52 protein-coding genes, 1 tRNA gene and 1 pseudogene (2 of these 54 cut by a window edge) are annotated in these 55840 nt (G+C 72.7%); 24 read left to right on the forward strand and 30 right to left on the reverse strand.

Annotated elements, in window-relative coordinates; all coding sequences use genetic code 11:
• The 3 genes in view from ACYVHU_RS06355 to ACYVHU_RS06365 are tightly spaced (at most 2 nt apart) and all read left to right on the forward strand, a layout consistent with a single transcriptional unit that may run on beyond the window.
• A protein-coding gene (locus tag ACYVHU_RS06355; protein ID WP_432938361.1) for a sensor histidine kinase crosses the window boundary here: on the forward strand, window positions 1–707 show its 3' portion. The gene continues 658 nt to the left of window position 1, outside the view; only the last 707 of its 1365 coding nucleotides appear in the window; its start codon lies off the left edge, out of view; its stop codon occupies window positions 705–707.
• Window positions 708–709: 2 nt separating this feature from the next.
• On the forward strand, window positions 710–1432 hold the full coding sequence (locus ACYVHU_RS06360; RefSeq protein WP_078763916.1) for a response regulator transcription factor: 723 nt from the start codon (window positions 710–712) through the stop codon (window positions 1430–1432).
• Window positions 1429–2346 (forward strand): DUF4097 family beta strand repeat-containing protein, encoded by a 918-nt coding sequence (locus ACYVHU_RS06365; RefSeq protein WP_078763915.1) that lies wholly within the window; start codon window positions 1429–1431, stop codon window positions 2344–2346. Before ACYVHU_RS06360 ends, ACYVHU_RS06365 begins: the two co-directional genes overlap by 4 nt.
• Window positions 2347–2420: 74 nt before the next feature.
• Here the strand turns inward: ACYVHU_RS06365 and selB are convergent, their stop codons facing one another.
• From selB to ACYVHU_RS06385, 4 genes are all read right to left on the reverse strand, one after another.
• Complete coding sequence (selB, locus tag ACYVHU_RS06370; protein ID WP_498947793.1) at window positions 2421–4310, reverse strand: selenocysteine-specific translation elongation factor; 1890 nt, start codon at window positions 4308–4310, stop codon at window positions 2421–2423.
• 22 nt (window positions 4311–4332) lie between these two features.
• Window positions 4333–5016, reverse strand: a complete 684-nt coding sequence (locus ACYVHU_RS06375) for a YrdB family protein (protein WP_078763913.1) — start codon at window positions 5014–5016, stop codon at window positions 4333–4335.
• A 132-nt stretch (window positions 5017–5148) separates the two neighbouring features.
• Window positions 5149–6495, reverse strand: a complete 1347-nt coding sequence (selA, locus tag ACYVHU_RS06380) for an L-seryl-tRNA(Sec) selenium transferase (protein WP_078763912.1) — start codon at window positions 6493–6495, stop codon at window positions 5149–5151.
• A 22-nt stretch (window positions 6496–6517) separates the two neighbouring features.
• Window positions 6518–6612, reverse strand: a tRNA-Sec gene (locus tag ACYVHU_RS06385).
• Window positions 6613–6767: 155 nt separating this feature from the next.
• Here ACYVHU_RS06385 and ACYVHU_RS06390 point away from each other — a divergent pair.
• A complete protein-coding gene (locus tag ACYVHU_RS06390) occupies window positions 6768–7478 on the forward strand; it encodes a M50 family metallopeptidase (RefSeq protein WP_078763911.1) in 711 nt (236 codons plus the stop codon).
• Window positions 7479–7532: 54 nt separating this feature from the next.
• Here the strand turns inward: ACYVHU_RS06390 and ACYVHU_RS06395 are convergent, their stop codons facing one another.
• From ACYVHU_RS06395 to paaI, 5 genes are all read right to left on the reverse strand, one after another.
• On the reverse strand, window positions 7533–7898 hold the full coding sequence (locus tag ACYVHU_RS06395; RefSeq protein ID WP_078763910.1) for an STAS domain-containing protein: 366 nt from the start codon (window positions 7896–7898) through the stop codon (window positions 7533–7535).
• A 361-nt stretch (window positions 7899–8259) separates the two neighbouring features.
• On the reverse strand, window positions 8260–10536 hold the full coding sequence (locus tag ACYVHU_RS06400; protein WP_498947795.1) for a hypothetical protein: 2277 nt from the start codon (window positions 10534–10536) through the stop codon (window positions 8260–8262).
• 77 nt (window positions 10537–10613) lie between these two features.
• Window positions 10614–11225, reverse strand: coding sequence for a TetR/AcrR family transcriptional regulator (locus tag ACYVHU_RS06405; protein WP_078763908.1), 612 nt, complete (start codon window positions 11223–11225; stop codon window positions 10614–10616).
• 63 nt (window positions 11226–11288) lie between these two features.
• Window positions 11289–12629, reverse strand: a complete 1341-nt coding sequence (gene paaK / locus ACYVHU_RS06410; protein WP_078763907.1) for a phenylacetate--CoA ligase PaaK — start codon at window positions 12627–12629, stop codon at window positions 11289–11291.
• Window positions 12626–13012, reverse strand: coding sequence for a hydroxyphenylacetyl-CoA thioesterase PaaI (gene paaI, locus ACYVHU_RS06415; RefSeq protein WP_432941623.1), 387 nt, complete (start codon window positions 13010–13012; stop codon window positions 12626–12628). Before paaI ends, paaK begins: the two co-directional genes overlap by 4 nt.
• Before the next feature lie 205 nt (window positions 13013–13217).
• On the opposite strand from paaI, the gene paaN reads away from it, so the two are divergent.
• On the forward strand, window positions 13218–14900 hold the full coding sequence (paaN, locus tag ACYVHU_RS06420; RefSeq protein ID WP_235001181.1) for a phenylacetic acid degradation protein PaaN: 1683 nt from the start codon (window positions 13218–13220) through the stop codon (window positions 14898–14900).
• Window positions 14901–14961: 61 nt separating this feature from the next.
• On the opposite strand, the gene ACYVHU_RS06425 is transcribed toward paaN, so the two are convergent.
• Together ACYVHU_RS06425 and ACYVHU_RS06430 are read right to left on the reverse strand one after the other, a co-directional pair.
• A complete protein-coding gene (locus ACYVHU_RS06425) occupies window positions 14962–15591 on the reverse strand; it encodes a DUF6069 family protein (RefSeq protein WP_078763904.1) in 630 nt (209 codons plus the stop codon).
• Between the two features lie 91 nt (window positions 15592–15682).
• Window positions 15683–16996 (reverse strand): aminotransferase class I/II-fold pyridoxal phosphate-dependent enzyme, encoded by a 1314-nt coding sequence (locus ACYVHU_RS06430; protein WP_078763965.1) that lies wholly within the window; start codon window positions 16994–16996, stop codon window positions 15683–15685.
• Between the two features lie 224 nt (window positions 16997–17220).
• On the opposite strand from ACYVHU_RS06430, the gene ACYVHU_RS06435 reads away from it, so the two are divergent.
• The gene (locus ACYVHU_RS06435; RefSeq protein ID WP_078763903.1) at window positions 17221–17994 is read left to right on the forward strand and encodes an SDR family oxidoreductase; all 774 of its coding nucleotides are present in this window, start codon (window positions 17221–17223) and stop codon (window positions 17992–17994) included.
• An 829-nt stretch (window positions 17995–18823) separates the two neighbouring features.
• Here ACYVHU_RS06435 and ACYVHU_RS06440 read toward each other — a convergent pair.
• From ACYVHU_RS06440 to ACYVHU_RS06455, 4 genes are all read right to left on the reverse strand, one after another.
• Complete coding sequence (locus ACYVHU_RS06440; RefSeq protein WP_078763902.1) at window positions 18824–19717, reverse strand: ABC transporter ATP-binding protein; 894 nt, start codon at window positions 19715–19717, stop codon at window positions 18824–18826.
• Between the two features lie 45 nt (window positions 19718–19762).
• Window positions 19763–20866, reverse strand: a complete 1104-nt coding sequence (locus ACYVHU_RS06445) for a FecCD family ABC transporter permease (RefSeq protein ID WP_078763901.1) — start codon at window positions 20864–20866, stop codon at window positions 19763–19765.
• Window positions 20863–21966, reverse strand: coding sequence for a FecCD family ABC transporter permease (locus tag ACYVHU_RS06450; RefSeq protein WP_432941626.1), 1104 nt, complete (start codon window positions 21964–21966; stop codon window positions 20863–20865). Before ACYVHU_RS06450 ends, ACYVHU_RS06445 begins: the two co-directional genes overlap by 4 nt.
• Before the next feature lie 145 nt (window positions 21967–22111).
• Window positions 22112–24448 (reverse strand): molybdopterin guanine dinucleotide-containing S/N-oxide reductase, encoded by a 2337-nt coding sequence (locus ACYVHU_RS06455; protein WP_498947799.1) that lies wholly within the window; start codon window positions 24446–24448, stop codon window positions 22112–22114.
• Window positions 24449–24581: 133 nt separating this feature from the next.
• Between ACYVHU_RS06455 and ACYVHU_RS06460 the strand changes: the two genes are divergently transcribed.
• On the forward strand, window positions 24582–25538 hold the full coding sequence (locus tag ACYVHU_RS06460; protein ID WP_078763899.1) for an HpcH/HpaI aldolase/citrate lyase family protein: 957 nt from the start codon (window positions 24582–24584) through the stop codon (window positions 25536–25538).
• Between the two features lie 39 nt (window positions 25539–25577).
• Here ACYVHU_RS06460 and ACYVHU_RS06465 read toward each other — a convergent pair whose 3' ends face one another.
• The 4 genes and pseudogenes from ACYVHU_RS06465 to ACYVHU_RS06480 form a co-directional block, all read right to left on the reverse strand.
• Window positions 25578–26033: a hypothetical protein gene (locus ACYVHU_RS06465; RefSeq protein ID WP_078763898.1), complete on the reverse strand. Its 456-nt coding sequence runs from the start codon at window positions 26031–26033 to the stop codon at window positions 25578–25580.
• A gap of 196 nt (window positions 26034–26229) precedes the next feature.
• The gene (locus ACYVHU_RS06470; RefSeq protein WP_498947801.1) at window positions 26230–26547 is read right to left on the reverse strand and encodes a hypothetical protein; all 318 of its coding nucleotides are present in this window, start codon (window positions 26545–26547) and stop codon (window positions 26230–26232) included.
• 526 nt (window positions 26548–27073) lie between these two features.
• Window positions 27074–27238: pseudogene (locus ACYVHU_RS06475) on the reverse strand (BldC family transcriptional regulator); the annotation flags it as partial.
• Window positions 27235–27444 (reverse strand): hypothetical protein, encoded by a 210-nt coding sequence (locus ACYVHU_RS06480; protein WP_498947802.1) that lies wholly within the window; start codon window positions 27442–27444, stop codon window positions 27235–27237. The pseudogene ACYVHU_RS06475 and the gene ACYVHU_RS06480, both read right to left, overlap by 4 nt.
• A gap of 214 nt (window positions 27445–27658) precedes the next feature.
• Here ACYVHU_RS06480 and ACYVHU_RS06485 point away from each other — a divergent pair, with 214 nt between their 5' ends.
• The 3 genes from ACYVHU_RS06485 (at window position 27659) to ACYVHU_RS06495 (ending at window position 29725) form a co-directional block, all read left to right on the forward strand.
• A complete protein-coding gene (locus ACYVHU_RS06485; RefSeq protein ID WP_498947804.1) occupies window positions 27659–28483 on the forward strand; it encodes a helix-turn-helix domain-containing protein in 825 nt (274 codons plus the stop codon).
• Window positions 28484–28500: 17 nt separating this feature from the next.
• Window positions 28501–28686, forward strand: coding sequence for a DUF397 domain-containing protein (locus ACYVHU_RS06490; protein ID WP_078764119.1), 186 nt, complete (start codon window positions 28501–28503; stop codon window positions 28684–28686).
• Window positions 28687–29122: 436 nt separating this feature from the next.
• Window positions 29123–29725 carry a methyltransferase domain-containing protein gene (locus ACYVHU_RS06495; protein WP_498947806.1) on the forward strand — a complete coding sequence of 201 codons (603 nt, stop codon included), beginning with the start codon at window positions 29123–29125 and terminating at the stop codon, window positions 29723–29725.
• Here ACYVHU_RS06495 and ACYVHU_RS06500 read toward each other — a convergent pair.
• Window positions 29668–30576 carry a phosphotransferase family protein gene (locus ACYVHU_RS06500; RefSeq protein WP_200813773.1) on the reverse strand — a complete coding sequence of 303 codons (909 nt, stop codon included), beginning with the start codon at window positions 30574–30576 and terminating at the stop codon, window positions 29668–29670. The genes ACYVHU_RS06495 and ACYVHU_RS06500 overlap by 58 nt on opposite strands.
• Window positions 30577–31365: 789 nt before the next feature.
• Here ACYVHU_RS06500 and ACYVHU_RS06505 point away from each other — a divergent pair.
• Window positions 31366–31911, forward strand: a complete 546-nt coding sequence (locus ACYVHU_RS06505; protein WP_498947808.1) for a GNAT family N-acetyltransferase — start codon at window positions 31366–31368, stop codon at window positions 31909–31911.
• 441 nt (window positions 31912–32352) lie between these two features.
• Window positions 32353–32595: a hypothetical protein gene (locus ACYVHU_RS06510; RefSeq protein WP_078764116.1), complete on the forward strand. Its 243-nt coding sequence runs from the start codon at window positions 32353–32355 to the stop codon at window positions 32593–32595.
• 23 nt (window positions 32596–32618) lie between these two features.
• Here the strand turns inward: ACYVHU_RS06510 and ACYVHU_RS06515 are convergent, their stop codons facing one another.
• Together ACYVHU_RS06515 and ACYVHU_RS06520 are read right to left on the reverse strand one after the other, a co-directional pair.
• Window positions 32619–33233, reverse strand: coding sequence for a GNAT family N-acetyltransferase (locus ACYVHU_RS06515; protein ID WP_498947810.1), 615 nt, complete (start codon window positions 33231–33233; stop codon window positions 32619–32621).
• Complete coding sequence (locus ACYVHU_RS06520; protein WP_432938390.1) at window positions 33230–34651, reverse strand: amidohydrolase family protein; 1422 nt, start codon at window positions 34649–34651, stop codon at window positions 33230–33232. The genes ACYVHU_RS06515 and ACYVHU_RS06520 overlap by 4 nt, the downstream gene beginning before the upstream one ends.
• A 134-nt stretch (window positions 34652–34785) precedes the next feature.
• Here ACYVHU_RS06520 and ACYVHU_RS06525 point away from each other — a divergent pair, with 134 nt between their 5' ends.
• From ACYVHU_RS06525 to ACYVHU_RS06540, 4 genes are all read left to right on the forward strand, one after another.
• Window positions 34786–35715: a TetR/AcrR family transcriptional regulator C-terminal domain-containing protein gene (locus ACYVHU_RS06525; protein WP_498947811.1), complete on the forward strand. Its 930-nt coding sequence runs from the start codon at window positions 34786–34788 to the stop codon at window positions 35713–35715.
• A 96-nt stretch (window positions 35716–35811) separates the two neighbouring features.
• On the forward strand, window positions 35812–36252 hold the full coding sequence (locus ACYVHU_RS06530) for a VOC family protein (RefSeq protein WP_498947813.1): 441 nt from the start codon (window positions 35812–35814) through the stop codon (window positions 36250–36252).
• 262 nt (window positions 36253–36514) lie between these two features.
• Window positions 36515–37213, forward strand: a complete 699-nt coding sequence (locus tag ACYVHU_RS06535; protein ID WP_078764125.1) for a response regulator transcription factor — start codon at window positions 36515–36517, stop codon at window positions 37211–37213.
• Window positions 37210–38649, forward strand: a complete 1440-nt coding sequence (locus ACYVHU_RS06540) for a sensor histidine kinase (RefSeq protein WP_498947815.1) — start codon at window positions 37210–37212, stop codon at window positions 38647–38649. Before ACYVHU_RS06535 ends, ACYVHU_RS06540 begins: the two co-directional genes overlap by 4 nt.
• On the opposite strand, the gene ACYVHU_RS06545 is transcribed toward ACYVHU_RS06540, so the two are convergent.
• The 3 genes from ACYVHU_RS06545 to ACYVHU_RS06555 all read right to left on the reverse strand — a co-directional run bounded on the left by ACYVHU_RS06545 (window position 38594) and on the right by ACYVHU_RS06555 (window position 41462).
• Window positions 38594–39535, reverse strand: coding sequence for a DMT family protein (locus ACYVHU_RS06545; protein ID WP_498947816.1), 942 nt, complete (start codon window positions 39533–39535; stop codon window positions 38594–38596). The two genes, ACYVHU_RS06540 and ACYVHU_RS06545, sit on opposite strands and share 56 nt — an antisense overlap.
• Before the next feature lie 244 nt (window positions 39536–39779).
• The gene (locus ACYVHU_RS06550) at window positions 39780–40892 is read right to left on the reverse strand and encodes a cation diffusion facilitator family transporter (protein ID WP_235001202.1); all 1113 of its coding nucleotides are present in this window, start codon (window positions 40890–40892) and stop codon (window positions 39780–39782) included.
• A gap of 126 nt (window positions 40893–41018) precedes the next feature.
• Window positions 41019–41462 (reverse strand): MarR family winged helix-turn-helix transcriptional regulator, encoded by a 444-nt coding sequence (locus tag ACYVHU_RS06555; RefSeq protein WP_078764110.1) that lies wholly within the window; start codon window positions 41460–41462, stop codon window positions 41019–41021.
• A gap of 274 nt (window positions 41463–41736) precedes the next feature.
• Here ACYVHU_RS06555 and ACYVHU_RS06560 point away from each other — a divergent pair, with 274 nt between their 5' ends.
• Genes ACYVHU_RS06560 through mnhG form a run of 6 tightly spaced genes read left to right on the forward strand, consistent with a single transcriptional unit; the run spans window position 41737 to window position 48403 of the window.
• On the forward strand, window positions 41737–44679 hold the full coding sequence (locus tag ACYVHU_RS06560) for a Na+/H+ antiporter subunit A (protein WP_498947843.1): 2943 nt from the start codon (window positions 41737–41739) through the stop codon (window positions 44677–44679).
• Window positions 44676–45500, forward strand: a complete 825-nt coding sequence (locus tag ACYVHU_RS06565; RefSeq protein WP_078764109.1) for a Na(+)/H(+) antiporter subunit C — start codon at window positions 44676–44678, stop codon at window positions 45498–45500. Before ACYVHU_RS06560 ends, ACYVHU_RS06565 begins: the two co-directional genes overlap by 4 nt.
• The gene (locus ACYVHU_RS06570) at window positions 45500–47167 is read left to right on the forward strand and encodes a Na+/H+ antiporter subunit D (protein ID WP_078764108.1); all 1668 of its coding nucleotides are present in this window, start codon (window positions 45500–45502) and stop codon (window positions 47165–47167) included. Before ACYVHU_RS06565 ends, ACYVHU_RS06570 begins: the two co-directional genes overlap by 1 nt.
• Window positions 47164–47754 carry a Na+/H+ antiporter subunit E gene (locus ACYVHU_RS06575; protein ID WP_078764107.1) on the forward strand — a complete coding sequence of 197 codons (591 nt, stop codon included), beginning with the start codon at window positions 47164–47166 and terminating at the stop codon, window positions 47752–47754. The genes ACYVHU_RS06570 and ACYVHU_RS06575 overlap by 4 nt, the downstream gene beginning before the upstream one ends.
• On the forward strand, window positions 47751–48050 hold the full coding sequence (locus tag ACYVHU_RS06580) for an MrpF/PhaF family protein (protein ID WP_078764106.1): 300 nt from the start codon (window positions 47751–47753) through the stop codon (window positions 48048–48050). Before ACYVHU_RS06575 ends, ACYVHU_RS06580 begins: the two co-directional genes overlap by 4 nt.
• Window positions 48047–48403 carry a monovalent cation/H(+) antiporter subunit G gene (gene mnhG, locus ACYVHU_RS06585; RefSeq protein ID WP_078764105.1) on the forward strand — a complete coding sequence of 119 codons (357 nt, stop codon included), beginning with the start codon at window positions 48047–48049 and terminating at the stop codon, window positions 48401–48403. The genes ACYVHU_RS06580 and mnhG overlap by 4 nt, the downstream gene beginning before the upstream one ends.
• A gap of 144 nt (window positions 48404–48547) precedes the next feature.
• Here the strand turns inward: mnhG and ACYVHU_RS06590 are convergent, their stop codons facing one another.
• The 4 genes from ACYVHU_RS06590 to ACYVHU_RS06605 form a co-directional block, all read right to left on the reverse strand.
• The gene (locus ACYVHU_RS06590) at window positions 48548–50269 is read right to left on the reverse strand and encodes a trypsin-like peptidase domain-containing protein (protein ID WP_078764104.1); all 1722 of its coding nucleotides are present in this window, start codon (window positions 50267–50269) and stop codon (window positions 48548–48550) included.
• 346 nt (window positions 50270–50615) lie between these two features.
• Window positions 50616–51470 (reverse strand): sulfurtransferase, encoded by an 855-nt coding sequence (locus tag ACYVHU_RS06595; protein WP_078764103.1) that lies wholly within the window; start codon window positions 51468–51470, stop codon window positions 50616–50618.
• A 38-nt stretch (window positions 51471–51508) separates the two neighbouring features.
• Complete coding sequence (locus tag ACYVHU_RS06600) at window positions 51509–51937, reverse strand: hypothetical protein (RefSeq protein ID WP_078764102.1); 429 nt, start codon at window positions 51935–51937, stop codon at window positions 51509–51511.
• Window positions 51930–52295: a hypothetical protein gene (locus tag ACYVHU_RS06605; RefSeq protein ID WP_078764101.1), complete on the reverse strand. Its 366-nt coding sequence runs from the start codon at window positions 52293–52295 to the stop codon at window positions 51930–51932. The genes ACYVHU_RS06600 and ACYVHU_RS06605 overlap by 8 nt, the downstream gene beginning before the upstream one ends.
• A 285-nt stretch (window positions 52296–52580) precedes the next feature.
• Here ACYVHU_RS06605 and ACYVHU_RS06610 point away from each other — a divergent pair, with 285 nt between their 5' ends.
• Complete coding sequence (locus ACYVHU_RS06610) at window positions 52581–53555, forward strand: SPFH domain-containing protein (protein WP_498947818.1); 975 nt, start codon at window positions 52581–52583, stop codon at window positions 53553–53555.
• A 69-nt stretch (window positions 53556–53624) separates the two neighbouring features.
• Here the strand turns inward: ACYVHU_RS06610 and ACYVHU_RS06615 are convergent, their stop codons facing one another.
• Window positions 53625–54344, reverse strand: a complete 720-nt coding sequence (locus ACYVHU_RS06615) for an MIP/aquaporin family protein (RefSeq protein ID WP_078764100.1) — start codon at window positions 54342–54344, stop codon at window positions 53625–53627.
• Between the two features lie 282 nt (window positions 54345–54626).
• On the opposite strand from ACYVHU_RS06615, the gene ACYVHU_RS06620 reads away from it, so the two are divergent.
• Window positions 54627–55840 carry the 5' portion of a HelD family protein gene (locus ACYVHU_RS06620; RefSeq protein WP_498947819.1) on the forward strand. Its footprint extends 880 nt past the window's final position, so 1214 of the gene's 2094 nt are visible here — the first part of the coding sequence; the start codon lies at window positions 54627–54629; its stop codon lies off the right edge, out of view.

Consider the following 55840-nt stretch of genomic DNA (forward strand, 5'->3'; position numbering starts at 1 on the left):
TGGACCTGGAGAACCTGGTCGTCCGCAGTCCGCTCTTCGACGCCCCCGAGGCGCGGGTGCGCCGCCGCCTGCTCCAGCTGCGCGACAGCCGGCTGCGGATGGTCGACGCCGCCGAAGCCGAACGCCGCCGCATCGAACGCGACCTCCACGACGGCGCCCAGCAACGGCTGCTCGCCGTCACCATGACGCTGACCCGGGCGCGGGCCAAGTTCGACCGCGACCCCGACCAGGCGCGGGCCCTGGTCGAAGAGGCGCGCCAGGAGACCAAGGCCGTCATGGCCGAACTGCGCGAGGTCGCGCGCGGCCTGCACCCCAGGGTCCTCACCGACCACGGGCTGGAGGCCGCCCTGCCCGTGGCCGCCGGGCGCTGCCCGATCCCGGTGCGGGTCGAGGTCGATCTGCCCACCCGCCCCTCGGCGCGCGCCGAGGGGGTCGCCTACTACGTCGCCTGTGAGGCGCTCACCAACGTCGCCAAGCACGCGGACGCGTCCACGATCACGGTCCGCGCCGAGCGCGTGCGCCGGCGCGCCGGCGACCTGCTGCGGCTCACCGTCACCGACGACGGGCGGGGCGGCGCCGACCCCGACCGCGGGACCGGGCTGCACGGCCTGTGGGACCGGGTCGACGCGGTCGACGGCGCGCTGAGCGTCGACAGCCCCGAGGGCGGAGGGACCGTCCTCACCGCCGACATCCCCTGGGAGGCATAGACGTGCGCGTCATCGTCGCGGAGGACTCCGTGCTGCTGCGCAGCGGCATGGTCAAGCTCCTGGAGGACGAGGGGATCGAGGTCGTCACCGCCGTGGGGGACGCCGAGGAACTGCTCGCCGCCGTCGAGCGGCACCCCGACGTGGACCTGTGCATCGTCGACATCCGGATGCCCCCCACCTACTCCGAGGAGGGCATGCACGCCGCGGTCCGCATCCGCCGCGAGCATCCCGGGGTGGCGGTGGTGATGCTCTCCCAGCACGTGGTCGAACGCTACGCCGCCGAACTACTGGGCGGCGGCTCCGGCCGGATCGGCTACCTGCTCAAGGACAGGGTCGCCGACATCGAGGAGTTCGTCGTGACCCTGCGCCGCGTCGCCTCGGGAGGCGCGGCCATCGACCCGGAGGTGGTGGCACAGCTGCTCAGCCGTAACCGGGACAGCGCCCTCGACCGGCTCAGCCCGCGCGAGGGCGAGGTGCTGGCCGCGATGGCCGAGGGACTCAACAACGCCGGCGTCGCGGCCCGGCTCTTCGTCTCGGAGCGCGCCGTCGAGAAACACATCAGGGCCATCTTCACCAAACTCGACCTGGGCCACGACGACCACGAGCACCGCCGCGTACTGGCGGTCCTGCAATACCTGCGCGGGGGCGCCCCGCACGACCCAGATTCCGCGCCCGCCGGCCCCGGGGGCGCGTTCCCGACGGACCCGAGGCAGGGGAGACCATGACGTTCACCGGTCGGGGGCTGTACGCCTCCTCCAGCAAGGAACCACGCGGGCGCAGGAGCGGCTGGCTGTTCATCGGCGCGGTCGTCGGCGTCGTGGCGCTGATCGTCGCCGCGGCCAGCGTCCTGTCCTCCTTCTCCACCAACCACGCCGAGCGCGTCGACTCCTTCGACGGGGCCGCGCGGGTGGTCATCCAGAACCGGACCAACGGCGACGTGGAGATCACCGGAACCAGCGGCGACCAGGTCGTCGTCGGGCGGGAGGCCCGCGAGTCGCCCGTCACCGAGGTCGCGGAGCGGGTCGGCATGGAGGGCGACGAGGTGCGGGCCACCGCGAACTGCGACGGGTGGCAGATGTTCGGGGGCTGCGCCGTCGACTACTCCGTCGAGGTGCCCGAGGGCGTCGAGGTGGTGGTGGAGAGCGAGACCGGCGACGTCGAGGTCGAGGGGGTCGCCGCCAACATCACCGTCACCGCCGGAACCGGCGAGGTCGAGCTGTCCGGTGTCGAGGGCGACCTGGATCTGCGGACCACCACTGGCGAGATCAGCGCCGAGGGCCGTGGCGAGGTGGTCCGCGCCACGAGCACGACCGGTGACATCGACCTGGAGGATTTCACCGCCACCACCGCCGAGGTGCGCGCCACGACCGGCAACATCGACGCGCCCGGCGGCTTCACCACCCTCACCGTCGCGGCCACGACCGGGGAGGTCCACGTCGGCACGGCGTCGCCCTTCGAGCGGATCTCGGTTCAGACCACGACCGGTGACGTCATGGTCCAGGTGCCCGCGGGCGAGTACGACGTCATCGGCGACTCCGGGACCGGTGACCGCGACATCCACGTGCGCGTGGACCGCAACGCGGAGCAGGTGATCGACGCCTCCACGAGCACCGGGTCGGTCACCGTCGAGACCGACTGACGCCTGTTCCCCGTCCCCGTCCGGCGCGCCGGACGGGGACGGGGACGAACGCGCCGTTGCCTTTCGGGGCCGGCCTAGGCGGCCGGTCCGCGGTCCCGTCCCGGTGGGGGCGGCGCGCGCCGGGCCGGGCCGCGTCGCGGCCCCGGCCGGGCGGACGCCTCTTCCGGCCGGGGGAAGGCCGTCCCCACTCGCCCCGGTTCGCCGACCACCTCGCGCAGGTCGGCGTCGAGCCGACGGGTGAGACCGCGCCGGTCCAGCAGTTCCAGCAGGGGGACGGCGACCCGGCGCGACGTCGCCAGGGCGCGGCGGGCGGCGCTCACGGTGAACGGCTGCGGGAGGCGGGACAGTTCGGCGTGCGCCTGCTCGACGGCCCCGGGCAGCAGGACGACCCCCTCGGCGACGCGCATCAACCGTCCGGCCCGCACCGACGCCGCGATCTCGCGGGGACCCAACCCGAGCTCGGCCAACCGGGGCGTGTCGGGCGCCGCGAAGGGGGCGCGGCGCAGGTCGCGGGCGAGCCGTTCCAGGCTCCCGCGCACCCGGGGCGGCAGGTCCCCCACGGCGTCGGGGGACAGCACCCGGCCCTCGCGCACCTCCAGCCCGCACTCCCGGGCCAGGAGCGTCACCAGACGCGGGGCGGGCAGCCCCAGCTCGCGCCGCACCTGTTCGACGGGCGGCCCCGGCTCCAGGGGGCGGTGCCCCCGCCAGGCCGCGACCACGGACCCCAGACGCGACCGCAGCCGCGCCCACGCCTCGGGGGCGACGTGGAAGCCGGCGCGCACCTCGCCCAGCGCGGGCAACCCCAGCACCCGGGGCTCGCCGACCGGGACGAACCCCGACCGGAGCAGCCGGGAGCGCGCGGCCTCGCGCGCGCCACCCGCCACGATCGCCGCCAGCTCGGCGGCGCGCCGGGCCGGGGCGCCACGGTGGCGCAACGGCGGCGGGTCGACGTCCAGCACCCGGACCCCGGCCACGATCCGGTGCGCGCCCGGGTCGCGCAGGAGAGCGGTGTCGCCGAAGCGCAGTGGCAGCGGCCGGGCCAACCGCAGCCGTGCCCACGCCGCGCCCAGGGGGCGCGTCTCCACCGGGACCGCCGCCGACCCCACGTGCAGCATCGCCTGCCGGGGCGGGGGCGCCTCCGCAGCGCCGCGCAGCTCCACGTCGATAGCGTCGGTCAACCGCCAGACCCCCGGGGAGAGCAGGGCGTCGCCCCGCCGCACGCGGGACCGTTCGACGCCGCGCAGGTTCAACGCGACCCGGGCCACCGCCCTTTGCTCGGCGACGGCCTCGCCCAGCGACTCCACCGCGCGGACCCGGACCTGCTCGCCGGTGGAGGAGAGCAGCAGCGTGTCACCCGCGCGCACCGTCCCGGCGCCCAGCGTGCCGGTGACCACGGTCCCCGAGCCGCCGACGGTGAACGACCGGTCCACCCACAGTCGCACGTCCGCGTCCGGATCGGCGGGGGGAAGCCGCCCCACCAGCGCGTCCACGCCGGCGCGCAGCTCGGCCATCCCCTCGCCGGTGACCCCGCTGACCACGACGGAGGGGATCTCGCCCAGCGTCGTCGCCGCGATCCGCTCCAGCGCCACGCGGCGCGCGGGAGTGGGGTCGGCGAGGTCGGCCCGGGTCACCACGAGCAGTCCGTGCCCCACCCCCAGCGCGTCGAGCGCGGCCAGGTGCTCGGCGGACTGCGGCATCCACCCGCCGTCCGCGGCGACCACGAACAGGACGGCGGGGACCGGCCCCAGGCCCGCGAGCGTGTTCGGGACGAACCGCTCGTGCCCGGGCACGTCCACGAACGCGACCCGGCGTCCCGACGGCAGCCGGGTCCAGGCGAACCCGAGGTCGATGGTCAGACCCCGTTCGCGTTCGGCCCGCCAGCGGTCCGGTTCCATTCCGGTCAGGGCGCGGACCAGCGTGGACTTGCCGTGGTCGACGTGGCCCGCGGTCGCGACGACGTGCATCGGCCCCCCTCGGGTCGCCCCCTCAGAGGGGGACGGGGCGTGTCCGCACGTCCTGGCGCCAGACGTGCACGAGGACGCTGTTACCCACCGCGAGCGCGCCGAACACACCGGCCAGAACGGGTTCGCCGATGGCGGCCAGGCCGGCGGTGGCACCGCCGAACACGAGGAGTTCGATGAGGAGCCGTCCCGGCAGCGGCAGGAACATCTCGGCGCCCGGAGCGACGAACATGGCCCAGGCGACGGCGGCCATCAAGGGGGTGGCCATGGCCAGCCCGACCTTGCCGGGGATGCCGTCGCCGGCCTCGAACCCCCAGAAGGCGAGGGCGACCATGGCGCACAGCTCCAGGGTGAAACGCAACGTGGAGTTGAGCGCGCGCGCCACCACCCGGGACGGCCGGAGCCGTTGGGGCTGGTCGGCCGGCGCGGTGACGGCCGCGGTGGGGGTGGTACGCCCGCACAGGTCCAGGCCGCTCCCGGCCCGGGTGAGCCTTCGCGGGCCGGCCGGGTGGGGGAGGTGGCCGCGGGACAGCCGGCAACGGGGGGCGTGGTCGTGGCCGCGGGGAAGGCGACGGTGACCGGCGTGCGGGGCCGTCGCGAGGGGGTGGGGGGTGCGGGCGGCGGCGCGGTGGGGGAGGCCGCCGTGCCGGGAGCACCAGGGCAGTCGCTGGTCGGGCAGGCGCGAACCGTGGACGAAGTTGCGGCTCACGCGGCCCACGCTCCCAGCGTGGTCGAAGGGAGGAGGGACCGGGAGGCGCCGGGGGGCGCGGTGATGAGGGTCATCGCGGGTCCGTGGGGTCGGGTCGGGGGCGGAAGGGACGAGGACCGTGGACAGCGGACATCAGGCGCTACCGTCCACGGCGACGGGGGAGACAGAGACAGGGGCGAGGTGGCGGCCCGCCGCCAGCACCGCGGCGGCCAGGTCCTCCTCTTCGGCCGGCGCCACCGTGCGCAGATCGAGTAGGCAACGGGAGCGCCGGACCCGTCCCACGACGGGGACCGGGCGGGACGCGCGCAAGGGGGCGGCGAAGGCGGCCGGCAGGCTCACGGCCGCGCTGGGCAGCTCCACTCCGGGGGCCCCGCCGCCGCCCACGGCCGCCTGAGAGCGTTCGGCGCGGGCGTCCAGTCCCGCGCGCCGGAACCGGGTGGCGAGCGCGGCGGCGCGCGCGGACAACTCGGCGACGGGCGTTTCCAGCCGGGCGCGTACGGGGGGCGCGGGGCCGCGCAGCGTTGCTTCGAGCGCGGCCAGCGTCAGCTTGTCCACGCGCAGGGCACGCGCGGTGGGGTGCCGCCGTAGCCGTTCGACCAGGTCGGCGGCTCCGAACAGCAGGCCGCACTGGGGGCCGCCGAGGAGTTTGTCCCCGCTCGCGGTCACCAGCGCGGCACCGGAGCGCAGCGCCGAGGTGACATCGGGCTCCCGGGGCAGTAGCGGGTCGGGGGTCAGCTGGCCCGAGCCGACGTCGACCACGAGCGGGACGCCCAGCCCGGCCAGCTCGGCGGTCTCCGGGGCCGACGTGAACCCGGTGATCCGGAAGTTCGACGGGTGGACCCGCAGGACGAACGCGGTCCGCGTTGTGACGGCCGCCGCGTAGTCGTCCACGGTCGTGCGGTTGGTCGTGCCGACCTCGCGCAGCACGGCGCCCGCGCCGGTCAGGAGGTCGGGCAGCCGGAAGCCGTCACCGATCTCGACCATCTCGCCGCGGCTCACGACGATCTCACCGCCGTCGCCGGCGAGCGCGAGCGCGCACAGCAGCAGCGCGGCGGCGTTGTTGTTGACCACGTGCACCGCGGCGGCCTCGGGCACGGCCTCGGCCAGGGCGGCCAGGGCGCCCCGGCCGCGCCGGGCGCGTTCGCCGCTGGCCAGGTCGAACTCGACGTCGCAGGCGCCCGCGGCGGCGGCGACGGCCTCCCGCGCCGCGCGGGAGAGCGGTGCGCGGCCCAGGTTGGTGTGGACGAGGACACCGGTGGCGTTGATGACGGGGCGCAGGGACGCCGCGGTGGCCGGCAGGGCCGCGACGGCCGCCGCGACGACCTCCTCGGGCGGGATCTCGCCGGCCCGGGCACGCCGCTGCGCGGCGGCGACCGCGGACTTCACCGTGGAACGCCCCAGGATCCGTTCGGCCTCGGCGAGGCGGGGATCGGCGAGCACGGCGTCGGTGCGCGGGACACGTCTGCGAAGGTCGGTCACGACGGTTGCTCCCGGGAAGGGATGGCGGAGGCGGACGGGAATCGAACCCGCCAGCGGCAGGTGCTGTCGCTCAACGGTTTTGAAGACCGCGCCGGTCACCAGACCGGGTACGCCTCCCCGAGGGGAGGGGCGTTCGTCCTCTGTCATTCTGCTGTACCGGACGCCTTTACGGCGAGCCGACGGGCCATATTCTTCTCAACCGAATTTCGGGTCGCGGTGGTATGTCCTACAGTTCGTTAGCGCGTGCGGAACCGACTCGGATAGCGGGGGCCATGGAAGCAACGACGCTCGCAGAGGTCTGGCAGGACGTCTTCCTCACCCAGAGCCCGCCCCCGCAGTGGGTGGTGATCGCCTCGGCCGCGGTCGCGCTGGCCGCGGTACTGGTCCGGGGACCCTGGCGGATCGCCCGCAACGTGGTGACGATCGCCCACGAGGGCGGCCACGCTCTGGTGGCCCTGCTCAGCGGACGCCAGCTCACCGGGATCCGCCTGCACTCCGACACGTCGGGGGTGACGGTCTCGCGCGGGCGCCCCGAGGGGATCGGGATGGTGCTCACCGTCGCCGCGGGGTACGTGACCCCCTCGCTGGTCGGACTGGGCGGGCTGCTCCTCCTGCTCGCCGACCGCATCACCGCGCTGCTGTGGATCAGCATCCTGCTGCTCGCCGCGATGCTGCTGCTCATCCGCAACGTCTACGGCGTGATCTCGGTGGTGGCCACCGGGGCGCTGGTCTTCCTGATCTCGTGGTTCACACCCGAGGAGGTGCAGGGCGCGTTCGCCTATCTCTTCACCTGGTTCCTCCTGTTCGCGGGGGTGCGTCCGGTGTTCGAGCTCCAGGCCCAGCGCCGCAGGCAACCCTCGCCCCACTCCGACGCCGACCAGCTCGCCCGGCTGACCGGACTGCCGGGGACCGCGTGGGTGATGGTGTTCGGGCTGGTCAACGTCGCGGTGCTGGCGTTCGGCGGGTGGCTGCTCCTGCTGTGACCGTGGGGGCGGGGAGGGCGCCACGGGAGCTCCCGCGGCGCCCTCGGCGCGATCTCAGCCCTGTCCGGGGGCGTCCAGGGGCTCGGCCAGCGCGCTGTCCACCGTGGGGACCACGGGGATGCGCGTGTCCAGGGCGGTGACGTGCAGGATCTGCGCGACACGCTCGGAGGCCGAGGCGACGAACAGGCGGCTGTGCCGCTCCTTCGCCGCCTTGTGGCACTGGATGAGTACGCGCAGTCCGCTGGAGTCGATGAACCTCAACAGGTCACAGTCGAGGACGACACGCCCGTGGGGGCGTTCCGAGACCGCGTCCAGCACCGCGGTGCGGAACTCGTCCTCGGTGGCGATGTCGACCTCTCCCTCCAGGACGAGAACGGTCCCGTCGTCATGGGTACGGCTGGTGATCTTCAGCGCGGGCATGCTCGCTCCGGGGTGGTACGCCAATGCCGTTGCCCGGCCAGATGGCGAGGCGGTCCGAACACGGCCCCTGCGGGGGCGTCCGGCGGGGCCGCGGGACAACGTGTCCACGGGCGCGCCGTTAGGGCGGGGATGCTTTCTCATGTTTCCTGGTACCCCTCATGCCGACATCGAGGATGTGTCGGACACGTGTGAAGTCATCGTCGTCGGCCGATGTGGCTCTCGACTGTGGCTCGGGCGGCCAGGTCCGGTCTGACTCCGGCGGGAAGGCCCAGTAGACGGCTTGTGTGTTACAAGCGTTCGCCCGTTGATTCCTAGGACACTCGAAACAAGCATCCGTCCCCGGACATTACCACAATGGGGATCAATGGATCCGTGAATTCGACGACTCCGCTTCTAACCCCGATCGGACCTCCTCATCGGGGGCCGAGGCGGGTGGACACTCGCGTCGCAGGACCCACGTGCACGCGGCCAGGGTGAGGGGGACCGCGACGGTCAACGCCAGCGCCGGGATCGCGATCCCCGAGTCGTTGACCGCGAACCCGGCCAACGCGGTCACCAGGGAACCGGTCAGCCCGGCCCGCAGCGTCGGGGCGTACTCGTAGACACGCTGGAGCGCCCCCATCCGCCAGTCCGTCGGCTTGTTCAACACCGCGAACAGGAACAGCAGCGCGCACGCCGACAACAGGGTCATCTGCCAGTTGCCCAGCGTCCCCAGCATGGCGCCGAGCTTGCGCGACACCACCGTCCACGCCTCGCCCTCGACCACCTGCGCCGCGAACAGGCCGAAGTGGCTGCGCTGGTTGGCCGGGCGCAGGTAGTCCAGGTAGGACAGCGCGGCGATCACCACGACCGCCATGCTGCTGACGGTGAGCAGCCGCAGCGCCGTGACCCGGCGGCCCGCGATCATCAGGACGGTCACCGCCAGGCCGGGGACCAGCGCGATCACACCGCCGAAGTCGGTTCCCAGCCCCGGCCAGCCGATGACGAACAGCGTCGCGAGGCCCACCGTGATCGCCACCGCCACCGCCCACGTGCGGTGTCCGCGGGCCAGCAGGATGTGCGCGATCCCGGCGACGGTCATCAGCATGCCCGTGGCGAAGGTCGCGAAGGCGATGTTGCCCAGGCCGTAGAAGCGTCCGGCCACGATCGGGGTGTAGCCGGTCGGCGAGTTCATCTGGAGGTTCGCGCCGGTGCACATGTCGACGAAGAGCACCACCGTGGTGATCGCCGCCACGATCGTGGTCGGCGCGAGGATGTCGCGCCGCCACGGCCCGGCCATCGCCACCGACACGACCAACACGTCGGCCAGCAGCACACAGGCCGGCAACGCCAGTTCGGGGACCGCCGCCGACCACCAGGGGATCAGGTTGGCGAGGTAGCTCGACACCGGGAACGCCGCGCCGCCCAGCGCGACCACCCGCGTCACCGACAGCGCCAGGGCGCGTTTCTTGCGGTCGCGGCCACCGTAGCGCTTGAGGGACAGGGCCGCCGCAGCGTAGATGAGCAGCTGGAGCGCCACCAGGCCGCTGAAGAAGCCCGCCATCAACGACTCGACGACCTTGGCGGCGGTGTTGAACTCCACCAGCGACTCCACCGCCGCCTCGAAGTCCCCCGGGCGGGCGGTCTCGTCCCAGGCGCGTCCGACCATCCGCGACGGCGCCTCCAACCCCAGCGCGTGCAACAGCGTGGTGGTCAGGTCGGTGAGGGTCACCAGGCCCGCGCGGCGGGTGGACTCCGACGTCAGGTAACCGCGGTCGTAGTCCTCCCCGTTCGGGCCGATCCCGTGCAACAGCGCCGCGTTCAGGTTGGAGGCCCCCGCCTCGACGGACACGCCCGCCACGGCGAGGGTGGAACCGGGGGGCAGGTCCGCCAGGACCGTCCCCAGCTGCTCGTCGACCGAGGCGAGCCGTTCCAGCCGGTCGGCGTCTTGGACGGGGTCGGGTTCGGGTTCCTCGGCGTCGCTGGCGGCGGCGTCCTCGGCGTCGACCTCGGCGTCGGGGTTGACCGGCAGGTCGAGGTAGAGGTCGGCCAGGTCGTCGAGCTCGATGACGACGAGGGCGGGGCCCTCCCAGTCCTGGGCCCGCAGGGATCCGACACCGTTGAAATAGCGGTCGACCCGTCCCTCGCTGTCCGCGACGGCCAGGGCGGCTCCGGGACCCACGGCCATCGTGGTCCCGCCGGCCGCGTGCACGGTGTCGCCGAGGAGGCCGACCCGCGCGGCGAACTTGGAGTCGGCGTTGTAGGCGATGTGCTCGGTGTAGTCGGGGATGAACGCGCCCTCGCCCTCGCGTTCGGGGACGCGGGGCAGCTCGCAGATGGAGTAGGTCTGGCGTTCGCTGGAGGCGCGTTGACCGGCCGAGACGCTCAGCCAGCCGTCCACGGGGCACGTGCGCGAGGTCGCCGTGCGGATCGACATGTTGCCGATGGCGCTGTCCTGGGCGAGCCGCCACAGGTGCGGCATGGTGTCGGCGTCGATCTCCTCCCACATCAGCCCGGGCACGCCGACGAGCACGACCGGGCCGACCGGGGGGTCGGCCACGGGGTCTCTGGCCAGGGCGGGGGCGGCGATCGACGACAGCGCGGTCAGCAGCGCCGCCAGGACGACCGAGAGCCGAGACCACCTCTTCCGATGCGTCACCGAGCGAACCCCCTCCGCGTTCCCGGCAGTCCCCGTCCCACACTAACCGCCGGGACGAGGTGACCGGGGGATGAGCCCTAGACGCGCAATCCGTCGAAGGCGACCGACGCGAGCGCCTCGGCGAGCGCGGTCGCGTCCAGGCCGCGTTCCGGCCGGTACCACTCGACGATCGAGTTCACCATGCCGAACAGCAGCCGGCCCGCCAGGGCCGGGTCGATGTCGGGGCGGATGTCGCCCTCGGCGACCCCCTGGCGCATCAGGGCGCCGACGAAGTGGTCGAACTCGCGCCGCCGCTCCAGCGCCCGCCGCTCCACCCCGGTGTTGCCCCGCACCCGCAACAGGAGGGTGACGTGGGGCAGCTCCTCGACGAGGACCCGGACGCTGCCGCGCAGGACGTGGTCCAGCCGGCTGATCGCCGGGCCGTCGGTCGCGCCGGGTTCGCGGGTCACCGCGAACAGGGCGTCCAGCGCCCGGTCCAGCGACTGGCGCAGCAGCTCCTCCTTGCCGGCGACGTGGTGGTAGATCGCCGACTTCGTCACGCCCAGCGCGCGGGCGAGGTCCTCCATGCTGGTGCCGTCGTAGCCGCGTTCGTTGAACACCCGGACGGCCACGCGCAGCACGGATTCGGCGTCGTGGCCGGGGCGGCCGGAGCGTCGGCGGAGGGGACCTGAGGCGGGAGAGACGGACACAGCTCCCCATGTTCTCAAACACGGTGCCCTGGCGTGGCCGGCCGAGCCGGGCACCGGGGCGGGTCAACGGTGGCGGTGGTCCACGACGCGGCGGAGCTTGCCCACCGAGCGTTCCAGCGTCTGCGGGGCGACGACCTCGACGTCCGCGGTCACCCCCAGGTGCTCCTTGATCGCGTGCCGCAGCGCGGGGCCGGCCGCGTCCGCGTCGCCCGCGTCCGGGCGGTGCTCCACCCGCACGGTCAGCTCGTCCATCCGGTCCGGCCGGGTCAGCACGAGCTGGAAGTGCGGGGCGAGCGCGGGCACGCGCAGCACCAGTTCCTCGATCTGGCTGGGGAAGAGGTTGACCCCGCGCACGATCAGCATGTCGTCGCTGCGCCCGGCCACCCGGCCCATGCGCCGCATCGACGGCCGGGCCGTGCCCGGGAGCAGGCGCGAGAGGTCGCGGGTCCGGTAGCGGACGATCGGCAGCGCCTCCTTGGTGAGGGAGGTGAACACGAGTTCGCCGGTCTGCCCGTCGGGGAGCGGGGTGTCGCCCAGCGGGTCGACGATCTCGGGCAGGAAGTGGTCCTCCCACACGTGGGGACCGTCCTTGGTCTCCACGCACTCGCCGGCCACCCCGGGGCCCAGGACCTCCGAGAGCCCGTAGATGTCCACCGCGTCCAGGGCGAACGTCTCCTCGATCTCGGCGCGCATGTCCTCGGTCCACGGCTCCGCGCCGAGGATCGCGGTGCGCAACGACGTCGTGCGGGGGTCGATCCCCTGCCGGCGGAACTCGTCGGCGATCGTCAGCAGGTAGGAGGGGGTGACCATGATCGTCTCGGGGCGCAGGTCCTGGATGAGTTGCACCTGGCGGGCGGTCTGACCGCCCGACATCGGGATGACGGTGCAGCCCAGCCGTTCGGCGCCGTAGTGCGCCCCCAGGCCGCCGGTGAACAGGCCGTAACCGTAGGCGACGTGGACCTTCTCGCCGGGCCGCCCGCCGGCCGCGCGGATGCAGCGCGCGACGAGTTCCGCCCACGTCTCCAGGTCGCCCCGGGTGTAGCCGACGACGGTGGCCTGCCCGGTGGTGCCGCTGGAGGCGTGGACGCGCGCCACCTGGTCCATGGGGACGGCGAAGGCGTCGAAAGGATAGGCGTCGCGCAGGTCCTGTTTGGTGGTGAAGGGGAAGCGGGCGATGTCGTCGAGCTCACGGCAGTCCTCGGGGACCACCCCGGCGGCCTCGCACTTGCGCCGGTAGAAGGGCTGGGCGTCGTAGGCCCGGCGCAGTGTTCGACGCAGAAGCCGGAGCTGGTGCTCGCGTAGGACCTCCGGCGGCGCGGTCTCCAGCGGGTCGGCGCCGCCGGCCGCGGGGGCGGGGCGGGGAAGCGGGGGGACGACGGCGCGCGGGGTGGCCTGCTCGGTCATCGACCTTCCACCCTCCGGGGGAGTTCTCGGCTGCGGCCCCGGAACTCGGCGACGACGGCGCCGTCGTCGCGCGCGACCGTGACGTCGTAGACGCCGTTGCGGCCGTAGCGGGTGCGTTCGGTGGCCGTGGCGACGAGGAGGTCGCCACCGTGGACGGGGGCGGCGAAGACGATGTCGGCGCCGGCCGCGACCGTTGTCGTCCCGTGGCTGTTGCAGGCGGCGGCGAAGGCGGTGTCGGCGAGGAGGAAGACGTATCCGCCGTGGCAGGTGCCGTGCCCGTTGAGCATGCCCGCGCCGACCCGCATCGTGGCGCGGGCCCGGCCGGGGGCGACGTCGTGGACGTCGATGCCCAGCCCGGTGGAGGCGGTGTCGCGGGCCAGCATCGCCGCGACCGCCGTCTCGGCCGCTCGTCGTGGGTCCGTCGTCCTCGTGTCCGCTGCCACGCGTCCCCGCCTCCCGTGTCCGCCGTCCCTTGCGTACTTAACGAACGGTCGGTTAGTAATACACCTAAGGGAAACATCCCCGGCAGGTGATCTGTCAAGGGGCGGCACCGTCCGCCGAGGCACCGGAGATTGCAGGAGACGGATCGTGGGCAACGTCATCACCACACCGGCCGAGTTCTTCGAGCGGCACGGCGGCACCCTGGAGCAGGCCGTCGCCGCGATCCGCGGCCGGCACTTCTGGACGCCCTACCCCGAGTCGCCCAGCCCGAAGGTCTACGGCGCGGAAGCGGCCGAACAGGGGCGGGCCGCGTTCGAGGCCCACCTCGACCGCGACTTCCCCCTCGACGGGCCGGGCCGGGACGAGCGCGTCGTCACCGAACGCTCCCCCTACGGCGTCGAACTGGGCGTCGGCTACCCGCACGCCGGCGCCGACGCGCTGATCTCGGCCGCCTCGAAGGCGCTGCCCTCCTGGCGCGACGCCGGCGTCCGGGCGCGCACCGGCGTGTGCCTGGAGATCCTGCACCGGCTCAACGCGCGCTCGTTCGAAATGGCCCACGCCGTCCAGCACACCACCGGACAGGCGTTCGTCATGGCCTTCCAGGCGGGCGGCCCCCAGGCGCAGGACCGCGGCCTGGAGGCCGTCGCCTACGCCTACGACATGATCACCCACTACGCCGAGACGGTGCGCTGGGAGAAACCCCAGCGCAAGGGGGGGCCGCTGGTGATGGACAAGCGGTTCGCCGTGGCGCCGCGGGGGCTCGCGCTCGTCATCGGCTGCGCGACCTTCCCGACCTGGAACTCCTACCCCGGCCTGTTCGCCAGCCTCGTCACCGGCAACCCGGTCATCGTCAAACCCCACCCGCGCGCCGTGCTGCCGCTGGCGATCACCGTCGCGGTGGCCCGCGAGGTGCTGGCCGAGGCCGGACTCGACCCCGACACCGTGCTGCTGGCGGCCGAACGGCCCGAGGAACGGCTCGCGGCCGACCTCGCCACCCGCCCGGAGGTGCGGGTCATCGACTTCACCGGTTCGACCGCCTTCGGGAACTGGCTGGAGGCCAACGCCACCCAGGCGTTCGTCAACACCGAGAAGGCCGGCGTCAACCCCGTCGTGATCGACTCCACCGACGCCTACGCCGGCATGCTGGGCAATCTCGCCTTCTCCCTGTCGCTGTACAGCGGGCAGATGTGCACGACCCCGCAGAACCTGTTCGTTCCGAGCGGGGGGATCGCCACCGACGAGGGGGTCAAGTCGCCCGCCGCGTTCGCCGCCGACCTCGCCGCCGCGGTCGAACGCCTGCTCGCCGATCCCGCGCGCGCCGTCGGGATCCTCGGGGCCATCGCCAGCGACGAGATCCTGGCGCGGCTGGAGAACGCCGGGTCCCTCGGCGAGACGGTTCTGGCGCCGCGCCCCGTCGCCCACCCCGACTTCGAGAAGGCGACGGTCCGGACGCCGGCGATCGTGCGCGTGGACGCCGGACGCGACGACGTGTTCGGCCGCGAGCACTTCGGCCCGGTCTCCTTCGTCGTCGCCACCGACGACACCGACCACGCGCTGCGCCTGGTCCGCTCGACCGTGGGCGAGAGCGGCGCGCTCACCGCGTCGGTCCACTCCACCGACGAGCGCGTCCTCGACGCGGCGCGGCGGACGGCGCTGGAGGCCGGGGTGAACCTCTCGGAGAATCTCACCGGGCAGGTCTTCGTCAACCAGTCCGCGGCGTTCAGCGACTACCACGGGACCGGCGCCAACCCGGCGGCCACGGCCTCGCTCACCGACCCGGCGTTCGTCGCCGGCCGCTTCTCCTTCGTGCAGTCGCGCCGGCCCGTCTGAATCCGACCCCGCGCGGGCGGGCTCCCCGGAGCCCGCCCGCGCGCCGGTGAGAAGGGGCGGGTCAGTCGCGGGGCAGCCGGAGGGTCGGGTCGGCGGGGCCGCGGTGGCGCCCGCTGCGCTGCTGCGGGATCGGCGTCCCCGCGGGCTGCGTGGTGTAACCGGTGCCGGGCAGCGTCCCGTCCCCGCGCCTGGGGCGCTGCCGCGCGCCTCCGGCCGGTCCGACACCGTCGGGCGCGTGGGACCCCGGCCGCCGTGTCCGGGCGCCGGCGCCCACGCTGCCCAGCAGGGACGCGATCGCCAGGCCGGCGACGAGGTTGATGGTGGCGGTGGTGACCTGGGTGGCCAGCGGGGCCTCCTGGGCGAAGGGGCCGACGGCCGCTATCACCACGGCCAGTCCGATGATCCAGCCGAAGAACGCCAGTGGACGCGGCGCGCTGACCAGCAACAGGTGCAGGAGCGCGGTGGCCAGCAGGGCCGACAGGGCGGCCAGCGCGGCGTACACGCCGGTTCCGGCGTCGCCGAAGTACCCCGCCTCCTCCGGCGCGAGGACGGGAACGCCCAGGACGCCCCGTGCCACGAGTGCGCCGACCAGGACCACCAGGCCGGCCACCACCGCGGTCGCCAACCCGCCCGACCACAACCGGGCGGCGTTGAGCCGCCGTCTACTGTCGCCGTAGCCGTTTCCGCTCATGCCGTTACCCCCCGATACGGCGCCGAACACGGTCACACGCCCCAATACCCCCTGTTTACAGCTCGTAACATAGGGTGATATCGCTTTGAGGTCAGACGTGCGGACCGGCCAGACCGCCCGAGGCGGCGATGTCGGCGGCCAGGGCCGGCATGTCGGCCACCGTCAACTCCGAGACGGTGACCCGGATCCCCGGCTCGCTCTCGGTCCGGAACCGGCTTCCCGGCGAGGTCGCCCAGCCCCGCGCCAGCAGTTGGGCGACCGCGATCGCCTCGTCGGCGACCCGGACCCACACGTTGACACCGGACCGGCCGTGGGCCGCCATCCCGTAACGGGCGAGTTCCGCGATCAGCGCGTCACGGCGATCGGTGTAGGAGCGCGCGGCCCGGCCGGCGTCCACCACCCCCGAACGCCACAGCTCCACGAACGTCTCCTGGAGGACGTGGCTCACCCAGCCCGGTCCCAGGCGCTGGCCCGCCCGCACCCGGTCGACGGTCACCGGATCACCGGCGAGCATCGCCAGCCGGAGGTCGGGGCCGTACCCCTTGGCCACCGAGCGCACCACCGCCCAGCGGTCGGTGGCCCCGGCGACACACCAAAACGGCGTGTCGACGAACCCGAAACCGTGATCGTCCTCGACCGTCAGCACGTGAGGGTGCCCGCGCAGCAGCTCCCGCAGCTCCGCGGCGCGTTCGCGGCCCAGCGCCGCTCCGGTGGGGTTCTGGGCGCGGCAGGTCAGCACGGCGGCGCGGGCGCCGGCCCGCAGCGCCGCGGCCAGCGCGTCGGGGAGCGGTCCCTCGTCGTCCACGCGCACGGGCAGCCGGCGCAGGCCGAGGGAGGCCACCAGGTCGAGCTCGCTGTGCCAGCCGGGATCCTCCACCGCCACCGCGTCGCCGGGACGCAGCCCCGAACGCAGGAGCCGGTCGATTCCGTCGAGCGCTCCGGAGGTCACGGTCGTCTCGGCGCTGTCCACGCCGTCACCGCCCAGGCAGGCGCGAGCCACCTCGGTCATCTCCGGCAGGACGGGGGGAGCGTCATAGAGCCGGTGGCGTCCGCGCCGCCGGGCGGCGACGGCGGCGAGCGCGTCACCGAGGTCGGGCAGCAGCCGGGGGTCGGGGTTGCCGCTGGCGGCGTCGCGCACACCAGGGGGCAGCACCCCGGTCACGGGCTCGCGCGGCGCTTCGGGCGGCTGGGCCCGCACCCGGGTTCCGCGCCGGCCGGCGGTCTCGACCAGGCCGCGGTCGCGCAACAGCCGGTAGGCCGAGGCGACCGTGTTGGGGTTGACGCCGAGCTCCCTGGCCAGATCCCGGATCGGGGGCAGGACGGCGTCGACGGTCAGTTCCCCGGTGGCGATCGCCCGTTCCACACTGTCCGCGATCTCATGCGATCCACGCCCGGTGATGACCATGGTCCGCATTATCCCCGAGCCGCGCCGCCGGCCGTGTCACGGCCACCGCGCCGGCCGGCCCTCCTCGACGGTGTCCCGCCGGGGCGATCGACGCGTGAGCGAGGACCCGTGCGGACCGGCGGACGTCTCCGCGGCCGGCCTCGGGTCCGGCGGTGGGCGGGGGAGGGCGACAATGTTCGACGGTTCCTCCGCGAGGGCGGGGGCCCGCACGGAAGGGGCACGAGATGGACATCGGACTCGCCGGACGCACCGCGCTCGTACCGGGGGCGAGCAGCGGCCTGGGGCTGGCCATCGCCCGGGCGCTCGCCGCCGAGGGGGCGAACGTCGTCATGGCGGCGCGCCGCGGCGACCTGCTGCGCCGCCACGCCGCCGAGCTGCCCTCGGCGCTGGCCGTCGAGATCGACATCACCGCCCCGGACGCGGCGCGGCGGCTGGTCGGGGCCGCCGTCGAGAGGTTCGGTCAGGTGGACGTCTGCGTGCTCAACGGCGGTGGCCCGGCCCCGGGCACCGCGCTGGAGGCGACCGACGCCGACCTCCTCCGCGCCGTCGAGACCCAGCTGCTCACCCACCAGCGCCTGGCCGCGGCGGTGCTTCCGGGGATGCGCGAACGGGGCTGGGGGCGTCTGGTCGCCGTCGGGTCGGCGTTCGTCCAGGAACCCGCGCCGAACATGGTCGGCTCCAACACCGGGCGCGCGGCGCTGGCCGCCTACCTCAAGACGCTGGCCGCCGAGGTCGCCGCGGACGGCGTCACCGTGAACATGGTGCTGCCCGGCCGGATCGACACCGACCGGGTGGCGCACCTGGACCGGGAGGCGGCGCGCCGGAGCGGACGCACCCCCGAGCAGGTGCGCGCGGACTCCGTCGCCCGCATCCCCGTCGGCCGCCTGGGAACGCCCGAGGAGTTCGCCGCGGTGGTCACGTTCCTGGCCGGGGCCCCGGCCTCCTACGTGACCGGGAGCCAGATCCGCTGCGACGGGGGACTCCTGCGCGCGCTGTGACACCCCGAGCGCGCCGGTCGCCCTCGCCTGGGGCCGGCCGGGCCCCGATCGGTGCCTCGGCACCGGGGCCGACGGTCCGGTACGGCCGACGTCGAGGCGGGCCTATCCCGCGACCTGGCGCGCTCGCCGCGCGGGCACGCCTTCACCGAGAGGTCCGAAGGCCGGGGTCGGCGGGACGGCTGTGAGGGCGTGGTTCTGGTCATCGCTGTGCCGGGGAGCCGGTGCCGGGGGTCCATGCGCTCCCTGGCGTGCCGCTGGGAGGGGCGAGCGTTCCGGGGCTGTTGCGGGGCCGCTCGGCTGCCGGGCTGCTCGGTCTTCGGTGTGGCCGGGCGGGCGTATCCGGTGCCATGACCTCCGAATCCGGCGCCGACCTGGTTCCCCGCCTCGCCGGGGGCCGTGCCGACGGCATGGGAGAGTCGCGGCCGGCGCGCGCTCGGTCGCGCTGAGCAGCGCGACGCTCTGTGGGGGCCTCGCGTCGCCCACCCCGCCGGCGTCGGGGACGGGTTCGGCGGGGTCCACCATGACCCACGGCTTCAGCGCCGGCGACACCCCCGGGCGCGGTCGACCCCATGGCCGGGCCGGCCGGTGTTCGAGGCGTCCGGGTCCTGGCGCATCGCCGAGCGGACGTGCCGAGCCGCACGCCGCGCCGGCTCGTGGTGCCGGCTCCCGGGGCGCGCCAGGTCGCCCACGGCGAGCGGCGGTCGTCCGAGGAGCGCCCCGGACATCGCCGGCGCTCATGGCGCGCCCGCGTCCGCGGGACCATGCCGAGGCGGGCGTGGCGAGGACCGGGGAGGGGGACCGTCCGGTCCGTGGAGGCCGCCCGAACGGGTCAGGCGCTGCTGGACGCGCCGATCCCGGCGGTCTCCCCGGCCCCCTCCGCGGCGTCCTTACCCTCCTGCGGACGTTCCTGCCGGCCGCGCCGCCGGATGGCGCCACGGCGGTCGGAGGCGACGATGAGCGGGGTGCCGGTCTCGGGGTCGGGGATGACCCGGCAGGGCAGCCCGAACACGTCCTCGACCAGTTCGGCGGTGATGATGTCGGCGGGCGCGCCCTCGGCGACGACGCGGCCGTCCTTCATCGTGATGATGTGCGTGGCGTAACGGCACGCCTGGTTGAGGTCGTGCAACACCGCCACCAGCGTGTACTGGCGTTCGTGGTGCAGCTCGGCGCACAGGTCGAGCACGTCCATCTGGTGCGCGATGTCGAGGTAGGTCGTCGGCTCGTCGAGCAGTAGCAGCGGCGTCTGCTGGGCGAGCACCATCGCCAGCCACACGCGCTGGCGCTGTCCGCCGGACAGCTCGTCCACCATGCGGGTGGCGAGGTCGGTGATCCCGGTGGACTCCATCGCCTCGGTGATGATCTGCTCGTCGGCGCGCGACCACTGCTTGAGGAACTTCTGGTGCGGGTAGCGCCCGCGGGCCACCAGGTCGGCGACGGTGATGCCGTCCGGCGCGATGGAGGACTGGGGCAGCAGCCCCAGCCGCCGGGCCACCTCCTTGGAGGGGTAGGAGCTGATGACCTGTCCATCGAGGTGCACGGCCCCCGCGGTGGGCTTGAGCATCCGCGACAGCGCGCGCAGCAGCGTCGACTTTCCGCAGGCGTTGGGGCCCACGATCACGGTGAAGGAGTTGTCCGGGATGGTGATCCCGAGTTCACGGGAGATGACGCGCTGGTCGTAGGCCAGCGTCAGGTTCTCCCCCCACAACCGGGCCGGTTCGGACATGTTCTCTCCTTGTCGCGTTTTCCTGCGGGACGTCACGGTGGAACCCTAGGCGCGGCCGGTGCGCCATTCCCGATACAGCAACCACACCAGGTAGCCGCCGCCGATCACCGAGGTGATCACGCCGACCGGAAGCTGGGTGGGGGCGAGCAGCCGCTGGGCCACCAGGTCCGAGGTGACCAGCAGGAAGGCGCCCATGATGGCCGCGCCGCCCAGGACCGTGCCGTCGGCCCGGGCCAGCCGCCGGACGAGCTGGGGAGCGGCCAGCGCGATGAAGCCGATCGGGCCGGCGACCGAGATCGCCACGCCGGTCAGCGCGCTCGCCGCGACCAGCGCGGCGACCTGGGTGGCCTGGGTGGGCACGCCGAGCGCGTGCGCGGTGTCCTCGCCCATCTCCATCAGGCGCATCCGGGGCCCGAGGGCGAGGAGGACCGGGAGCAGCACGGCGACCCCGATCGCGACCGCGACGACCTGGTCCCAGTCGCGGGCGTTGAGACTGCCGACCAGCCACACCTGGGCGTTGGTCGCGTCGGTCAGGTCGGCGCGGGTGATGAGGTAGTCGCGCACCGACACCAGCATGGCGCTGACGCCGATGCCGACGAGGATGAGCCGGTATCCCTGCACGCCCTTCTTCATGGCCAGCAGGTAGACCAGGGCCGCGGTGGCGACACCGCCGACGATCGCGCCGAGCGACGTCTGGGCCATGGTGCCGTTGAAGACGAGGATCGTCAGCACCGCGCCGGTCGCCGCGCCGCTGGTGAAGCCGATGATGTCGGGGCTGCCCAGGGGGTTGCGGGACAGGCTCTGGAACACCGCGCCGGCCGCGCCCAGGGCCATGCCGACCAGCAGGGCGGTCAGCGCCCGCGGCAGCCGGACCCCCTGGACGAAGAACACGTCCAGGCGTTCGCCCTGGCCGGTGAGCGCGAGCAGCGCGTCGGGCAGCGGGATCTCGTAGTCGCCGACCATGAGGCTGATCGCGAAGACGACCGCCGCCGCCAGGACCAGGCCGAGGTAGACCGTGACCGTGCGGGTCCGCATCCGGAAGGACACGCGGTCGCCGAACAGGCGGACGATCCGTACGGGGGCCTGCTCGTCCTTGGGAGGCTCCGTCCCGCCGGAGGGCGGCGCGGAGCCGGTGAGCGACGCGGTCATAGCTGGGCCATCCTCTTGCGCCGGACCAATGCGATGAAGACGGGGGCGCCCACGAAGGCGGTGATGATCCCGACCTCCAGCTCCCCGTTGGGCAGTACCACCCGCCCCAGAGTGTCGGCGCCGACCAGCAGGATCGCGCCCAGCACCGCCGAGTAGGGGAGTACCCAGCGCTGGTCGGGGCCGACGATCGCGCGGGCGATGTGCGGCACGGTCAGTCCGACGAAGCCGATCGGGCCGGCCGCCGCGGTGGCGCTGCCGCACAGCAGCACGATCGCCACCGCGGTGATCGCCCTGATCTGGTTGATGCGGGCGCCGAGCGCCGCGGCGAGGTCGTCGCCGAGCGCGATCGCGTTCAGGGCGGGGCCCAGGAACAGCGCGATGACGATGCCGATGGCGATGAACGGCAGGACCTGGACGAACAGCCCCATGTCCCGCCCGACGAGCGAACCGACCTGCCAGAACCGGATCTGGTCGAAGACGTAGTCGTCGAGCACGATGATGCCGTGGATGACCCCCTGGAGCACGGCGCCGATGGCGGTGCCGGCCAGCGCGAGCCGGATCGGGGTGGCCCCGCCCCGGCCGCGTGAGCCGAGGAAGTACACGGCGATGGCGGTCAGCCCGGCGCCGGCGAACGCGAACCACACGTAACCGGTCAGCGAGGTGATGCCGAAGACGAAGATCGCGGTCACCACCGCCGCCGACGCCCCGGCGTTGACCCCGAGGAGACCGGGGTCGGCCAGGGGGTTGCGGGTGAGCGCCTGCATGAGCGCGCCGGCCAGGCCGAGCGCGGCGCCGATGAACAGCCCCAGGATCGTCCGCGGCAGCCGGAGCTCGAACACGACGGTCTGGTCGTAGGAGGCGTTGTCGAAGTCCCACAGGGCCGCCCACACGGTGGAGACCGGGATCGACTTGGCGCCCACCGCGATGCTGAGCAGGATGCACAGCCCGAGCGCCCCGAGCGCCGCGAGCAGGCCCACGGTGCGCAGCAGGTGGACCCGGCCCTGGGCGGAGGTGCGCTGTTCGAGGGCGGTCTCGGCGGCGACGCGGTCGTCACCGTCCCCGGTCCCGATGGCGATGGCCGTGGGCCGTTCCAAGGTCATCGCGCGCCGCCCGGACATGGGGGGAGGGCGCGCCGAAACCAATGGGACACCAGGGTCCTCCCGTGTCGACGTCGCTCGAACTTAGTAAAGGCTAACCTATCCTTCAATCGGGAGGAAGTGGGGCATAAGGCTTATGAGACGCAGGTCATGAGGCGTCCGGGGCCTCCCCAGCCACCAGCCGCGGCGGGTCGAACACCCGCACCGGCGGCAACTCCCCCTCGAAACGGCCGACCTCCACCCGTGAGAGCTGCCCGGTGCAGCCGTGACTCAGCGCCGACGTCCCCACGTCATCGGTCAAGACGTTGGGGTTGCCGTGCACGCACGACGCCGCCCACGGCGCCGACGGGTCGAACCACGCCCCCGTCGACAGCTGCACGACCCCGCGCCGGATGCCCGGCTCGATCACCACCCCGGCCAGGCAGCTCCCCCGATCGTTGAACACCCGCACCACGTCCCCCGCGGACAGGCCGCGGGCGGCGGCGTCCTGCGGGTGCACGCGCAGCGGCGCCCGGCCGGCGATCTTCTCCGACCGGCTGTGCGCGCCCATGTCCTGCTGGCTGTGCAACCGACCCTTCGGCTGGTTGGCGACCAGCACCAGGGGCCACTTTCGCGCGGGGTCGCGGTCCGCCCCCTCCCACGGGTCCAACCAGACCGGATGCCCCGGGCAGTCGGCGTAGCCGAAGCCGGCGATCGTCTCGGAGAACAGCTCGATCCGCCCGCTGGGCGTGTGCAGCGGGTTGCCCCGCGGGTCCGCGCGGAAGGCGCCGAACAGGGCGGTCGCCTCGTGCCGGGCGGGCATGTCGATGCCACCCTGCTCCCAGAAGCGGGCGAACGGCGCGACCGGTTCGGCCAGGCCGGCCCGCCACTCCTCGTAGATGTGCTCCAGCCACTCCGCGGCGGAGCGCCCCTCGGTGAACGCCTTCTCCACGCCCAGCCGCCGGGCCAGGTCGGTGAAGATCGCGTACTCGTCGCGCGCCTCGCCGTGCGCCGGCACCACCCGCCGCATCACGCGCAACCGCAGGTCGCCCCGGCTCGCGGCGATGTCGTCACGTTCCAGCGTCGTGGTGGAGGGCAGCACGATGTCGGCGTGGCGCGCGGTGGACGTCCAATGGGTCTCGTGCACGACCACCGTCTCGGGACGGCCGAAGGCACGGCTCAACCGCCGGAGGTCCTGGTGGTGGTGGAACGGGTTGCCCCCCGACCAGTAGACCAGCCTGATGTCGGGGTAGGTCAGCCGCCGGCCGTTGAAGTCGAACGGCTCCCCGGGACGCAGCAGCGTGTCGGAGACGCGGGCCACCGGGACGACGGAGTCGACGGGGTTGGACCCTTGGGGCAGTTTCGGCAGACCGTGGGGGGTGGCCCCGCCGCCGTAGTTGCCCATCGAACCGTACCCGCTGGCGAACCCGCCGCCGGGCAGGCCGATCTGCCCCAGGCAGGCGGCGAGCGCGAGGCCCGCCCACAGCGGCTGCTCGCCGTAGCGCGCGCGCTGCACCGACCAGCCGACGTTGACCAGGGTGCGCCCGGACGCCATCCGCCGGGCCAGATCCCGCAGGGTCGCGGCGTCCACCCCGCTGATGCCGGCCGCCCATTCGGGGGTCTTCGCCACACCGTCGGAGGCCCCCGTGACGTAGTCGCGCAGCACGTCGGCGCCGACCGTGTAACGGTCGAGGAAGGACTCGTCGGCGAGCCCCTCGTCGAACAGCACGTGGATCAGCGCGAGCAGGATGGCCGTGTCGGTGCCGGGCGCCGCGGCCAGCCACTCGGCGTCGAGCTCGTCGAGCGTGTCGTCGCGCAACGGGCTGAACGAGACGAACCGGGTACCGCGCCCGGCGGCTTTCCGCATGTCGGGCTCTGCGGTGTGCGCGGCACGGCCGCCCGAGGCGATCCAGGTGTTGGACACGCGCAGGCCGCCGAAGGTGACCAGCAGGTCGGTGTGCTCGGCGATGGCCTCCCACGTGGGGGGACGGTACAGCAGGTCGTAGGCGCCCGGAAGGCCGACGATGTGCGGGAACAGCACCTCGACGGCCGCGTGGCTGTAGGTGTTGGCCGTGCGGGTGTAGCCGCCGATCGTGTTGAGGAAGCGGTGCAGCTGGCTCTGGGAGTGGTGGAACCGCCCGGCGCTGGCCCACCCGTAGGAGCCGCCGTAGATCGCGGCGTTGCCGTGCTCGCGGCGGACCCGCTCCAGCTCACCGGCCAGCAGGTCCAGCGCGGTCGCCCAGTCGACCTCGACGTACTCGTCGTCGGGGTGACCGCGCCGGTCGTCGGGGCCGGGGCCGTTGTCCAGCCAGCGCCGTCGCACCGCCGGACGGGCGATCCGGGTGGCGTGGTGCTGGGCGGCGGGCGCGTTGGCGTACAGCGGGGAGGGCGCGGGGTCGGCGGGGTCGGGGCGCGCGCCGACGACGGTGCCGCCACGGACCAGGACCTCATAGGTCCCCCAGTGCGAACTGGTCGAGTGGGCGGTGACGTCTTCGGAGACGGTCATGGTCGTGTCCTTTCCCGGGCCGGTGGGCTGCCCTCGCGTCAGCTTATGCGCGGGTCGGGGGAGGCGGGTCGGGCGCCGAAGGGCCGGCTTTGCCAGACTGACCCCACACCACGGTCGAGGAGGAGAGGTGGGCATGGGTTCGGTCGAGACACGGCCGCGCAGGTCGGTGCTCGCGGTTCCGGGGTCCAACCCGAGGTTCATCGAGAAGGCGCGGGAGCTGCCGACCGACGCCTTCTTCCTGGACCTGGAGGACGCGGTCGCCCCGCTGGAGAAGGAGAACGCGCGCCGCGCCGTCGTGGCCGCGCTCAACGAGGGGGGATGGGGAAGCCGGGTCCGCACCGTCCGGGTCAACGACCTGACCACCCAGTGGACCTACCGCGACGTCATCGACGTGGTGGAGGGCGCCGGAGCCATGCTGGACTGCCTGGTCCTGCCGAAGGTGAGCGACGCCTCGCACGTCCGCTGGCTGGACACGCTGCTGACCCAGATCGAACGCGCCAACGGGCTGGAGGTCGGCCGGATCGGCATCGAGGCCCAGATCGAGGACGCCCGCGGCCTGGTCACCGTGGACGAGATCGCCGCCGCCTCGCCCCGGTTGGAGACCCTGGTCTATGGCCCGGCCGACTTCATGGCCTCGATCAACATGAAGACGCTCGTGGTCGGCGAGCAACCGCCGGGCTACGACGTCGGTGACGCCTACCACTACGTCCTGATGCGCATCCTCATGGCGGCCCGCGCCAACGACCTCCAGGCGATCGACGGCCCCCACCTCCAGATCCGCGACGTGGAGGCGTTCCGCCGCTCCGCGCGGCGCAGCGCGGCGCTCGGGTTCGACGGCAAGTGGGTCCTGCACCCCGGCCAGGTCGCCGCCGCGAACGAGGTCTACGCGCCCGACCAGGACGACTACGACCACGCCGAGTTGATCCTGGACGCCTACGCCCACGCGACCCAGGTCCGCCGCAGGGGGGCGGTCATGCTCGGAGCGGAGATGCTCGACGAGGCGTCACGCAAGATGGCCCTGGTCATCGCGGCCAAGGGGCGGGCCGCGGGGCTGCGCAGGACCAAGGAGTTCGTGCCCGAGGAGGAGTGAGGCGGTTCCGGGCCGAGCGGACCGGCCCGGAACCCGCGCTCAGTGGTGGTGCTTCCTGACGTGCTTCCGCCCGCACCGGGCCGGGGCCATCCCGTCCATCATCAGGCTCAGCCCGATGCCGAACAGCCAGCTGTCCTTGGCCAGGGCCAGCCCCTCGGGCGTGGGACGGATGCCGTCGCTCATGCGCGCTTCGGGGTTGCTGAAGTACAGCCCCAGCAGGCCGCCCGCGAAGCCGGTCAGGGCGGTGCCGACCAGGGCGCTGGGGAAGACCGGCAGCAGCAGCGCCGCCCCCAGCGCGATCTCGCCGTTGCTGAGCAGCTGCGTGAACCGCTTGGGCTCCATGTCCTTGAGGAACGGCCACGCCCGTGACGCCTCACCGTGCAGGTAGGAGGCCGTGTCCTCGTCGGCGTTGCGCTTACTGAGGCCGGAGTTGAGGATGAACGCGCCGGTGATCAGGCGCATCGGCATGTGATGGGGTCGGGTCAACGCTCCCATGGAGTCCTCCAGGCGTGGTCGGTTCGCCGCCGCCCCGGAAACGTCGCGACGGCCGCACGTGTTCGGGGCGCCGCTACCCCGCCACCGCCGGACCTCCCGGACCGGACCCAGGTTTTACCGCCCGGCAACGGGAGCACGCCGGCCTCGTCTCCTCGGCTGCCGGCGGACCCCGGCGGCGTGGCGGCCGCCGGGTGTGTCAGGCGGTCAGGTAGGGGCGGTAGGGCGGGCCGTCGTGGATGAAGGTCTGGGGGCGTTTGGTGGCGGCGTGGGCGTCCCACCATTGCGGGGAGCCGAAGGCGTAGGGGGCGCGGGAGGCGGTGGCGTAGGGGCGCACGCGCTCGGTGCCCGGCCGTGGGGGCGTGGGTTCGGGTGTGGCCGGGGGTGGTGTTTCGGGGCGTGCGGGCGCGGTGGTGGCGGTCAACGCCGCCGTGATGGCCTCGGCGGTGCGGGGGTGGGCGAGGGCCAGCAGCATGACCGCGAACGCGGCCATGACGCGGCTGATAAGGTCGCGCATAGCTCTCTTCCTGGTAGTGCAGGTTGGGAGTCAGGCCCCGTGCCAGGTGTTGGTAGCACCTGCCGGGGCCGTCTTCAGTTGTGGGGACGACGATACACGCGCGCGGCGCGCCGGCTGAGGTCTTCGCCGTCTTCCAATGTTTCTTTTCAGCACGTCAGACGGTTCCGGCCACGCCTGTCGGATGCGCCCGAGCCTCGTCCCACCGATCCACGCCCAGGCCGTGCGGCCCCGGGCTGCCGTGAGACGCCCCGGCCGGTGCGCCTCCTCTGGGTGCTGGTGTTGCCGAAGGCCGTGTCTAGTCGTCGTCGGTGGTGTTCTTGAGGGCGTGTACCTGGTCGTGGCGGTAGTGACGTCCGGCTCCGGGGAACGGGTGGATCGGGGTCACTCCGTGTTCGGCCAGGTGGTCGTGGACCACGGTGATCCGTAGCCGTAGCACGTGGGCGACGTCGGGAGACGACAGCAGGGGGTGTCCATCACGGGGGTCGTGGTGGACCGGGCGGGGCCGTGCGTCGCCGGCGGTCTGGTCGAGGAGCGCGGTGACGTCGCGCTCGCGGAAGCGGTGTTTTCCGCCCGGGGTGCGGATCGAGGTCAGCCGGCCGGTGTTCACCCAGCGGGTGACGGTCTTGGGGTTCACCCGGAACATGGCGGCCACCTCACCGGAGGTGAGAAGACGCTGGTCCGCGGGGCTCACCGGTGGGCCTCGGCGATCTGGTGGAGGCGGACCTGGACTTCGGCCAGCCAGCTGAACGTCTCGCTGTGGCCGCCGTCCCAGGAGGTGAGGGTGTACTCCCACCCGTACCACCTCTCGGTGTGGGTGAGGTGCCAGCCCAGTTCGCGCGCCCGTTCGGACTCGCGGCAAAACGCCGCGTAGTTCGCCGAGGGCGACGAACCAGGCACCCCCGGACGGGGCTGGGAAGAAGCGGGAGGGTGGTCCGGATCAGTGGACATGAAACATCAGCTCCCATGCGGTCTGGGGCCGCAGTGACTGGCATCCGACTGGATGGGACCATCATTTATCGCATAATGCGATTTCACAAGAGGGGTTGACGTATTATGTATAAATGTCTGGTGTTCTAGACTCTCCGCCATGCGACGGCCGTACAGTCCCACCGTGAGAAGACGACGCCTGGCAAAAGAGCTGCGCCACCTGCGCGAGGAGGCCGGCTTCACCGTCACACAGGCGGCACGGGAGACCGGGACGCGGCAGCCCACACTCACCCGAATCGAACTGGGCCAGCAGCACGTCACCGCGCCGGTCCTGGAGCGTCTGCTCGACCTGTACGGCGTCACCGACCAGGCGCGACGGGAGGCGTTCGCCCAGCTCGCCCGGGACGCCAAAGAGCGCGGCTGGTGGGCCAAGTACCGCGACGTCTTTCACGGGTCGCTACCGGATCTGGAGTCGGAGGCGGATGTGATCCGCGCCTTCGAAGCCCAGGTGATCCCGGGCCTGCTCCAGACCCCCGACTACATCGAGGCGATCTTCCGAGGTGGCCGAGCCCACGAGGAGGCGGCCGTTCACAAGGCCGTCGACGCTCGCATGAAGCGCCAAGAGATCCTGAACCGCGTCCATCCGCCGCGGTTCGAGGCCGTGATCGACGAAGGCGCGCTCCGTAGGCTCATCGGCGGCCGGGAGGTCATGCGTGAGCAGTTGCAGCACCTCGTCAACATGGCCACGCGCCACAACATCACCATCAGGGTGCTGCCGTTCGACGCCGGGGAACACGCTGCGATCGCGGGGGCGTTCACCATCCTGGATTTCCCGGAGGCTTTCGACCCATCAGTCGTTTTCACCGAGACGCCGACGGATACGCTTCTAGTCGAGGAACCGCCCGAGCTGGACCGGTACAACGAGATCTTCGGCCACATCCTGGGGTCGGCGCTCGTGCCGGCGAAGTCGGTGACGTTCCTCAAACAGGTGATAGAGGACCTTACCTAGTCGCGGAGAGACCGACAGTGAAAAACCTGGTATTCCGCAAGGCCAGCTACAGCGCGAACCGCGACAACTGTGTCGAGGTCGCGGATCTCCCCGGGGGTGGGGGTGCTCTCCGGGACACGAAGCACCGCCACCTCGGTCACATCGAGGTCCCCCGGGAGGCGTGGCAGGTGTTCCTCGCCTCTGTGAAGAGCGAGGAGCTGTAGAGCTTGAGGATCTGAGAAGCCGGTGGCCTCGCGCAGCGCGCGGGGCCATGGGCTTACCCGGCCAGAGAGCCGTCGCCGTACGCATTCCGGGCGGCAGAACGTCAGGCCCCTCCGCCACCCAGGGCGACAGGAAATCGGTGTTTCCCGCGACCAGCGGGGGCGCACGCTCGTGCGTTTCGACTCCGCCCCGAGCCGGCGCGGGGGTCCCGGCCGCCGGCCGGTACCTCCCGCGCGGGGCTGCCGGTATTCCAGGTGTCCTCCTGTGGCCGGAGCCGCTGACGGGACACGGCCGGCTCCCTAGGCTCGACCGCGACATCCCCCCGCTCAAGGAGCGCGCATTGGGAGACCACCGCGGTAAGCCGCAGCCGATCCAGCCCCTGCCCCCGCCCCCACCGCCGTCCCCCGACAACGGACCCCCGCCGGGAAGGCGCGGTAAGTGACACCACAGCGGCCCGCTCACACCGAGCTGAGCCGCTTCCTCCTCGCCAGTGGGGTGCTGGCCCGCGAGTGGGCCGAGCCCTTCGACGCGACACCGCGCGCTTGCTTCCTCCCCGACCTGATGTGGCCCCTGGACCCCGACACCGGCCGGCACCTGAGCGTGGACCGGCGCACCGACCCCGGCGAGTGGGAGCGCTGGGCCGCCACCGACACCGCGATCACCACCCAGTGGGACGACGGAACCCACACCGGCCCCACACCCGGGACGGTGCCGACCTCCTCGTCGTCCATGCCGAGCGTGGTGACCTCCATGCTCGGCCACGCCGACATCCGCCCCGGCACGCGCGTACTGGAGGTCGGCACCGGCACCGGCTGGAACGCCGCGCTGCTGTCGGCCCGCCTGGGCTCCGGCAACGTGGTCACCGTCGAGGTCGATCCCGTCCTCGCCGGCATGGACCCGCCAGGGCCGGGAAAGGGGGTGCGGACCCCGTCGACATCGAGCAGCAGGAACGGGAGGTGGCTTTCCATCGCTCGTCCTTTCGGTCAGACCCGCAGCAGCCTGGCTGCGTCGTTGGTGTGCCGGCGTACGACCTCCACATAGAGCTCGTCATCGTCGGGATCGCCGATCCAGGTGAGAGACTGGTCGATGAACCAGGTCAGAACCCACATCCTGTGCCATCCCAGCGCCCACTCTTCCGCGGACAGCCCGCCCCGATCGTTCAACGTCTCGGCCGGTCCACCCTCGTGGACGTACGTCTCCAGAAAACCCCTGGTCTTGAGGACGTCAGGCGGGTCGACCGTGCCGTGCCATGAGGCGAGGTCGATCAGTCCGGGACCTCGAAAAGCGCGTGCGAAGTCGAACACGAACGTTCGGTTCCGGGTAACGAGAAGGCTCTCCGGATGGAACTCCGAGTGGACCCAACCGTAAGGACGCCGCATAGCCCCCTCGGCACGTCGCATGGAAGCCTTCTCGATCTCCTGAAGCGTGTCAGCGATGTCGTGGGCGTCCGTCCACCGGGCTCGCTGAAGAAGGCGCAGGCTGCGCAAGGCACGGCTCGGCAGTGAAGCGAGCCAGGCAGTGTCGGCCAGTGGTAGAAAGTCGGGAACCGCCGACGAGTGCAGTTGGAGCGCGGCGGCGATGCCGTCGGCGTCGTCCGCCTCCCTCACCGGCCGTCCCAGATCCTCCATCAGCATCCCCAGCGATGTGGGGCCTCGGGTGGATGAGTACACGCGGGGAACGTTGACTCCGGCCTGCCAGGCACTTGTCAGCGCGTCGTGTTCATGGACGAAGGGCTCGACCGCCGCTTTGAATACGAGCGTGCCCCCCGTGCTCAAGGTGACCCGCTCGACATGCGAGAGTTCCCAACTGTGGAGAACCTCCACCTTGCTGGGCGCGCATCCGAAGTTGGAGAAGACTTCTTTCCTGAGCCGGTCGATCTCGGGCTGTTGCATGAGAATCCTCCTTGCGTAAGAGGGCCGGGGCCCGCGCAGACCCCGGCCCTGGACAGGATCAGCTCGTGAGGTCGGAGCGGAGCCAGCCAGCTGTCACGGAACTCGTTCAGGTCGTCGCGGAACCGGTCCATCGGGGTGCCGTATTGGGCGACCACCCCTCCACGACGGTCCGGAGCCGACTGGCATCCGTGGACGAGCCTTCCGCCCAGTGCGGTGTGGGCTTTCACCGCCTCGATGCGCAGGTGCCCGGTGGTGATCCCCTCTCCTCCGAGGGAGGGCAGCAGCTCCTCGCGGAAGAGGAAGGAGTACGCCTTCCATCCGATGGGTCGTTCGTGACGCGGACGTTCCCGGAGACGAAGCGGAGTGCCTTCTGTTCCAGAGCCTCCTCGGCGGTCTCCTCAACGGGTAGCATCTCGCGAACGACGACGTCCCGATCGATGTTTCGCCAGGCCGCGGCGTCGGCCCAAGAGGCGGTGGCCGCTTACGAGGCGGCACGAAGAAGCGGGTCGGACGACTGGGCGTTCGGGGACGAGGCGGGGGCCAGGGCCGATCCTGCGCTCGCCAGGGCCTCACTCGGAGAGATCGAGGGGACCGCTGAAGCGCTGGAGCCGGTGCTCAACCTTCCACAGGATCAGCGGATCACCGGCATCCTCGGCAGCGTGGCGCGGGTCCAAATCGCGCTTCGGGCGCCGGAGTACGTGGGCAGCGCTGCCGTGAACCGCCTCCGAGCATCCCATCGACGCCTTCGGGCGAATCCCGGTCGCGCTCACCACGGGTTAGCCTTCGCCCATGTCTCCAGTCGAAATCACCGGTGACGGGCTGGTCCTCCGCGAGTTCTCCCGCGCCGACCTCGGCGGCCTCCACGGCGTGTACGGAGACGAGAAAACCGTCACGCACCTGTCCTTCTCGGCCAGGAGCAAAGACGGGTGCCTGACGATCATCGACCGCGCCATGGAGGACGCGAAGGCCGCCCCCCGGCGGGTGTACCTGCTCGCGGTCACCCGAGGCGACCGCGTGGTCGGGGTGGCGCGGCTGGCCCGTGAGGAGTACCCGCACAGCGCGTCACTGGGCTTCGCGCTCCGGGCGGACCACTGGGGGCGAGGGTTGGGGACCGAGCTGGTGTCCCTCCTCCTGAAGTTCGGTTTCCGGGACCTGGGCCTGTACCGGCTCTGGGGCGCTCGGGCTCCGGAGAACACGGCGTCGGCTCGGGTGATGGAGCGGGTGGGGATGCGCGAGGAGGGCCGCATCCGCGCCCACGTCTGGACGGGCGAGGCATGGCGGGACTCGATCTCGCACTCGATCCTGCGGGACGAGTGGGAGAGGGCCGCGCGCTAGGCAGCCGTCCCGGCGGGCCGCGACGGCCCTCCCGAAGGGGCGGTGGGCGCCTTCGAGACCCGCAGGAGCCGAAACCGCAGGGGCGCACGGGAACCCCTGGCCGAACACCACCGTGAGCGCCGGGAGGGCGCCGCCGAACCGAACCCCCACGCCAGACGCGCTCGGCCGGCCGACCCCGGCCGGGTGTTCGGTTCCCTGGCCGTGGCCGGCCGATCGGCAGCGGCGCGCCCCCTCGCGTTCGCCCCCGCAGCCGGGGCTTCGGCCCTGCCCCCAGGGGAGGCCGCCGGGCAGGGCCGGCGTGCGCCAGGGGCCGGTCCCAGCCGGCCCTCACCCCTTCACCGGCGCGGACCACCGGGAGAACGGCCCCTGGCGCCGTACGCGACCGCCCCCGCGATGGCCGCGCACTGGCGGGCGTGCCCGGCCCGGCCGCAGACTGGCACCATGCGCGCCAACGGATCCCGACGGCCCGGGCGGCGCCGAATCGACTGGGCCGCCTGGATCGACACCTGCCTCGCCTGGCTCTACCTCGTGCTCAAGATCCTCATGCTGGTGGCCCTGATCGGCCTACTGTCCTCCCTCGACGTGCTCTCCGACGACCAGAACGGACTACCCCCCTCGCAGCTGCCGGTCGACCCGTTTCCCCCCGGCCACGAACCCCCGCCCATGCAAGGCCCCATGCGCTGATCCGCATCGGGGACCGCGGCCCCTCACGGGCGTTCCCGGCCGGAGCCGGCCGGGAACGCCGATGCCGGCTCCCGCCACATCGGTTGGATGGTGGGCCCATCGGGCAGGACGATCGGGTCACCGAGCGGCGCGAACCCGTGGCGCGCGTACCACCCGGCGTTGCGCGGCGAGTCCACCTCCAGGTACGCGGGCAGGCCGGCGGCGTCGGCCCGCGCGAGACCGCGGACGAGCAGGGCGGTGCCGAGCCCGCGCCCCTGATGGGCGGGGTGCACGCCGAGGAACTGGAGGGTGGTGTGCGGGCGGTCCTTTGGATGGCGCATGGCCGTGGCCGCCAGATAGGTGCTCAGCCGGGCGGACGGCCGCGGTCCCGGCGGCTCGTCGGCCTCGGCGTCCTGCGTGGACCAGGCAAGCCAGACCGCGGCCGCCCCGTCCAGCACGTCGAGGCCCCCGGCCGCGGCCGACTCGGCCACCACGGACGCGAACATCCGGTCCGGGTGCTCCGGTGCGAGCCAGCGCAGGAGAACGTCCTCGCGGAACGCTGCCGTGAGCACCTGGACGGCGTGTTCCCGGGCCCCGCCCACGGCGGGCTCCCCGTCCCGCGGGCCGGAAACGGCGGGGAGTGCCTTGCCGCCCGTCACGCTCCCTCCACCCCCGGCGCGGTGGCCGTCAAGGCGGCCACGCCGTCGAGGAGGGCGCGGCGCTCGTCCGGTCCGATGTAGCGGCCGGCGGCGACGACCGCGTGGATGCGGCGGGTGTTCCTGATGTCGGCCAGCGGGTCCGCGTCCACGACCACGAGGTCGGCCAGCTTGCCCGGATCGACCGATCCGCAGGTCTGCTCACGGCCGAGGAACCGGGCGGGCTCGATCGTCGCCGTCTGGAGGGCGCGCATCCTCGTCAGTCCCGCGCTGACCAGGAGTTCGAGCTCCTCGTGCAGCGCGAAGCCCGGGAACAGGCCGGGGGTCACCGCGTCCGTGCCGGCCAGCAGCCGCACGCCCGCCTCGTCCATGGCGGCGACCGCCGCCCGCCGGTGGTCGAACAGCGTGCGCCGCTTCGCCTCCTCGTCGGCACTGCGTCCCCCGCCGTGGAAGATCTGTCCCCGGACGAACGTCCACATGTCCGGCACGTCCGGGGCCATGTAGGCGAACCGTTCGTCGTCCAGGCGCATCCACTCGGGCAGATCCACCGCGGCGTGCATGACGAGCGTCGGGCAGTAGGCGACGTCCTCGGCGACCATGCGCTCGAACAGTGAGGTCGCCGACGCCCCGCTGTAACGGTTCACCGACTCCCACTCCACCTCGTTGACCTGCTTGAACCAGTCCGCGTAGTAGAAGCCGGGCCGTGGGGAGATCCGCGCCATCGCGGCCTCCATCCGCTCCACGTCGGTGGAGGTGGCCGGCCACAGTCCGTGGACGTGTTCGAAGGACCTCTGTCCGGCGCCGAGCTGGTCCCTGAGCGGTACCCGGTCGCAGCGATGCCCGACCACGGTCATGTCCTGGGCGGCGGCCTCCGCCAGCAGCGCGAAATAGGGCTCCGGCTCCAAGCGGGAGTAGACCTTCACGAAGTCGGCTCCGCCGTCCTTGGCCACGCCCACCGCGCGCCGCGCCTCCCGCTCGGTGGTGACCGAGATGATCGGCGCGTCGATGGGGATGTCGGACCACAGGGCGGGGGCGCCGTCCACGATCGGGCTGGCGATGACCGAGCGCGGCCCGATCATCTCGCCGGCCGACGTCCGCCGCCGCCACTCGTGCAGCAGCGGCCTCCCCCACATCTCGCGGACCATGGTCACGCCGTTGGCGATGTAGAGCGCGGGCAGGCGCCGCTCGTCGTCCGGACCCGGTTCGCTGTGCACGTGCATGTCGGTCAGCCCCGGGATCACGTACCGTCCGCGCAGGTCGTGCACTGTCGCCCCGGGCGGGATCACCACCTGGGAGGCCGGGCCGACCGCCGTGATCGCGCCGTCGGCCACGAGCACGGTCTGGTCGGGAAGGGATCGGCCGCCAACGACGTCGATCACGGTGACATGGGTGAGGGCCAAGCCGGTGTCGTCGAAATTCATACGCGCACCGTAGGGACGGAGCCGGCCCGCCCGCCCGCCTCGCCGGGACGCTTCCCCGCCGTACCACCCGAACGGCGCCGCACACCGGGACACCGCTACGGTGCGCCGCCCACCGCACTAGTACGGTGCGGCACATGGAAGCGAAGGACGGTGACGGAGGACCGGCCCGGCGTGTGGCCGCCGAACTCCGCCGCAGGATCGCCGACGGCGTGCTGCGCCCGGGTGACCGGGTGCCCTCGACCCGGCGGATCGTGAACGAGTTTGGCGTCGCCATGGCGACCGCGAGCCGCGTGCTCGCCCTGCTGCGCGAGGAGGGGCTGATCGTCACGATCCCCGGCTCGGGCAGCGTGGTCAAGGCCCCCCAACCGGATACGCCGCCCGTCACGCCGGATCGGCCCCGCCCGCTGACACGGGGGAGGATCGTCGCGACGGCCATCGCGCTCGCCGACCGGGAAGGCGCCGACGCGATCTCCATCCGCCTCCTGGCCGGCCGGCTCGGCGTGACGCCGATGACGCTGAGCCGCCACGTCGCCGGCCGCGATGAGCTCGAACTCCTGATGATCCGAGCGGTGTTCCGCTCGGAGCCGTTGTCCAACGTCGCCCCCGAGGGGTGGCGGGAGCAGCTGGAGGAGGTCTGCCGGTCGCAGTGGCGCCTCTACCGCCGCCACCCGTGGCTGGCCGAACTCCTGTCGGTGCTGCGGCCGGCCCCCGTACCGGAGGCGATGGAGCACAGTGAGCGGACCCTCCGGGCGCTGGCCCAGCTCGGTTTGACGGGGACCGAGCGCTGGCGGGCGGCCCTCGCCCTGCCCGCCCTCGTCCGTGGCCTCGCCCTGACCGTGGTGGATGAGCTCAGGACGGCGCGGGAGACGCGCATGCACACGGCCGAATGGTGGACGGCGATGGAGGGCGAGATCCTTCAACGGTTCCAGACCGGCCGTTTCCCCTACCTCTCGGCCATGGAGGCGGACGAGGTCATCGACGACCTGGACGGCCTGTTCGAGCTCTCCCTCCGGTGTCACCTGGACGGGCTCGCCGGACTCGCGGGAACCAGGGGGCGGCGCTGAAGCGGCTCGGCGGCCACGCCGGTTCCCCCCGCCCACGGTCGCCGAAGACGCGACGGTTTCCGCCGGCCGCCGCATCCCGGCACGTAGGCTGCGGGTATGTCTGAGATTCCCGCGCGGTTGACCGTGGTGACGCTCGGAGCCCGGGACCTGCCCGGACTCCGACGGTTCTACCGGGCCCTGGGGTGGACGGAGACCTCGTCCAGTGGTGACGGCTGGGCGGGTTTCCTCCTGGGCGGCGTCCTGCTGTCCCTGTACCCCGTGGAGGAGCTGGCCGCCGAGGCCGCGGGCGGTGCTCCCGCTCCGACCGGGTGGGCGGGGTTCACCCTCGCCTGCAATGTGGACGCCCCCGAACAGGTGGACGCGGCGTTCGAAGCCGCCGTCCGAGCCGGCGCCACGGTGGTGGCCGAGCCGGTGAACCGCTCCTGGGGAGGGCGATCCGCCTATATCGCGGACCCGGAGGGCAACCGCTGGGAGATCGCCTGGGCACCGGGCGCGAGGTTCGACGGCCGAGGCGCGCTGACCGCCTTCGACGACTGAGAACCGTCGCGGGGCGCGGACCGGGGAGGTGCGCTCGGCCGTCACCGGCCGCTCGCGGCCACCGGGCCCGGCCTCCGGGGGCGTGACACGCCACCGACCGCCGGAAACCGGCCACGGCGAGCTCCCAGAGGGCCGCCGGGGCAGGCGCGACCCCCGACCGCGCGGTGACGCGGGGCCGTGGGCCGGGCCGTCCCAGGGCTTCTCACACCCCTCGACGTGTCCTCTTACCCGGCGCTAACCGGGATGGGCCACCATGGCCTCCATGAGCAGCACCGCAGCCACCGTCCTCATCGCCGATGACGACCGCGCCATCCGCGACTCACTGCACCGCGCCCTCGAACTGGAGGGCTATGTCGTACGGACGGTGGCCGACGGGGTCCAGGCGCTCGCCGAGGTCCACCGGGAACCGGTCGACCTGCTCGTGCTCGACGTGATGATGCCCGGGGTCGACGGGCTGGGCGTGTGCAGGGTGCTGCGGGCCGAGGGCAACCGGGTGCCGATCCTCATGCTGACCGCCCGGGTGGAGACTCCCGACCGGGTCGCCGGACTGGACGCCGGGGCCGACGACTACCTGCCCAAACCGTTCGACCTGGACGAGCTGCTGGCCCGGCTGCGCGCGCTGCTGCGCCGTGCCACGCCGCCCCCCGGCGACCTCCCCGAACCGCCGTTGCAGGTCGCCGACCTCCGCCTGGACCCGGGGGCGCGGCGGGTGTGGCGCGGCGGGACCGAGGTCGAACTGTCCAAGACGGAGTTCGACCTGCTGGAGCTGCTGGTCCGCAACGCGGGGATCGTGCTCGACCACGCCACGATCTACGACCGCATCTGGGGCTACGACTTCGGCCCCGAGTCCAAGAACCTCGCCGTCTACATCAGTTACCTGCGCCGCAAGCTGGAACCGGCCGGGACGCCGCCGTTGATCCAGACCGTGCGCGGCGTCGGGTACACGATCCGGCCGCGATGACGGCGCAGGACAGCCCGGGACGCGCGGAGGAGCGCACCCGGAGTATCGCCTCGATGAGCCTGGGAACCCGGTTCGCGTTGACGTTCGCCCTGGTCGCCGCGGTCGTCATCACCCTCGTCGGCTCCCTGGCCTACAACGCCGCGGCGTCGCTGGTGCGCGCCAAGGCCGAGGAGGAGTTCGAGGCGACCGTCACCGACCTGGCCCAGGACCTGCGCGGCAGCGCCCTGGGCCACAACGGGGTCAGCCAGATCAACCTGCTGCACTCCGACACCTTCACCTTCCAGCTCCTCGCCCCCAACGGCAGCGTCGCCTTCCCGGTGAGCGAGAGCGCCCCGGCCGAGCGGCTGCCGGTGACGATGGGAGACCGCCGGATCGCCCGCGCCGCCGAAGCCGGCGAGGTGACGCGGCGCGAGGACAGCGCCAACGGCGAGACCTACCGGATCGCGACGGTCTCGTTCGGTGGTGGGGGCGGCGCCGTGCAGATCGCCCAGCGGATGTCGCCCACCGAGACCCTTCTCGACACGCTCGCCGGGCAGATGCTCCTCGTCGGCGCGGTCGCCCTGGTCGGCGCCGGCTGCGCCGGCTGGCTGGTGGCGCGCCGCATCACCGGACGGCTGGTCCGGCTCACCGAGGCCGCCGAGTACGTCAGTTCCACCGGGCGGCTCGACCTTGTCACGCCCTCGGGCGGCGCCGGCGGCAGGGACGAGGTCGGCCGGCTCGCCGGCGCGTTCAACGCGATGCTGGCCCGGTTGGCCAGCTCCAAGGAGGAGCAGCGACGCCTGGTCCAAAACGCCTCACACGAGCTGCGCACCCCGTTGACCAGCCTGCGCACCAACGTCAGCGTCATGCGCAGCTTCGAACGGCTCTCCCCGCAGGCCCGGCGCCACCTCATCGACGACCTCCAGGGCGAGACCCGCGAGCTGACCGACCTCGTCGACGAGCTCGTCCAGCTCGCCACGGGGACCCACGAGGACGAGACCCCGCAGGAGGTGAGCCTGCGGGAGCTGGCCGAACGGGTGGCCGCGCGGGCCCGGCGGCGCACCGGGCGCGAGATCGTCGTGGACGCGGACGGCTCGGTCGTCTTCGGCCGCGCCGGCGCGCTGGAACGGGCGATCTCCAACCCGGTGGAGAACGCCGCGAAGTTCGACCCCGAGGGCGAGGCGCCGGTCGAGATCGTCATCAGGGAGGGGCGGGTGGAGGTCCGCGACCGAGGGCCGGGCATCGACCCGGCCGAGCTCGGCCATGTCTTCGAACGCTTCTACCGGGCCACCTCGGCGCGCGGGATGCCCGGATCGGGACTGGGCCTGTCGATGGTCCACGACATCGCGGTGGCCCACGGCGGTGAGGTGTTCGCCCGCAACCGCGAAGGGGGCGGCGCCGTCATCGGGTTTCGGGTGCCGGTCCTGCCACCGGCCCCGACTCCCGACGGCGGGTGACGGCGGGGACGGCCTCGCCACACCCGCCCGTGACGGCCCGCTGCGCCGCCACGGGCGGGGAGGAACGGGCGAGGGCGATGGTGCCGCCGCAGATCAGGGCCGCCGCGACCAGCGCGGCGGCCCCGCCCACGGGGGTCGCCGGAAGCGCCTCGCCGAGGAACACCACCCCGATGGTGACCGCCGCGACCGGGTCGCTGATCAGGAGCGTGGCGTAGGCCAGGGCGAAGTGCCCGGTGCGGTAGGAGTTCTGCACGATCACCGCCCCGAACAGGCCGATGGCGACGGCCACGACGGTGAGAGGCCGCATCAGGGACGCCGGATCGTCGAGGGCGTCCACCCCGATGACGCGGGCCAGCGCCGAGGTGACCCCATAGGCGATACCGCCCGCCACCCCCAGTGCCCAGGCCTGGGTGACGCCTCCGCCCAGTCGGGCCACCCCCACGCAGGCGAGCATGGCGGCCAGCGCCAGCAACGGCATCAGCACCGGCGTGTCCGGGTGGGGTGCGGGACCGGGCACGTGGGCGGGGAGGACCAGCAGCAGCATGATCAGCCCCGCCGTCACCGCGAGACAGCCGCCGATCTGCGACCAGGTGAGCCGCCGCCGTCGCAGGAAGGCGGACAGGGCCACCGCGAACAGCAGGCCGCTGACCCCGATCGGCTGGACCACGGTGAGCGGGGCGTGGCTCAGCGACCACATGTGCGCCGCGACACCGGAGACGCTCAGCACGGTGCCGAGCACCCAGTAGGGGTCGGCGGCCAGGTGCCGGAGCAGCCGGAGCTGGCCGACCTGCCCGGTCGGGACGGTGATGGCCCTGCGTTCCTGGAGCGCGGCACCTGCCGCGACCGCCAAAGCGCCCACGACGGCCGTGACGATGGCCCACGCCATGCCCAACCCCTTCACCTGCTCACCCGTCCGTGTGGCCGCGCGGCGGGGGCCGGCGCACGGGACGGCCGCCCCGACCGGGGCGGGATCGTACGGGGCCCACGACGACGCCGTACCGATCCGTGCTCTCGCCGGGCGCTGGACCGTGGAAACGGAAGGGGAGGCGGGGATCGATACCGCGACAGGGGCGAAAAGAGGTTACTGCCACAACCGCCCACGCGGTAGTCAACATGGGCGCAAAGGTGCCTCAGGGACGCTGGTCGGGGACGTCCGCTTCCGGAAGCTGCGAGCGGAGGGCGGTCAGGCGGCTCCCGTAGCGGGCCCGCACCCGGGCGAGCACGGACGGGTCGTCACTGGGCACCGGCTCCAGGAAGATCTCGTCGAGGTCGGGGAACTCCGCCCGCAGCCCGTCGTTCAGTCGCACGCACGTGTGCTCCAGTTCCGCCACTGACAGCTGGTCGGCGAAGTCGATCCGGGCGCACAGCAGGACGCGGTCGGTCCCCACCAGCATGGTCAGCAGGTCGACGACCCTGGTCACCTCCTTCCTGGCCGTCAGCCAGTCATGGATGCGCAACACCAGCCCCAAGTGCGCCTGCTGCCCCACGAGCAGCTCCTTGTTGGTGGCGGCGAGCCGGAAGGCGACCCAGACCAGGAGCGCGCCGATGAGGACCGAGGCCACACCGTCCCATACCCCCGACCCGGTGAGCTGGTGCGCGCCCACCCCCGCGGCGGCCAACACCAGGCCGACGAGCGCGGCCGAGTCCTCCAGGAACACCGTCTTGGCGGAGGGGTCGTCGGGACTGCGCAGATAGGACAGGAACGGACGCTGCTGGTCGGCGGCCTCGCGCCGGACCTGGCGGGTGGCCTGCGTCCACGACACGCTCTCGATGCCGAAGGCGAGCAGGATCACGACGTAGGCGACCCACGGGGCGGTCTGCTCGTCCGACCCCGAGACGATGGTGCGCACGCCCTCGTAGATGGAGAACATCGCCCCGGAGGCGAAGATCGCCACGGAGGCGAACAGACCCCAGAAGTAGCGCTCCTTGCCGTAGCCGAAGGGGTGGCGGCGGTCGGCCGGTCGGCCCGACCGGCGTAGCGCGGTGAGCAGCATGACCTCGGTGAAGCAGTCGCCCACCGAGTGGGCGGCCTCGGAGAGCATCGCCGCGGAGCCGGTGATGAGACCGGCGGCCAGCTTCATCGCGGCGACGCCGAGGTTGGCGCCGAGCGCGAACAGCACCGTGATCAGGCTGCCGTGGCCACCGTCGCCCCCGGTGGGGGAGGGGGCCGGGACCGGCTCGCCGGCGCGCGCGTCGCCCGGGTCGCGTTCGCCGTGTCCGTCCGCGCGTCGTTGGTCTCGCACGTCGCCCCTCCCGCCTCGTCCATCCCTTCCCAGCTGCCCTGATCGGGCCGTTTCCACCTTGGCCGGTGATGTGGGGCCGGAAGGAGTGGATCGCCGTGGGGCGGGGAGAGAGGGGAGGGCGCCGGGTCACAGGTCGTCGATGACCTGGCGCATGTCGTGGAGCATTCCGATCAGGCGGGGGCGGAGTTCGGTGGGGATGGCGGAGAACAACCGGCGCTGGTGGCCGCGTACCCGTTCCCACCACTCCCGTTCGGCCCGGTCGCCGCGGGGGGTCAGCGCGATGAGGGTGACGCGCTCGTCGTCCTCGGCGCGATGGCGGTGCACCATGCCCTTGCGTTCCAGGTGCTGGAGCATGCGGGTGGCGGTCGGGGAGGCCACGCCCGCGGCGGCGGCCACCGCGCCGACCGTGGGCCGTTCCAGGTCGCGCACGATCCCCAGGAAGAGCGCCTGGGGAAGGGTGAGACCGTTGTCACCGCCGGACGCTCCGCGGCTGCGCGCGCGCACGACCGCGCCCATCAGTTCGTCCCAGGCATGGAGAAAGTCCGAGAACCCGGAGTCGTCCCGCTCCACCGCGCCGTCCTTACGACACTTGACCGTTAGGTAGCTTTGACATTGAATAGCCAAGGTACATAAAACTCGGATAAGTCTCCATTGCCGCCTTGTCCGTGTGGCGCGCGGTGACGAGGACCCGATCCGGCGGGCTCCGATCAGGCGCGTCCCACGTGTGGCGGTGCGCCTGAGCGCGGACGCCGATGCCTAGGGTGGGGCCGATGGGGACACGGCGCGGTCCCCGACCTCGGGTCCGCGCGATCCACATGAGGGAGGAACGGGACTCTTGCTGTCGGTGCTGGCCGCGCACTTCGTGGCGGCGGCGCTCGCCCCCTTCCTGGTGCGCTGGTGGGGACGCAACGCCTTCCTGGCACTGGCGTTGGTTCCCGCCGCAACGACGCTGTGGGCGCTGCTGTGCGCGCCCGGCGTCGTCGCCGGAGACCCCGTGGGCGTCAACGTCGCCTGGGCCCCCGAATACCGGATGAGCCTGGCCTTCCGGATGGACGTCCTCGGGCTGGTCATGACCCTGATCGCGGCCGGTATCGGCACGCTGATCCTCGTGTACTGCGCCCGCTACTTCTCCGACGACGAGCCGGGGCTGGGACGCTTCGCGGGTGTCCTCACCGCGTTCGCCGGGGCCATGCTCGGGCTGGTCCTCGCAGACGACCTCGTGCAGCTCTTCATCTTCTGGGAGCTGACCACCGTCTTCTCCTACCTGCTGATCGGGCACAACACCGAACGGCGCGAGAGCCGGCGCGCGGCCATGACCGCGCTGACCGTCACCACGCTGGGGGGCCTGACCATGCTGGTCGGCCTCATCATGCTCGGCGAGGCCGCGGGCACCTACCTGCTCTCGGAGATCATCGCCGCCCCGCCGCGCGGTGCCGCCGTCACGGTCGCGCTCGTGCTCATCCTCGTCGGCGCCCTGTCGAAGTCGGCCCTGCTGCCGTTCAGCCTGTGGCTGCCCGCCGCGATGCAGGCCCCCACCCCGGTCAGCGGCTACCTGCACGCCGCGGCCATGGTCAAGGCCGGCGTCTACCTCGTCGCCCGCCTCACCCCGGCCTACGGCGACACCCCCGCCTGGCAGGTCCTGACCGTCGGCGTCGGTGTGGCGACGATGATCCTGGCGGGCTGGAAGGCGCTGCGCCAATACGACCTGAAGCTGCTCCTGGCCTACGGCACCGTCAGCCAGCTCGGCTTCCTCACCGCCCTGCTGGGCGCGGGGACCCGCGACGCCGCGCTCGCCGGCATCGCGATGCTGTGCGCGCACGCCCTGTTCAAGGCGCCCCTGTTCCTGGTGGTCGGCATCATCGACCACTCCACCGGCACCCGCGACCTCCGCGAGCTGTCGGGGCTGCGCCGGTCGATGCCCGCGGTGTGGTGGATCTCGGTGCTGGCCGTGGCCTCCATGGCCGGTCTGCCGCCGTTGTTCGGATTCGCCGCCAAGGAGTCCGCCTTCGCGGCGTTCGAGCACGGCCCCGCCTGGCAGACCCTCGCCCTCGTCGGCATGGTCGTGGGAACCGTCTTCACCGTCGGCTACAGCCTGCGCTTCCTGTGGGGGGCGTTCCTCGACAAGCCCGAGGTCCCCACCACCCCCGTCCACGCTCCCGGCGCCCTGTTCGTCGCGCCCGCTGCGGTCCTCGCGGCGCTGAGCCTGCTCGGCGGGCCGTTCGCCTCCGCCCTCGATCCGATCCTGGCCGGATACGCCGACACCGTGCCCTGGGGCGGCGCGCACCCCGCCCACCTGGCCCTGTGGCACGGCTTCGGTACGCCGCTGGTCCTCACCGCGGTCTGCCTGGCGGGCGGCCTGCTGCTGTTCTCCCGGCGCGGTGAGGTGGTCTGGCTCGGCAACCGCCTGGCCCTGCCCGACCCCAACCGGATCTACCGGCGTGTCCTGGCCGCCGTCGACACCCTCGCCATCCAGGTCACCGGCATCACCCAGCGCGGTTCGCTGCCGGTCTACCTCGGCACCACGCTCGTCGTCCTGGTCGTGCTCAGCGGCGTGCCGATCCTGACCGGCAGGCTGTGGGAGATCGAGGCGCCCCCCGTGCGCCTGTGGGACTCCCCGATCCAGTTCGTCCCCGCGGCCGTCACCGTCATCGCGGCGGTGGGCGTGCTGTTCGTGCGACGCCGGCTGTTCGCCGTCGTGCTCGTCGGCGTCACCGGCTACGGCGCGGCGACCCTGTTCATGTTCCAGGGCGCGCCCGACCTCGCCCTCACCCAGTTCCTCGTCGAAACGGTCAGCCTGGTCGTGTTCGTCCTGGTGCTGCGCCGGCTGCCGACCCGCTTCACCACCCCGGTCCTGCGGGGACGGCGCCGGATCAACCTGCTCATCGGCGCCGCGACCGGCACGCTCGTCGCCGTCATGGCCTACTTCGCGCTGGCCGGGCGGCGCGCCGAGACGATCTCGTCGGGCTATCCCGCCGCGGCCGAGGAGGCCGGCGGCAAGAACATCATCAGCACCATCCTGGTGGACCTGCGGGCCTGGGACACCATGGGGGAGATCTCGGTCCTCGCGGTCGCCGCGGCGGGCGTGGCCAGCCTGATGTTCGTCCGCCGCCGCGCCCGGCCGGTCCGCGGGCGCATGGGCGTGCCCGCCACACCGCTGCCGGCGATCTCGGCGGTCGAGCCGGCCGGCGCGCCCGCCGAGCCCAACGCGGTGCCCTGGCGGCCCTCCGGCATCGCCGTCGCCCCCCGCCAGCTCCGCATCCGGCCCAAGTGGAACCCGCTGTGGCTGCCGGGGGCCGCAGCCCTCGCCCGCGAACGGCGCTCGGTCATCTTCGAGGTGACCGCGCGAGGACTCTTCCCCGTCATCGTCTTGCTGTCGGTGTACCTGCTGCTGACCGGGCACACCTCCATCGGCGGTGGGTTCGCCGGCGGCATCGTCGCCGGGCTCGGCCTCATGGTCCGCTACCTCGCGGGCGGCCGTTACGAGCTCTACGCCGCCGTGCACGCCCAGCCCGGCGTGCTGATCGGCCTGGGGCTGGTCATCGCCGCGGGGACCGCGCTGGGCGGTGCCGTGTTCGGCACCGAGATCCTCGACGGAGGCGTCTTCGACCTGCACATCCCGGTGATCGGCCACCTGCACGTGACCACGTCGCTGCTGTTCGACTTCGGGGTCTACCTGCTGGTCATCGGGCTCATCCTGGACATCCTGCGCAGTCTCGGCGCCCGCATCGACGAGCAACTGGAACGCGAGGCGCGTGACTCCGCCGAGGCCGAGGAGGTGACCGCGTGAACGACACCCCCACCCTCACCCTGATCGTCGTGGTCGGCGTGCTCGTCGCGGCCGGCGTGGTGCTCCTGCTGGAACGCAGCCTGACCCGGGTGCTGCTCGGCGTGATCCTCATGGGCAACGGGGTCAACCTCATGATCCTGTCCACCGGGGGCGAGGCCGGCGGACCGCCGTTGATCGGCCTGACCGCCGAGGACGAGATGAGCGATCCGCTGCCCCAGGCGATGATCCTCACCGCCATCGTCATCACGCTCGGCGTCACCGCCTTCCTGCTCGCGATGGCCCATCGCAGCTGGCAGCTCCAGGGCAACGACGACGTGCAGGACGACGCCGAGGACCGACGCATCCTGCACGGCGGGGAACGCGCCGAGTACCGGCGCCGCATCCGCCAGCAACGCCGGCTGCTGCGCGCCGAGATCCGGCTGCAACGCGCCGAACTGCGGCGGCGGATCGCGGCCGAGGACTACCGCGAGGCCCGGCAACGCGACGAGCTGGAGGAACGGCTCGACGAGGCCGACGCCGAGCTGCGCGAGTGGATCCGCCGTAGCCAGGAGGAGGACATCGGCCGCGACGAGGTCATCCAGCGCATGCAGGACGTCGGCCGTGAACGCGCCGACAGCGTGGAGGAACTCCGCGCCGAGGTGGACGCCTGCCGGGTCCGGCTCCAGGAACACGCCCGCCTCGACCGCGAGGCCGAACGCGAGCTGCGACGCGAGGCGCGTCAGCGCATCCGCGCCCAGAAACGGCAGATGCGGGCCCAGATCCGGGCCGAACGTGAACGCCTCGCCAGGGCCGAGGACAGCGACCTCCAGGGAGCCGACTGATGGAAAGCCTGCTGCACTACCTGGTGCCGTTGCCCGTCGTACTGCCGTTGTTCGCCGCCGGCCTGGAGTTCGCGCTGGGAATCCGCGCCCCCCGGCTGCACAAGATCATCAGCGTCACCACGCTGACCGTGGTGCTGGCCATCGGGCTGGTCCTGCTGTTCGGCTCCGACGCCCACGGACCACAGGTGGTCCACGTCGGCGGCTGGGAGGCGCCGATCGGCATCGCGCTGGTCGCCGACCGGCTGTCGGCGCTCATGGTGACGGTGTCGGCGGCCATCACCCTGGGCGTCCTCGTCTACTCGATCGGCCAGGGCATGGCCGACCGCGACGAGGTCACGCCGCTGGCGGTCTACCACCCCACCTACCTCATCCTGGTCGCCGGCGTGTCCAACGCCTTCCTGGCCGGTGACCTGTTCAACGTCTACGTCGGCTTCGAAATCCTCCTCACCGCCAGCTACGTGCTGCTGACCCTCGGCGGCACCCAGGCGCGCATCCGCGCCGGCGCCACCTACGTCGTGGTGTCGCTGCTGTCCTCCGTGGTGTTCCTCATCGCGATCGGGCTGGTCTACGCGGCCACCGGAACGGTCAACATGGCCCAGCTCGCGGTGCGGCTGCCGGGGGTGCCCGAAGACCTGCGCCTGGTCCTCCAGGTCATGCTGCTCGTCGCCTTCGCGATCAAGGCGGCGGTGTTCCCGCTGTCGGCGTGGCTGCCCGACTCCTACCCGACCGCCCCGGCGCCGGTCACCGCGGTGTTCGCGGGCCTGCTGACGAAGGTCGGCGTCTATGCGATCATCCGCACCCAGACGCTGCTGTTCGACGGCGAGGCGGTCGCCGACCTGCTGATGTGGGCGGCGCTGGCCACCATGCTGATCGGCATCCTCGGCGCGGTCGCCCAGACCGACATCAAACGGCTGTTGTCGTTCACCCTGGTCAGCCACATCGGCTACATGGTGTTCGGGGTGGCGTTGACCAGCGTCCAGGGGTTGAGCGGCGCCGTCTTCTACGTCGCCCACCACATCACCGTGCAGACCACCCTGTTCCTGGTCACCGGGCTCATCGAGCGCAGGGGCGGAAGCGCGTCAATGGACGACCTGGGCGGGCTGGCCAAGCTCTCCCCGCTCCTGGCCATCCTGTTCTTCGTCCCGGCCATGAACCTCGCGGGGATCCCGCCGATGTCGGGCTTCCTCGGCAAGCTCGGACTCATGCAGGCCGGAGTCCAGGCGGGCACCCCGCTGGCCTACCTGCTCGTCGCCGGCTCGGTGCTGACCAGCCTGCTCACCCTTTACGCGATCGCCCGGGTGTGGAACTACGCCTTCTGGCGGGCCCCCTCCGAGGGCATGGTCGCCGAGCCCGGAACCGTCCTGGAGACCTCGGAGGAGGACGACGACTCGGCCACGTCGGCCTACGGGCCCGAGGAGGAGGCCATAGGGCCGTCCTCGCGGGTGGACACGGTCGTGGGCCGTACCGCCACGCTGGGCGGGCGGACGGTCGTCACCACCACGACCTTCCCGGCGACCATGATCGGCGCGACCGCGGGCCTGGTCGCGATGGGGCTGGCCTTCACCGTGCTGGCCGGACCGCTGATCGGCTACAGCCAGCGGACCGCCGAGGAACTGCTCGACCGCTCCCCCTACGTGGAGGCGGTCTTCCCCGAGGGGGTCGCATGACACGTCCAGACGTTCAGCGCCGTCCACCGCTGGCCTTCCGCCTGGGGCGCGTCTACGTCCAGGTACCCTCGCTCATCGCCATGACCGTGGTGTGGGCGCTGCTGTTCGGCGAACTGTCCGTCGGCGTCGTCCTGTCGGGACTGCTCGTCTCGCTGGCCATCGTGCTGATCTTCCCCCTCCCGCCGGTCGATCCGGGGCTGCGGCTGCGCCCGTGGCCGTTCCTGGTGTTCCTCGGCCGGTTCGCCACCGACCTGATCACGGCGAGTGTCAAGGTCGTCGGCCAGGCGTTCGCGTTCGGGCGCCTGCCGCGCAGCTCGGTCATCGGGGTCCCGCTGCGCTCCCGCTCCGACCTGCTGCTCACCATGACCGCGGTCACGCTGTCGGTCATTCCCGGCAGCGTCATCGTGGAGGTCCGCTACGCGACCTCCACCTTGTTCGTCCACGTGCTCGGCGCGGCCGACCCGGCCGCGGCCGAGGCGGCGCGGCGCGATGTGTGGGCCCTGGAGGAGCGGATCACCCGGGCCTTCGGCACCCGGGAGGACCTGGCCCGGTTGGAGGGAACACCCGTGGCGGGAGGAACGCTATGACCCTGGCCTGGATCGCGATCGGGGTACTGCTGGGCGCCGCGTCGCTCCTGGCGGTCGTCCGGCTGATGAGGGGGCCGACGATCCTGGACCGGGCGCTGTCGGTGGACGTCCTCCTCGCCTCGGCGATCGCCGGTATCGGCGCCTACGCCGCGTTCCACCGCGAACCGACCGCGCTGCCGGCGCTGCTCGTGCTGTCCCTGCTGGGCTTCCTCGGATCGGTCAGCGTGTCGCGGTTCGTCGCCCGGCGCCAGGTCGCCCAGACCACGGAGGAGTCGGGGAAGGGGGAACGAGGATGACCCATCAGGTGATCGACTGGATCGCGGTGGGCTGCCTGCTCACCGGGGCCCTGCTCTCCTTCGCCGCGGGCGTGGGGCTGGTGCGCTTCCCCGACCTGCTGTCGCGTATGCACACCGCGGCCAAACCACAGGTCCTGGGCCTGATCCTGATCCTCATCGGGATCGGGCTGCGCATGTGGCCCGAGTCCCACGTGGGCGTCCTGGTGCTGATCGCGCTGTTCCAGATCCTCACCGTGCCGGTGGCGGGCCACATCGCGGGGCGCGTCGCCTACCGCACGGGGCGGGTCCGGCACGACCTGATCGCCGTCGACGACCTCCAGGCGGAGCTGGAGGGGGACGGCGGCACCCGGTGACGTCGCCGGCCGGGCACCCGAAAGCATGAGGGCCGGCGCCGATGTCGGCGGCGCCGGCCCTCCCCCGCGCCAGGGCCCGTTCGCGGCCCCGGACGGAACCGCGCCGGCGCCCCCGCGACGCTCGACCGGTTCCGTGTCCTGTGCTCAGCTGCCGATGCTGTCGGCGGACTGACCCGACAGCGTCACCTGGACCTCCTGGCTCTTGCCGTCGCGCTCGAAGGTGACCGTCACGGTCTCGCCGGGTTGGTGCGAGCGCACGGCCGCGATCAGCACGTCGGGGTCGGTCACCACGCGGTCGCCGACGCGGGTGATGACGTCGTCCGCCTTCAGCCCGGCCTCCTGGGCGGCACCGCCGTTGGCGACGTCGACGATCCTGGCGCCCTGGCCGTTGGGGCCGGCGGTGATCGTCGCGTCGATCGCCGCGTAGCTGGCGCTGCCGGTCTCGATGAGCTGCTCGGCGATCGGCTTGGCCTGGTTGATCGGGATGGCGAACCCCAGTCCGATGGAACCGGACTGGCTGCCGGAGGTCCCACCGGTCGTCGCGATCGCCGTGTTGATACCGATGACCTCGCCCTGCATGTTCATCAGCGGGCCACCGGAGTTGCCCGGGTTGATCGGCGCGTCGGTCTGGATGGCGTCGATGACCGTCGACGTGGTCGCCCTGCCCTGCTCGGACTGGCCTTGACCGGGCAGGCCGAAGGGGAGCTGCTGTTCGGGCTGCTCCGGTTCTGCGCTGCCGGTGTTGACCGGACGGTCCACCGCGCTGATGACACCGGAGGTGACGGTCCCCGACAGGCCCAGCGGGGATCCGATGGCGACCACGTCCGCGCCGACCTCGATCTTGTCGGAGTCGCCGAGCTTGGCGGGGGTCAGGTCGGTGCGTCCCTCGGCTTTGATGACCGCGAGGTCGGAGACGGGGTCGGCCCCCAGGATCTCGGCCCGCGCCGTCGAACCGTCGTTGAACTGCACGACCAGGTTGTCGCCGGCGCCGCTCACGACGTGGTTGTTGGTGAGGATCTGGCCGTCGGAGCTGATGACGACGCCGCTGCCGCCGCTGCCGTTACCGGTCTGGATGGACACCACGCTGGGCAGCGTCGCGTCGGCGACCGTGCTCACGTTGCCCGTCGACACCGAGCCGCTGGTCTCCTCGGCCAGCGAGCTGATGGCGCCGCCGCCGTTGGACAGGAAGTGGGTGGTCACCACCGCCGCGGTCGGCCCGACGATGAGGCTGGTGACAAGCGCGGTGGCGCCGGCGACGGCGACCACCCGGCCACGGCTCCACGGCTTGCGCGCCTTCCTCGGCTCCTGCGGCTCCTCGCCGGGGCCCGAGGGGAAGTGGGAGGCGGGACCGAACGGTCCGTGCGGAGGGGGCGGAGGGGAGGCGAAACCGCCGTGGGAACCGCCGGGGCCGGCCCCCCTCTCGGGCGGGAAACCCGCCCCGAACGCCCCGCCGCCCGGCACGCCCCCGGGCGGGGTGGCGGAGGGGCTTGCGTGCGGACCGCTCCAGGCGCCCGCGGGCGGGCCGTAGGGGGGCCGCTCAGGGTAGGGCGAGCGCAGCGGACGGTTGGGGACCTCCGAGCGCTGGATCCCCGAGCCGGCCGCCTGGTCGGGGCGGGAGGCCCAGGCCGGGGAGTCCTGCTCACGCCCGGCCTCTCCGGAGGCCGCGGGCATGGTCAGGGTCTGGTCGGCGGCGGTCGGAGCGGGGTCGTCCGAGGGCGTCTGCGAGGGGGCCGAAGAGGCGGCGGAGGGGGCGTCTGGGAGCGGGTCCGATCGGGTCTCGCCGGCCGGAGGCACGGCGGTGGCCCCGGCGCCCTCGAACTCCTCGGACCCCTGCGGGGTGCCGTCGGCGGGGTCGGTTGCGCTCATCTGTTCCTCCGGGCCAAGCCTGTGTGTTCCGGCGGAGTGGCGCCCCGCCGGCCTTTCTGCGTTACGTCCATAAGATTCGGCTCCCAAGGTTAGAAAGCGGTGAGACAGCGGATAGGCACGGTTTCGAGCCTTTCCGTATTCGTTGCCTGCTCCAGGTCGCCTTCCCGGAAGGGGACACCAAAGAACCTGGAGTCCGAATCGGCGCGTCGTGCCCGTGCTCGCCCCGTCGTGACCGAATATGGGAGCCGATCCCCGCCCCTCGCCCGAACCGCCGCGTGGCCGCCCGCTAACCCAGAACCACAGGCCACGCGGTGTCGTCCGGCGCGCCCCGGTGATTCGGGGCGCGTCATTCCCCCGGGCCGGTCTCGGCCGGAAGCCGGGGGTCGGCGCCCCATGCGCTCCACGACCCCGGATACAGGCGTGTGTTGCGGAAACCGGCGTGCTCCAGCGCCAACAGGTCGTGGCAGGCGGTCACCCCCGACCCGCAGTAGGCGGTGACCGTGTCCGCCCGCTCCGCGCCGAGCGCGGCGAACCGTTCACGTAGCCGTTCCACCGGGGCGAACCGGCCGTCAGGGCCGAGGTTGTCCTGCCAGGGCGCGCTGCGGGCGCCGGGAACGTGGCCCGGGCGGGGGTCGGCGGGCACGGGCGCCGCGCCGGTGTAGCGCTCGCGCGCGCGAGCGTCCAGCACGAGCCGATCGGGCGAGCCCGCCTCGGCGAGCACCCCGTCGGTGTCCACCAGGCGCTCGGCCGGCCACGGACGCGTGGTCCGCGATCGCGGCCGGGGGGTCACCGCGCCCTTCTCCACGGGCCCCCTCCAGGCCTGGACGCCTCCGTTGAGGAGGGCCGCCGGGGAGCCGAGGACCCGCAGCATCCACACCAGGCGCGCGGCGGTGGAGCCGCCGGCGTCGTCGTAGGCCACCACGGGGGTCGCGTCCCCGATCCCCAGGGCGCCCAACGCGCGCGCGAACGCCTCGGGCGAGGGCAGCGGATGCCGTCCGCCTCGCGGGGAGGCGGGGGCGGCCAGGTCGGTGTCGACGTCGACGAACACCGCGCCGGGCAGGTGACCGCCCAGGTAGGCGTCACGGCCCGAGCGGCCGTCGAGGTACCAGCGCACGTCGGCGACGACGACCTCGTCGAGATGCCCGGCCAACCACTCCGGTTCGACGACAACGGGCAGGCGGGCGTGTTGGGGCTGTGACATGGCCGCAGAATATCCCCGCTCTCCGTCGGACGTCCCGGTCAGGACGCGTGTGCCCGCGCGCGGTCCAGACGGTTCACGTGGCGCAGCCACAACAGCCCCAGGACGGGCAGGACCAGTGGGATGAACAAGTAGCCGCTGCCGTAGCGTGACCACACGGTGTCGTCGGGGAACGCCGCCGGATCCACCAGGCTGAGCGTGCCCACGATGAGGACACCGGCCAGCTCCACCGCGCACGACACCATCGCCACCAGGTGCGAGGTGCGGTCGGCGCGCGCGATGCCCACGGTCGCCACGATGTAGATGACACCGGCCAGCGCGGACAGCAGGTAGGCCAGCGGCGCGGCCTCGAAGTCCGTGAGGATCTGCACGGTGGCGCGGGCGGTCGCGGCGAGCGCGAACACGGCGTAGACCGCGATCAGGACCCGCCCGGGGCCGGAACGGTTGGCGGGTGGGGCAGTCTCAGACAAGGATCGGGTTCCAGATCTGTTCGAGCCGGACCATCATGACCGGCAGGATGAAGCAGGCGAAGGCGATGACGGCGGGACCCCAGCGGCTGCGCTCCATGAACCCCCACACCGCGCACGCGGGGGGGATGAGGACGACCGTCAGCAGGTAGCTCACGAAGACGACGGTCTCGGGGGGTCGCTCGCCGCCGGTCAGCATGACCACCGACACCACGAGCTGGGCGATGAGCAGCAGCTCCAGGGCGGCCAGGGCGACCAGGTGGGGGACGACCATGGGCTGCCCGCGCATCGTCGAGATCAGGCACCATACCGCCAGGGCCAGCGACGCGAGCTGGATCGTGGTCGTGAGCCCGTCAACCACGCTGCTCCTCCTCCGCGTGCCGTCCCAGCCATCGTGAGTCCACCCGTCGAGCCCTATGGCCCGCTTCGCAGACGAACACTACGCAATGTAGTACATGGTGTCCGCGCGGGGCGACCTGGGGTAAGGCGGCGAGGGGAGGAGGAGGCGCGACACCCCCGCCGCGCCCACGGCGGCGGCGCGCGAAAACGGCGCCCGCGTGGGGACAGGCGTCCCGTCCGCGGCCGTAACCGGACAGCCGCCACCCCACCGCAACGCTCCCCGCTCCGGGCGCGTCCAAAGGACAGCATGTCGATCAGGCACCCCCGTGCCACGGCCATCGAGGAAGTCCGCATGAAGCGTTCCTCCACCCCCTCCCCCCGACCCGCCGGCTTCGGCCGCACCCCCTCCTCCCGCGCCCGCGCGGTCGTCGCCGGCCTGCTCGCCCTGGTCACGGTCACGGGCTGTTCGGTCAGCACCGGCCCCGACGAGATCGCCGTCCAATACGACTCCGGACCGTTCAGCGACACCACCTTCGACGCCTGCGTCCAGCCGGGCAACCGCGACTACCACGGTCCGGGCGACCAGGCCTACGTCTATCCGGCCGGTCAGCGCACCTACCGGTTCACCACCGCCGAGGACGCGGAGTCCGCGCCGATCTCCATCGTCTCCAAGGACAACCTGGCCCTGGAGGTCACCGGCATCGTCACCTTCAGCCTCAACACCGAGTGCGACACGCTCCAGCGCTTCCACGAGCGCATCGGTCTGAAGTACGGCGCGGACGAGGAGGACGGCTGGGAGCGGATGCTCTACGACTACGTCGGACAGCCCCTGGACCGCGCCATGGACGCCGCCGCCAAGGACTACGCCTGGAAGGACCTGTACAACAACGCCGAGCTGAAGCAGGAGTGGGAGGAGAAGGTCGGCGAGTACGCGGCCCAGTTCATCGAGGAGCAGAGCGGCGGCAGCTTCTTCTGCGCCCCCAACTACGTCCCGGGCGAGGGACAGGAGTGCGGCGACCTCGTGTTGACGCTCCAGCAGCCCCAGCCGCCCGAGGACGTCCGCAACGCGCTCGCCGCGGCGCAGGAGGCGATCGAGCGCAACGAGGCGCAGAAGGCGGAGAACGCGCGGGTCGCCACGGAACTGGAGGCCATCGAGGACCTCGTGGACGTCCTCGGCCCCGAGGGCTATGTCCTGTACAAGGCCCTGGAGAACGGTGACATCGAGGTCATCCCGGTGCCCGCCGGGGGCGGGGTGAACATCACGCCGCGGGCCGACCAGTGACCGGCGGGGCCGGCCGGGTCCCGGGGAGGACGCGGCCGGCCCCGGAAGCGTTGCGGGGGCGGGGAAGGGTCAGACCATCGCGTACACGGCGCTGCCGAGGGCACCGCCGGCCAGGCCGCCGACCAGCGGGCCGACGATGGGAATCCAGGCGTACCCCCAGTCCGAGCCGCCCTTGCCGCGCAGCGGCAGCAACTGGTGGACGATGCGCGGCCCCAGGTCACGGGCCGGGTTGATCGCGTACCCGGTGGGACCGCCCAGGGACAGGCCGATCCCGACCACCAGCAGCGCCACGATGAGCACCCCGGTGCCCGACATCGCCAGGCCGTCGTTCTGCCCGGTCGCGACGACGACGAACACCAGCGCGAACGTGCCGATGGCCTCGGTGAGGAGGTTCTGGACGGGGTGGCGCACCTCGGGCTCGGTGGAGAAGATCCCGAGGAAGGGGCCGTCGGAGGCGCCGAACTGGCCGAGGTAGGCCAGCCACACCAGGGCCGCGCCCGCCATCGCGCCGAGGATCTGGGCCGCGATGTAGACGGGGACCGTGGCCCAGTCGCCGCTGTCGATCGCCAGGCCCAGCGTCACCGCGGGGTTGAGGTGTCCCCCGGACAGCGGGAGCGCCATGTAGGCCCCCGACATGACGCCGAACCCCCAGCCGAGCGTGATCGCCGTCCAGCCCGCCCCGTGTGCCTTCGACCTGTTCAAGGTGACCGCGGCACACACTCCGCCGCCGAAGAGGATCAGTATCGCGGTTCCGAAGAATTCGCCGACGAAGATCGTTGCTGGTGTCACATGGGCCTCCGATCGACAGGAACGAAATAAGAAACGGATACCCATGAAAGGGGCGATCTATAAGGAATAGGTGATCTTGCGTGTCGATGGCCGTGCAGCGGACGGCGCGGAAACGGGGCGGACGGAGAACACGATTGCGTGCCTTTTCGAGAGGCGTTAGTATCTCTGCTTCGTTCTGGCGGCATCTTTCTGCGCGCTGAGGATCGGCACGAACCGGGGCTCCCGGGGCGGGACCCACGCACCCGCCGCCGCGTCCGTCCCACCGAGAGCCGGAGCCCGATCATGCCGTCCCCCTCTTCCCCCATGCCCGCGGTCGACCCCGAGATCCTGGCCGAGCGTTCCCACCTGGAGGCCGCGCGCGCCGCGCTGCGCCGCATGCGCCAGGACGTCCTCGACACCGAGACCCCCGAGGTCTACGGCGACTGGGTCTCCACCCAGATCCTGCGCCAGGCCCGGGATCTGCGCGCCGAGGCGCTGGTGGACCTGCCCGATGTGCCGCTCTTCTTCGGCCGGCTCGACTTCGACCCCGGGACGGTGTTCGACCCCGACCCCGCCGCGGCGCGGGGCGCCGCTCCCGAGGGGGACCGCGTCCACATCGGACGCCGCCATGTCCACGACGAGCGCGGCGTCCCCCTGGTCCTCGACTGGCGCGCGCCGATCTCGGTCGCCTTCTACCGGGCCACCCGCGAATCCCGCATGCGGGTGCGGCTGCGCCGGCGCTACGGGTTCGCGGCCGGGGGCGAACTCACCGCCTATGAGGACGAGGCGCTGTTGGAAGGCCCCTCCGCCGAGGAGGAGGCGCGCGCCGGCGCCCTGCTGGCGGCGGAGATCGAACGGCCGCGCTCGGGCCCCATGCGCGACATCGTCGCCACGATCCAGCCCGAACAGGACGACCTCGTGCGCGCCCCCCTCGACCAGACGCTGTGCGTCCAGGGGGCCCCGGGAACGGGCAAGACCGCGGTCGGCCTGCACCGGATCGCCTACCTGCTCTACGCCGAGCGCAAGCGCCTGGCCCGCGGAGGCGTCGCCATCATCGGCCCCAACCGCTCCTTCCTGTCCTACATCCGCAACGTCCTGCCCGCCCTCGGCGAGGTGGACGTCACCCAGACCACCGTCGAGGACCTTCTCGGCGTCGTCCCGGTCCGGCGGGAGGAGGAGCCCTTCGCCGCGCGGGTCAAGGGGGACGCGCGCATGGCCGAGGTCCTCCGCCGGGACCTGTGGTCCCTGCCCCGGCCGACGACCGAGACGCTGGTCCTGCGGCGCGGCGCGCGGCGCTGGCGGCTGTACCCCGACGAGCTCGCGGCGATCCTCGACGAGCTCGTCGAACGCGGCGTCCCCTACGGCGCGGGCCGCGACCTCCTCGCCCACCGCATCGCCCACGCGCTGTTGACCCGGATGGAGGCCGAGGGGGAGGCCTGCGACGACCGCACCCACGACCAGGTCCGGCGCACGCGCGAGGTGAAGGCCGCGGTCACCGCGATGTGGCCCAAGGCCGA

This window comes from Marinactinospora endophytica (assembly GCF_054780875.1).

What these genes read in the sequence shown, in the direction of transcription:
- ACYVHU_RS06365 (WP_078763915.1), top strand. Translation starts at nt 1,429, where the DNA reads ATGACGTTCACCGGTCGGGGGCTGTACGCCTCCTCCAGCAAGGAACCA.
- selB (WP_498947793.1), bottom strand. Translation starts at nt 4,310, where the DNA reads ATGCACGTCGTCGCGACCGCGGGCCACGTCGACCACGGCAAGTCCACG.
- ACYVHU_RS06390 (WP_078763911.1), top strand. Translation starts at nt 6,768, where the DNA reads ATGGAAGCAACGACGCTCGCAGAGGTCTGGCAGGACGTCTTCCTCACC.
- ACYVHU_RS06395 (WP_078763910.1), bottom strand. Translation starts at nt 7,898, where the DNA reads ATGCCCGCGCTGAAGATCACCAGCCGTACCCATGACGACGGGACCGTT.
- paaK (WP_078763907.1), bottom strand. Translation starts at nt 12,629, where the DNA reads ATGACCGAGCAGGCCACCCCGCGCGCCGTCGTCCCCCCGCTTCCCCGC.
- paaI (WP_432941623.1), bottom strand. Translation starts at nt 13,012, where the DNA reads ATGCTGGCCCGCGACACCGCCTCCACCGGGCTGGGCATCGACGTCCAC.
- ACYVHU_RS06425 (WP_078763904.1), bottom strand. Translation starts at nt 15,591, where the DNA reads ATGAGCGGAAACGGCTACGGCGACAGTAGACGGCGGCTCAACGCCGCC.
- ACYVHU_RS06430 (WP_078763965.1), bottom strand. Translation starts at nt 16,996, where the DNA reads ATGGTCATCACCGGGCGTGGATCGCATGAGATCGCGGACAGTGTGGAA.
- ACYVHU_RS06435 (WP_078763903.1), top strand. Translation starts at nt 17,221, where the DNA reads ATGGACATCGGACTCGCCGGACGCACCGCGCTCGTACCGGGGGCGAGC.
- ACYVHU_RS06440 (WP_078763902.1), bottom strand. Translation starts at nt 19,717, where the DNA reads ATGTCCGAACCGGCCCGGTTGTGGGGGGAGAACCTGACGCTGGCCTAC.
- ACYVHU_RS06445 (WP_078763901.1), bottom strand. Translation starts at nt 20,866, where the DNA reads ATGACCGCGTCGCTCACCGGCTCCGCGCCGCCCTCCGGCGGGACGGAG.
- ACYVHU_RS06450 (WP_432941626.1), bottom strand. Translation starts at nt 21,966, where the DNA reads ATGACCTTGGAACGGCCCACGGCCATCGCCATCGGGACCGGGGACGGT.
- ACYVHU_RS06455 (WP_498947799.1), bottom strand. Translation starts at nt 24,448, where the DNA reads ATGACCGTCTCCGAAGACGTCACCGCCCACTCGACCAGTTCGCACTGG.
- ACYVHU_RS06460 (WP_078763899.1), top strand. Translation starts at nt 24,582, where the DNA reads ATGGGTTCGGTCGAGACACGGCCGCGCAGGTCGGTGCTCGCGGTTCCG.
- ACYVHU_RS06465 (WP_078763898.1), bottom strand. Translation starts at nt 26,033, where the DNA reads ATGGGAGCGTTGACCCGACCCCATCACATGCCGATGCGCCTGATCACC.
- ACYVHU_RS06470 (WP_498947801.1), bottom strand. Translation starts at nt 26,547, where the DNA reads ATGCGCGACCTTATCAGCCGCGTCATGGCCGCGTTCGCGGTCATGCTG.
- ACYVHU_RS06500 (WP_200813773.1), bottom strand. Translation starts at nt 30,576, where the DNA reads ATGCAACAGCCCGAGATCGACCGGCTCAGGAAAGAAGTCTTCTCCAAC.
- ACYVHU_RS06505 (WP_498947808.1), top strand. Translation starts at nt 31,366, where the DNA reads ATGTCTCCAGTCGAAATCACCGGTGACGGGCTGGTCCTCCGCGAGTTC.
- ACYVHU_RS06510 (WP_078764116.1), top strand. Translation starts at nt 32,353, where the DNA reads ATGCGCGCCAACGGATCCCGACGGCCCGGGCGGCGCCGAATCGACTGG.
- ACYVHU_RS06520 (WP_432938390.1), bottom strand. Translation starts at nt 34,651, where the DNA reads ATGAATTTCGACGACACCGGCTTGGCCCTCACCCATGTCACCGTGATC.
- ACYVHU_RS06525 (WP_498947811.1), top strand. Translation starts at nt 34,786, where the DNA reads ATGGAAGCGAAGGACGGTGACGGAGGACCGGCCCGGCGTGTGGCCGCC.
- ACYVHU_RS06530 (WP_498947813.1), top strand. Translation starts at nt 35,812, where the DNA reads ATGTCTGAGATTCCCGCGCGGTTGACCGTGGTGACGCTCGGAGCCCGG.
- ACYVHU_RS06535 (WP_078764125.1), top strand. Translation starts at nt 36,515, where the DNA reads ATGAGCAGCACCGCAGCCACCGTCCTCATCGCCGATGACGACCGCGCC.
- ACYVHU_RS06540 (WP_498947815.1), top strand. Translation starts at nt 37,210, where the DNA reads ATGACGGCGCAGGACAGCCCGGGACGCGCGGAGGAGCGCACCCGGAGT.
- ACYVHU_RS06545 (WP_498947816.1), bottom strand. Translation starts at nt 39,535, where the DNA reads ATGGCGTGGGCCATCGTCACGGCCGTCGTGGGCGCTTTGGCGGTCGCG.
- ACYVHU_RS06570 (WP_078764108.1), top strand. Translation starts at nt 45,500, where the DNA reads ATGGAAAGCCTGCTGCACTACCTGGTGCCGTTGCCCGTCGTACTGCCG.
- ACYVHU_RS06575 (WP_078764107.1), top strand. Translation starts at nt 47,164, where the DNA reads ATGACACGTCCAGACGTTCAGCGCCGTCCACCGCTGGCCTTCCGCCTG.
- ACYVHU_RS06580 (WP_078764106.1), top strand. Translation starts at nt 47,751, where the DNA reads ATGACCCTGGCCTGGATCGCGATCGGGGTACTGCTGGGCGCCGCGTCG.
- mnhG (WP_078764105.1), top strand. Translation starts at nt 48,047, where the DNA reads ATGACCCATCAGGTGATCGACTGGATCGCGGTGGGCTGCCTGCTCACC.
- ACYVHU_RS06590 (WP_078764104.1), bottom strand. Translation starts at nt 50,269, where the DNA reads ATGAGCGCAACCGACCCCGCCGACGGCACCCCGCAGGGGTCCGAGGAG.
- ACYVHU_RS06595 (WP_078764103.1), bottom strand. Translation starts at nt 51,470, where the DNA reads ATGTCACAGCCCCAACACGCCCGCCTGCCCGTTGTCGTCGAACCGGAG.
- ACYVHU_RS06610 (WP_498947818.1), top strand. Translation starts at nt 52,581, where the DNA reads ATGTCGATCAGGCACCCCCGTGCCACGGCCATCGAGGAAGTCCGCATG.